Below are 56,816 nucleotides of genomic sequence, written 5' to 3'. Positions count from 1 at the left end.
GAATCGAACAGGGCCGCCATATGGTCGTAATGCTCTATTTGCGTGGTTGGGAACGAATGATGAAGCCCTAATTTTTCCTGGACGAACTGTTGCCCAAATGTCTTCCAATCGATTTTTGGGTACGCGACCTTGTGCGCATTGTAATTTCCGGTAGCACCACCAAATTTAGCGGCACTGGGTATATCGTTCAAGAGGTTGAACTGTTCCTTCAATCGTACGGCAAAGACCTTTATTTCCTTTCCCAATCGGGTAGGGGACGCAGGTTGACCGTGTGTTCTCGCCAACATGGGGACATCTGACCATTCCTGTGATAATTCTTCCAACTTGTTAAGTACATTGAGATATTCCGGTACGTATACATCGTTTATGGCCTCTTTTATTGAAAGAGGAATAGCGGTATTGTTGATATCCTGCGAGGTGAGTCCGAAGTGGATAAACTCCTTGTAGTTTGATAGTCCAAGTTTATCGAAGACGTTCTTTATAAAATATTCAACGGCCTTAACGTCATGATTGGTCGTTTTTTCAATCTCCTTGATTTCCAGCGCATCCTTAGCATCAAAATTTTTATAAATATCCCGTAAGACCGAATACTTTGCGGTGTCAAAATCCGATAACTGGGGCAACGGCAGCTCGCAAAGCGCGATAAAATAATCTATTTCCACCCTCACCCTATATTTAATCAGTGCCTCTTCGGAAAAATAAGGGGCCAGATTTTCAACTTTTTTTCGGTATCGGCCATCAATAGGGGAGATGGCATTCAGCACGTTCAGAGCCATAGTATGTGATTCTTAAATGAAAATTGCAAAGATACCGAATAGTACAGGAGTTTAAAACTGTTCTTTAATCTAAAATTGGGCCTTTTTAGTTCCCTCAAAAGTATGTCTGTCTGGTAATTTATGTAAGTTTCTTTAGTACCATCCGTGCCCTTGCCTGATAGGCGGCGCTTCCATTGGCATAATTTTGCTCTAAAACCGATTTTAATTCGGGATGTATCCACTTGTATTTGGAGCCCAATAAATAAAGGCTAGTCATGGAATAGGCCTTGGCGGCCACTTTATGTTCCCCAATGAGCCAATCAAAACAGGCGGTGCTGATTTTTTCAAGGTGTACTTCTGTTATTTTTTGTAGGATGTAAATATCCTTCCCTGAAAAATAACGCTCCATCAATAACTCACAGACCTTGGCAATAGGACGTACGGTGGAATCCTGTTCCACTGTTCCGATAACTTCCGTAAATGTATCTAGATAAGGAACGATAGCGTTCAGTTTTTTACGCGCTATTACTTCCATGATCCAAGCAGCCTTGGAAGATAAAGGGTCTTTTGTTAGTTTTATGATATCCAATAAGGGCGCTATTAGTGTTGTGTCCGCCAAAACACGTTGTGCCATTTCGGTTCGTTTATCCCTGGAATGGTCCACATAGTTTAGGGACTGGTAAAGCTCCTGTTGGTTCATGGTTTTAAAAACATAAAAAAAGAATACATACAATCATACCCCTCTAATGAAGTTAATGGTGGAAAACTAAATACCTCCCAACAAAACAAAGTTTAAAATTTTCAAACAGATGAATTAAATTTAGACACATGAAATTAATAAGAAAAATATTGATCGGATTATTGGTGGTTTTTATAGCCATTCAATTCTATAGACCGGAAAAGAATATTTCCAGGGAAAACGATACCGCCATGTTCCTACGAGAAACAAACCCTCCCGAAGAAGTAAGGGACATCCTTCAAAATTCCTGTTTTGATTGTCATAGCAACAATACCAGGTATCCTTGGTACAACAATATAGCACCTGTTTCTTTTTGGTTGGCAGATCACATTGAGGAAGGAAAATCCGAATTGAATTTCTCCGAATGGGAAACATATTCGGACAAAAAAAAGGACCACAAACTGGAAGAACTGTATGAGGAAACGGAACGTAGGTCCATGCCCCTAAAAGAGTATACCTGGACGCACCAAGAGGCGAAACTTACCGATGCCCAGATAGAGGCCGTAGTCAAATGGGCAAAGGATACTAGATCGCTTAATCAATTAGGGAATCGACCAAAGTAGGGACGCCTTCCACGGCTGTTTTGGGTATTACCTTAAGATGTTCCTTCCCATTTTCTTGAATGGAAGGCTTTGGGTCTATAAAATAAATAGGCGTATCCTCGCTGATAAAATGTATAAGACTGGCCGCCGGATATACCTGCAAGGAGGTTCCAATAATAATTAAAATATCGGCCTTTTGGGTGATTTCGATAGCGAAATCCAACATAGGAACCGACTCCCCAAACCAAACAATATGGGGTCTTAGTTGATATCCATTTTTACAAAGGTCCCCTACCAATATGTCTTCTTTTCGGGTCACAATATCCAATTCGTTCCTCACACTTCTGGCTTTTAAAAGTTCTCCGTGTAAATGCAGCACCTTGGAACTTCCTGCCCTTTCATGAAGGTCGTCCACATTTTGGGTTACTATGTGGACTTGATAATGTACTTCCAATTTGACCAAGGCTTTATGGGCTTCATTGGGTTCAACGGTCAACAACTGTCTTCTCCGCTGATTATAAAATTCCAAGACCAGTTCAGGGTTACTGTCGAATGCTTGCGGAGTTGCCACTTCCATCACATCATGTCCTTCCCATAATCCGTCCGCATCCCTAAAAGTCTTTAATCCACTTTCGGCACTTATTCCGGCACCCGTTAAGACAACAATGTTCTTCATACCTTCAGTTTAATTCAAAAATATAGATTTTATTATCTTGGTTTTATGGGAGACAAAGAACTTTTACACTATTTAGAGGGTTTTATTTCCGAAGAAAGAAAGCAGCGTTTTTTATCGATTCTTAAAAACCGAACCAGTTTTATTTCGGTGGCCATTGAGGATGTTTATCAGATGCACAATACGAGTGCCGTAATTCGGAGCTGTGAGTCCTTCGGGGTGCAAAAAGCACATTTGATAGAAGGTAGGTTTGGTAAAAGGCTTGACAAGAAAATTGCCATGGGGGCGCAACAATGGGTGGATATCCATCGATATACTTCCGTTACAGAGGCTATTTCCGTTTTAAGGGAACAGGGATATAAAATCGTTGCAACGAGTCCGCATGCGGATAGTTCCTTGTTGACCGACTTCAAACTGGAGGCACCCATCGCATTATTCTTTGGTACTGAAAAGGAAGGACTAAGCCAAGAGGTGATGGAAAAGGCCGATATGTTCTTGAAAGTCCCCATGGTTGGTTTTACCGAAAGCCTCAATATTTCGGTTTCTGCCGCAATTATTTTGCAGGATTTAACCGCAAAACTTAGACAGAGCGATTTGCCTTGGCAATTGACCGATGCCGAAATACTGGAAAAAAGACTGGACTGGACCAAAAAATCCATTAGAAGTATCGAGGACATTCTGAACAGATTTTACCGAACCAAGTAGTTTTTTGTTTAACTTGGAAGGATAACCAACTAATTGATAAACAAATGACTATAGTAGTATATATCCTGGCGGCCATAATCGTTTTAATTATTTTTCTCGCCGCAATTGCACCAAAAACCTATGATGTTTCTAGGAGTGTTGAAATAAATGGCACGAAAGAAAAAATTTGGCCTTATTTAAAATTTTTGGAAAAACAGCGTGAATGGTCCCCTTGGGCACGGAAGGATCCTAATATGGATACCAAACTTATCGGTACTGATGGGGAAGTAGGCGCCATAAGTTATTGGAACGGTAACAAGGATGTTGGGGAAGGGGAACAGGAAATCACCAAAATTGTAGAAGGGGAAAGGGCAGAAGGGGAGCTTCGTTTTCTCAAGCCCATGAAATCACAATCCGACTGTTATCTTATCCTTGAAGAACAATCATCCGGTAAAAGTAAAGTTACCTGGGGGTTTAAGGGAAAAAGTACTTTTCCTTTTAGCATATTAATGCTGTTCATGAGTATGGACAAAATGGTAGGAAAGGACTTTGAAGAGGGACTAAGGACCTTAAAGTCAAAAATGGAACAATAAAATAAAAAGGGGTATATTGTCCTATTTATTGGCACCACCAAAGGCTATAATACCCCGAGGCTTGCCAGCCTGAATGCTTGTCGGGCAGGCCTCAAAATTAAAAGTTCGTTTATATAGAATGCCTAGTGGGCTTGCACCGAGGTAGCTTATTTGACCAATTCAAGTAGTGCTATATCATAGTCGTTATCCAAAACAACTTTGCCATTTTCTACGGTAACCTCGGTTTGGGAATAGGTATCGAACAGTTGAGTACCGTCGCCAAAGAAGCCTTTTACCCAGATCGACTTTTTACCATCCGGTAAATCTAAAGCAATCACTACTTTGTCCTTAATTTCACCGTTCATGTAGGTCCTTCCAAAGGTATAGGGCGATTTGGACAATCTACGGTGTCTCCCGGCACCAATCGCTAAATGGTTTCTTCTGAACGACCCCAATTTTCTCCAATGCTCAAGAATATCCTTTGTATTTGGAAGCGAGTCCAGTTCTTTCCAATTCATAAAAGAGCGTAGGGTGGCATCCCCCTGTGTACTATCGATGACCAAATTCCTGGCGGATTCGTCCCCATAATAAATTTGGGAAGCGCCCGGAGTAAGCAGCAAGACATTGGCCGCTCTTTTTGGCTCTTTTCGTTCTTTGTCGAAGGGACTTCCATCATCGTGCGAGGTCAGATAGTTCATCACACTTTTTCCTTTTAACTTGGTCCGCAATAGTCGGCTATATTTGGAAAATATGGAGTCATACTCCATAGAGGCATCGTTTTTCAGTTCAAAATTGATAAGGCTTGTAAAACCATTATCAAAATAATCCACTTTTTTATCGCCGAAGTCATATTCCCTGCCACCGGAAATACCGTATCCATAGACTTCCCCTACCATATAGAAAGGCGTATCGTCCAAAACGTCTTCCGGGTGTTTTCGCTTCCACGTTTCAAAGGCATAGGATGCCTCTTTATATAACTCTGCCCAAGCATTTTCGTTCACATGTTTGACCGTATCTACCCTAAAACCATCAATACCCAGTTCATGGATATAATCCGTTAACCACTTTATGATATAGAAGCGAGGGGCCCTTGGATATCCCGTTCTCTCAAAAAACAATTGAAGTTCGTCCAGCTCCGTACTTAATCTCCCTTCGTTCTTCCACTTGGCCAAGAGGTGATCCGGCAATTCAACGGAAGCATCGGAAAGGGTTTTTACATCGGGTAAATTTTTCACCAAGGTGCAATTCGTAGTGTTTTCATAATTGGTGAACTCACAGGTAGGTTCAGTGATGACCCACTCCTCTGGCCAAGCCGGATCTTCTTCCGTAATGGGCCCCGTGTGGTTTAGCACAACATCCATCAAAATACGAATTCCGTGGTCGTGTGCCGTTTTTACCAAATGGGCCAATTCCTGTTTCGTTCCAAAATTCGGGTCCAAGGCCGTCCAATCCTTGGCCCAATATCCATGGTATCCATAGGTGTTTCCAGTACCCTCATCCGTATCGCCATGAATCTGCTCAACGACCGGTGTAAACCAAATGGCGTTTACACCTAGTTCATCAAAGTATCCTTCCTCTATTTTTTCAGAAATCCCTTGAATATCACCTCCCATAAAACCTCTTAGCTTTCCGGTGGCATTATCCCGCTCAAAATTCACGTCATTATCCGGATTTGCATTGTTGAATCTATCTGTCAATAGGAAGTAGACGTTTGCTCCCTCCCAGGCAAATGGAATATTTTTTTTGGATATACTATCTTTTGATATAGTTGTTTCTTGGGCAGTTTCTGTTTTTTTAGGCTTACAGGAGAGACTTAATACCAGCGAAAAAAACAGTATAATACTGGAATATTTCATGTGCATTTTGAGTTTGGTTAAAGCTATAAAATGCAGATGGAAGGCTAAAATTTATTTTTTCCTATTTAGGACCTTGTATTCTTCATAGCAGCTACTAATGGCGTCTAGGATTTGAAGATCATTGGCCGTAGTGATAAAGGATTGGGAGTAGTTACAGTTATTAAGGATGTCCTGAATATCCATTTTGTCCAGTTGTAAAAGCTCCGTCAATGTTTCCCGGTCGAACTTAGAGGCCAATAAATCCCGTATTTTGTCATCCTCTTTCATTTGCCTGAGCTTCCGCATCTGGTTGGGTCTTTTACCAAAAAGATTTCGCAATAGATCGGCGGGATTTAAAATGGCCCCCAAAACCTTGGTGACCGCACTCGGGTTTTTGTTTCCACCTTCGTAGCCCACGGAAAGTCCAGATATACTGTACTGATATGCGTTGTTTATCGGCAGGTTCTTTACATCTATTTCCAAATACCCGGTAAGTTGGTACGGCCGTACAATGACCTCTTCCAAGGCATAGGCCAATTCCGTTAGGGCAATTTCCGTATTCCCAAACCTGAACATGTCATTGGTGACCCTAATTTTTTGGGACTTAAATCCCAAATAGGTGAAATACAAGGTATCATTGACGGCTGCGGTAATGGAAAACTCCCCCTGTTCGTTGGTAATGGTACCCACGACTTGGTTCAGGTTGACAACATGCACGCTTTCCATGGGTTCATCGGTCTGGGCATTTTTTACAATGGCCTTTACGGTATTTGTTTCAGCGTCCTCTTGGGCAAGTCCAAATAGGCTAAAAAAACAACATACTCCTAGAAAAAAAATGCGCATAAACCTGTTTCCTCTAAACTTTAAAGGTACAAACAAAATAAAAAAATACGCCTAAGCGTATTTTTTAATATACAATTAACTAAAAGAAATCGCCCTTTTTCTTTCTGGTGCGTCGGTTACCGGAGTTGGGACTTTTACCCTGGCTTCGGTCCCTGCCTTTGGAACGGCCCTTGTCCTCATTTTTGGAGCCTTTTCTATGTTTTTTCTTGTCTTTGCTCCCTTTTCCGCGACGCTTTCCTCCGCCACTGCCACCGGCACCACCGGGGTTGTTGGAGATTTCAACATTCACGAAGCGTCCGTCCACCTTAAATTCATTGAAGGTAGCCAATATTTGTTCGGTGACTTCGGCATCGGTATTAAAAAAGGAGAAACTGTCCTTTACATCGACCTTATAGATATCATCTTTGCCAAGTCCGACGGTATCCCGAAGAAAATCCTTTAACGACATCCAATCGTAACCGTCCCTTTCCCCTACATTGATAAAATATCGGACCGAACCATTACCGCTGAAAGAAGACTGAGCCCTTCCCGATTCTTGGGAACCGGTTTGTGAAGCGTTCAAATCCTTGGTCTTGTTGTAGTAATTATAGAACCTGGTAAACTCTACGGAAACGATTTTTTTGATAAGTTCATCTCGATCTATTCCTTTGAGCACGTCATTGATGGCCGGCAAGAAGGGATCCACTTCATTATTGATCTTTGTTTCCTTGATTTTGTTTGCCAAGTGGTACAATTGGATCTCACAGATTTCCATGCCGGTGGGAATATCCTTCTGGATAAATTCCTGTTTGATGATATTTTCGATGGATTTTATCTTCCTGAGTTCGCTACGGGTAACGATGACCATGGAAATACCCGATTTTCCGGCCCTTCCTGTCCTACCACTTCTATGTGTGTAAGTCTCTATCTCATCGGGTAGTTGGTAGTTTATTACATGGGTGATGTCGTCCACATCGATACCCCTGGCGGCCACATCGGTAGCGACCAACATCTGAATCTGTTTTTTCCGGAAGGCGTTCATCACCAAATCACGTTGGTTTTGGCTCAGGTCGCCGTGCAATGCACCGGCATTATAGCCGTCCTCGATCAATTTTTCCGCCACTTTTTGGGTATCTCTTTTGGTGCGGCAGAAAACTACCGAAAATATATCGGGGTTGGTATCTGCCAATCTTTTCAAGGCCGGATAGCGGTCCCTGCCACTTACCACATAATATTCGTGTTGAACGGTTGCCGCGCCCGAATTTTTGGTACCCACTGTAATCTCCTGGGGCGCGTGCATGAACTTTTTGGCGATAATCGCAACTTCTTTTGGCATGGTGGCAGAAAACAACCAAGTGGATTTGTCATCTGGCGTGTTGGAAAGAATGTCCTGGATATCCTCAAAGAAGCCCATATTGAGCATTTCATCGGCCTCGTCCAAAACACAATAATCGATTTTTGTGATGTCCACCAGACCTCTGCTGATCATATCCTTCATTCGGCCAGGCGTTGCTACCACAATTTGGGCGCCTCTTTTAATCTGTTTCGCTTGTTCCGTAATGCTTGCACCACCATAAATGGCGACTACGCTTATATTCCTTTCATATTTGGAATAGAGTTGTAATTCATTGGTAATCTGTAGGCACAATTCCCGGGTAGGCGATAAGATCAAGCCTTGGGTTGTCCTGCTATTACTGTCTATTTTCTGAATTAGGGGAAACCCGAAAGCGGCCGTTTTGCCGGTACCTGTTTGGGCTAAAGCCACAAGGTCCGTTTCGCTTTCCAATAAAATAGGGATTGCTTTTTCCTGTACTTCGGAAGGGGACTCAAAACCCAAATCCGAGACAGCATCCAATAGGGACTTTTCAAGTCCCAATGCTTCAAACTTTGTCATAAAACGTTATATACTTAATCGCAAATAAGAATGCTGCTAAGAGGGATTATCCTATATAACCTATTTAGACTCGGCGCAACACATGCTATACTAGCGGCGTTATTTAAAGCGGCAAAGGTACTGCGAATTAATGAGATGCAATAATAAATCTTTAGGTACGCTCAGGGGGCCAAAGTATAGCCATAAACAGATAGCAGAATACCAATGATACCGGAAACGACCATGCAGATGATAAAGGTTTTTTGCAGCAATGGATTGTCGTAAATTATAATACAGACCGCTCCAAGTACAATGCTTATTTGGAAAAAAAGCATACCCAAATCGAATTTTTTGGTCGCAAAGTCGTATTCCTCCGCCAGCGCTTCCCATTCGTTGATTCCCACGATTTTGCCCATTTCCCCATCCAGGTCTTGGGCCCATTCTTCTTGTGGAATGTTTGCCGAGCCCACTAAAATTTCCGTTTTTTCTGATGCGTACTTTTTTATTTGCTTTTCTACGTTAGCGATTTTTACCTGTATGCTTCCAATATTTTCCTCATGTACGATGCCGGTTTCCAACAGGGCCTGTAGATTGTCCAGTTCACTTTCCTTTAGGCTTTCCTTGATGCTTTTGGATTGGTACCAGCTGGAGTAGTTCACCACTTTATTGTGGGCGATCATCATTTCCTCTTCCAGTTCCCCGTTGATCATTTGGGATATGGCCATCAAGGCGGCAAAAAAAGCGATCAGCACACCGCCAACCGCTTCCGCTCTTTCTGATGCTACCGAAACCTCAACCGTATCCGTATTTTTTTTAGTCTGTAACATGGTGGTCGTTTAAATAGGTTATGAGTTTTGAAAAGGCCTTTCCCCGGTGGCTTATCTCGTTTTTTATATCCAACGGAAGTTCCGCAAAGGTTTGGTCATATCCATTCGGTCTAAATATGGGGTCGTAGCCAAATCCCTTATCACCTTTTTTGGAAGTGGTGATTTCCCCTTCAACAACACCCTCGAAAAACTGTGTCCTTCCTTCTAGGTTTAAGGATATAACGGTCTTGAAATGTGCGGAACGATTGTCTTTGTCCGCTAGGTTTTTCAATAGTTTGTCCATATTGGCCTGGGCATCGTTCCGTGTTCCTGCATATCTGGCGGAATAGACACCAGGCTCGCCGTTGAGAGCGTCCACTAATAGGCCTGTATCATCCGCGAAACAGGGTAAATTGCAGTTTTGGTAAACGTAATCCGACTTCAGTTTTGCGTTGCCTTCCAAGGTGTTTTCGGTTTCAGGAATATCCTCCGTAATACCCAAATCTTTCAATGAAACCAGGGTTATCCCCTTAGGAAGTAATTGCTGTACTTCCTTTACTTTGTTCTGGTTGTGCGTGGCAAAAACAAGTTTCATTTCTCCGTATTTAATCCCCTGATTTATGGGGCAAAGAGCGTCAAAAATAGTAATTTTATCCAATGGAATTAAAAGTGCCCCCCGTATTGGTTTTTTTAAGTTTCGGATTGATCATGTATTTGGTTGGCCTTTTCTTACCCGTAGGTTATTTCGATTTTTTTGGACGTTTCCTGCTTGCAAAAATCCTTGTTGTTTTGGCCGGATTCATAGGCTTGGTTTCGGTCTACCAATTTTTAAAAAGAAAGACTTCGTTAGACCCGATGCACCCTGAAAAAGTGAACCAATTGGTTACTACCGGTCTGTATAAATATTCCAGAAATCCTATGTATCTAGCGCTGTTATTGTTTCTACTAGGTTTTGGGCTCTACCTGGGAAATGCTTTTAATACCCTGGTCGCTGCCGGTTTTGTGGCGTATATGAATCGGTTTCAGATTGTCCCTGAAGAACGGATTTTACTTGATAGGTTTGGAAAGGAATTCAAATCCTACCAAATCGCTACGCGAAGGTGGTTTTAATATCCCCTTTTGATTATCGTAATAATTAATATGCATAAATATTATCTATTTAGCTTATAATTTAATATATTAGCTTTTTAAATAATATAGTATGATAGCGATTATCACGGGTGATATCATTAACTCCGAAGGGCATCAATCCTCTGAATGGATAGACATTCTCAAAACATATTTTACACGTTTTGGGCCATCGCCCATGAACTGGGAAATTTATAGAGGAGACGAGTTTCAACTAAAGGTCACCAAGGATAATGCCTTGTTGACCGCCATACACATTAAAGCCCTAATAAAATCCGTGAAGTACCTGGATGTCCGAATGGGAATTGGTATCGGGCTGGAAACGTATATCGGTTCCGGGGTAAGCGAATCCAACGGTCCGGCCTATCAACGTTCTGGCCGCAAATTGGAATCCATCAAGGATGGAAAGGTGAATTTAAGTATCGCCACGGGAAACGAATTTTATGACAGGACCCTCAATTTAATGCTGCAATTGGCCCTGGATTTTATGGACAGCTGGAGCGTGGTATCGGCAGAGATAATGGCCTTGGTCTTGGAGGACCCAAAGGCTTCCCAAAAGGAAATCGCCAAAAAATTGGGCATAAAACAATCCGCAGTAAGTCAACGGTTAAAACGTGCGCGACTTGATCTTGTCATGGATTTATTGAACTATTATGAACAGGCAATAAAAGAAGTATGACCATGCAGCTATTCGTAAAATTAGTATTGGCACATCTCATTGGGGATTTTATGCTGCAGCCTACCAAGTGGGTCATCCATAAAGAGGCCAATAAAGCGGCCTCCAAGTTCCTTTATCTGCATGTCCTTGTTCATTTTATACTCTACATGCTATTTCTTTGGGATTTTCAAAAGTGGTGGATTGCCCTTTTTTTATCCATGGGCCATCTTATAATTGATATGGCGAAGTTATACGTAACCCCACTTTTTAAAAATAAAAGCATCCCGTTTTTCCTGGATCAAATTCTCCATATTTTGACCATTTATGTTTTTGTGTATTTTACAAATTTGCACGAACAGACCATGGCACTATTTCAGGGATTGGATTGGCCTTTGGTATTGGCCATTGTGTTCGTTACAACACCTTCGGCCATTATTATGGGCAAGCTGTTGGAGGGTATGTCCAATCAAATAAATACGGACCATAAATCATTGCCGAATGCCGGTACCTATATAGGCATCATCGAAAGATTGTTCGTGCTGACCTTTATCATTATAGGTAGGTGGGAGGCGATAGGACTTTTGATTACGGCAAAATCAGTGTTTAGGTTCAACGATTTAAAGGAAAGCAACAGCAGAAAACTTACGGAATATATTTTGATAGGTACTTTGGTCAGTTTTGGACTGGCGATTTTGACGGGGTTATTATACATAAGTCATATCTAAACTAAATGAATATAAATCGAGTAATTTTTAACAGACTTCTATTCCGTTTTATACCAATTCTTGGGTTATTAATTATGTTTTGTTATTTCAAGGAAATAACGCTAGATAATTTACTTGAAAAATTTGGTCTCTTGGAATGGTTTTTAGTGGCTGGGCTTATTTATTTCAGTTATGATATAACCAAGCATCTAAAAAAAGTTATGGAAAAAAGGAAAAGTCTTCAAAGCCAAAAACTCCAAGAAGTTCCTGCTAGTCTAGATTTTCCTCGAAAATTGAATTTTTTAGATAAACGCTTGAGCATAAATGAACAAAGCATTGATGTTTACTCTAACACTAACCTAATCCTAAATTTAAGTAAGAATAAAAAAGAGATATATTTAAACAGATTATTTGGACATAAAAAACTGAAATTCAATGATATTGAATTTTTATTTCTAGAATACAATCATTATATAAAAGATACATTGAAGGATCAATTTTTTGATTATTCCTATTACGATATGAATTTCTGGAATAATTCAATTATGGCCATGCAAAAGAATGGAAAGCAGGTTAAGCTTTTTGAAGCTAAGTTAGAAGTAACAAATTATGAACAAAATGAAGATTCCCGTATTTCCGGAAAGGATGAAGAAAAAAGCTATTTGGAAAATGGACAATTTATAATTCGTCTTTTTAGTCATTTTATAAATAAAAAATATATGATATTGAATAATCAGGTATAAATGTCTGTATGAATCACAATTGAACACCATTCATTGATATATTCAAATTTAATTTTGAACAAAACATAATTCTTAACGATGCGATTACCTTGAGATAATTTCTGTTGAAAAAGTCTGAAATTCAATCCTATTCTAAGAGTCTTTAATAAAATGAAAAACCTCCTCTTTCTATCTTTTGCTTTTGTCCTTTGTGTTTTTAGAATGTCCGCACAAACAAATTTTTTCCAATCCTTTGATGGAACCCACATTAGTTATATCGATGAAGGATCTGGTGAGACGGTTCTTTTAATACATGGATTTTTGAACTCTGGCAAATCTTGGGAAAACACAAAACTGAAAAAGGATTTATTGGAAAAGGGTTATAGAATCATTATTCCCGATCTAAGAGGTTGCGGGCAATCTGATAAACCCCAGGAGGAACCGTTTTATCAGCACAATGCTGAGGTGCAAGATTTAAAACTCCTAATGGACCATTTAAAAATACGGCACTATGCTGCAATTGGCTATTCTAGGGGCAGTATTGTTCTGGCAGAACTACTAACTGAAGATGCAAGAATCGGTAAGGCCGTATTAGGGGGGATGGGAATCGATTTTACAAACCCCAATTGGGATCGGAGAGTGGCCTTTGCGAACGCCTTTAACGGGGAAGTTTCTGAAATGACCCAAGGAGCGGTAGACTATGCAAAATCCATAAATGCCGATTTTAGGTCGCTCCATTTGCAACAAAAGTACCAACCTTCCACAAGCAAAGATGAACTTGGAAAAATACGGGCTGAAATTTTGGTGATAGCAGGGGGTACCGATTTTGACAATGGAAATCCAGAAGCGCTGAGCAAGGTGTTCAAGAGTTCCAAGTTGGCGATTGTGCCTGGCAATCATAACGGGACCTTGAAAACCCAAAAATTCTCCAATGAAATACTTGGGTTTTTAAAGTAACCCCCCCATTGCCGAAGACGGCTGGAGTTTTACAATTAATTCAATCCACTCCCTTTTTGTTTAATTTTGGATGCCCCTACCAAACAACCAATTTAATTTTTAATTTTGCCACTTCATTCAAAGAACTCCTTTTTAGCTTAGAAAGGGCTTAAAATATGGTTGCAACGGGTAGAAAATATGTTTTTGATTTTGACAGTACCTTGACTCGGGTCGAGGCACTGGACGTGCTGGCGGAAATGACCTTGGAGGGAAAATCCAATCGGGAGGAAATTGTTAGCGAAATTCAACGCATTACCAATTTGGGCATTGACGGCGATATTTCCTTTACGGAATCACTGGAGCGCCGTTTAAAGCTTTTGGACGCAAATAAGGAGGATCTTGAAAAATTGGTGGCAGAGCTACGGCAAAAGATTTCCAAGTCCATAGCGGCCAACAAGGAGTTTTTTGAAAAATATTCAGATGATATCTATGTGATTTCCTGCGGATTCAAGGAATTTATAGATCCCATTGTCAAGGAATACAATATACCATCGAACCGGGTGTATGCCAATACCTTTAAGTTTGATGAGCAGGGAAATATCGTTGGGTTCGATGAGAAAAACGTACTCTCGCAGCACAACGGAAAAATAGAATGCCTAAAACAAATGAATTTGGACGGTGAGGTCCAGGTCATTGGTGATGGCTATAGTGATTACGTAATGAGGGAGGCCGGGATAGCGCATAAATTTTTTGCCTACACAGAAAATGTACATCGGGAGAAAGCCGCTAAAAATGCCGACCATGTTGCACCTAACTTAGATGAATTTTTATTTGTGAACGATTTGCCAAGAAATATCTCTTACCCAAAGAACAGAATTAAGATCCTATTGTTGGAGAATGTCCATTCCGATGCTTTTGAAAGCCTTTCGACCGAAGGCTTTTCCGTGGAGCTATTAAAACACAGCCTGTCTGAAGAGGAACTGGTGGAAAAAATCAAGGACGTCCATGTATTGGGTATCCGTTCAAAGACACAGGTGACGGAAAAGGTATTGGATGCCGCCGAGAAATTATTGGTCGTTGGCGCATTTTGCATCGGGACTACCCAAATAGACTTGGAGTATGCCAAGCGCAAAGGAGTCGTGGTTTTCAATGCCCCTTACAGCAATACACGGTCTGTTGTGGAGTTGGCCATCGGCGAAATTATTATGCTGATGCGTAGCGTCTTTGCAAGAAGTTCTGAAATCCACAACGGGCAATGGCAAAAAACGGCTGCGGGATCCAGGGAGGTGCGCGGCAAAAATTTGGGTATTGTTGGTTACGGAAATATCGGAAAACAGCTTTCCGTTTTGGCCGAAGCGATGGGGATGAAGGTCTATTATTACGATGTAAACGACCAATTGGCCCTTGGAAACGCCATAAAATGTAGCACTTTGGAGGATTTGTTGAATGTCTCCGATGTGGTAACCCTGCATGTAGATGACAACAAGGCAAATAAAAATTTCATTGGGGAACGCGAAATCAACCAAATGAAGCGAGGAGCCATGTTGATAAACCTATCCAGAGGTTTCGTGGTGGATATCGATGCCCTCGCGGATGGATTGGAAAGCGGGAAGATTGGCGGTGCCGCTGTGGATGTATATCCTGAGGAACCCAGTAGTAATGGGGAGTTCAAAACAAGACTTCAAGGTTTTCCAAACGTGATTTTGACTCCGCATGTAGGGGGAAGTACGGAAGAGGCCCAAAGGGATATCGCCGAGTTTGTTCCAAATAAAATTATGGACTATATCAATTCTGGAAACACGGTAGATGCCGTGAATTTCCCCAATATCCGCTTGCCGAAGCAAAATAACGCGCACAGGTTCCTACATATCCATAAGAACGTTCCAGGAATTATGGCGAAAATCAATAAGGTATTGGCCAAGTATGAGCTTAATATTTCCAGCCAATATTTATCGACCGATAGTGAGGTGGGCTATGTAATTACCGATTTGGACAAGGAATACAACAAAGATGTTATCAAGGCCTTGAAAAAGGTCGAAAACACGATAAAGTTCAGGGTGCTTTATTAATTTTTTTTACCATCCTATTCAAAGATTTTTTTTGTCAAAGGCTAAAGGCTAAAGGCTAAAGGCTACTGATGATGATAGGGCTCGTTCCGTAAAATCGTGAAGGCCCTGTATAGTTGCTCCACAAAAAACAGGCGCACCATTTGATGGGAAAAGGTCATTTTGGAAAGACTGATTTTTCCCGATGCTTTTCTATATATTTCCTCGCTGAACCCATAAGGCCCCCCAATCAAAAAGACGAGCTGCTTCAACCCGGAATTCATTTTTTTCTGTAGGTAACTGGAAAATTCCAAGGAGGAGTATTGTTTGCCATTTTCATCCAAAAGCACCAGGATATCGGTATTTGCGAGCGATTTAAAAATGAGCTCGCCCTCCTTGATTTTTTGTTGTTCGGCGGATAGGTTCTTAGTGTTCTTTAAGTCGGGGATGATTTCCAATTCAAACTTGACGTAATGGCCCAACCGTTGCTCATACATTGAGATGAGCTTTTGCAGTTCCTTGCTATCCGTTTTACCAATGGCCAACAGTTTTATCGTCATATTTCAAAAGTAAATCAAATTCCCAAAATGGATTCGTATTTTAGCGGGAAGCAATAATAGTTTATGATTTCACAAGAGCAGTTCGAAAAGGAATTGGAAGGAATAATTGCCAATGCAATCAGGGAAGATGTAGGTGACGGCGACCATAGCTCCTTGGCATGTATCCCGCCGGATGCAAAGGGAAGGGCAAAATTATTGGTAAAGGACGAGGGAATCATCGCTGGGATCGAGTTCGCAAAAATGGTCTTTGAATACGTGGACAAGGACATGGTTTTTGAAACCGTGTTGGAAGATGGTTCCAAGGTGAAATATGGGGATATCGCTTTTTATGTCTCTGGAAGTTCCAGAAGTATTCTATTGGCCGAAAGACTGGTGCTTAACGCCATGCAGCGGATGAGTGCCATCGCAACCAAAACCAAAACTTTCGTGGATTTATTGGATGGGACCGGCACAAAAATCCTGGATACCCGAAAGACAACGCCGGGAATCAGGGCCTTGGAGAAGTGGGCGGTTAAGATAGGCGGGGGAGAAAATCATCGCTTTGCTTTGTATGACATGATCATGCTCAAGGACAACCATATCGATTTTGCGGGCGGAATAACCAAGGCAATCGAAAAGACCAAGTCCTATTTGAAGGAAACGGTCAGGGATCTGAAAATAATCGTCGAAGCAAGGGATTTGGATGAGATAAAGGAAATTTTAAAGTCCGATGGCGTGTACCGCATCCTGATCGACAATTTTAATTACGAGGATACACGTGAAGCCGTTCGGCTTATTGGGGACACCTGTCTTACCGAATCATCGGGAGGTATCACCGAGGAAACCATTCGGCATTATGCGGAATGCGGTGTGGATTACATATCCTCTGGGGCTTTGACGCACTCCGTCCATAACATGGACTTAAGTTTAAAAGCCGTGTAGATGTCCGCAGAGGTCGAAGAAAAACTGGATAAAATTCCCATACTCAATAAGGTAGTACGGTTGCTCAAGACAATCAAATTACCCGGACTTGAGGGTCTATCCCTTTATGATTTAATGGAAATGTATATCAATGGAATCGTGCAGGGGGCCTTGTCCTCACGTGCGAGCGCCATCTCCTTTAGTCTTTTTATGGCATTGTTTCCACTTTTGATTTTTATGGTTACCCTGGTACCTTTCTTTCTGGATTATATCAGCATTCAGAACGAAAATTTTGAATTACAGTTCCAACTTTTTTTGGAATCCTTTTTACCGAATGCCACGGGGGATTACTTTGGGGATATTTTCGGGCAAATAAAAGATCAGAAGCGGGGAGGCTTGCTTTCATCGGCTTTTTTGCTTTCCATTTTCTTGGTTGCGAACGGCGTGAATTCCATCTTTGGAGGGTTTGAAACAAGTTACCATATAGAGCTGAAACGCAACTTTTTCAGGCAGTACCTTTATGCCCTAATGGTAGGACTTATTTTGGCAATACTGATTATAGTCGGTTTTGTGGCCTATATATATTTTGAGTTTTATGTACTGGGCTATTTGACCGAATTCGCCGCTAGGCAGGGAGGATACGTTTTGGACGAAGATGAGATTATTGGTGTCCAGATAGCTAAAATCCTCTTTTTTATAGTACTGTCCTATTTTACTACGGCGATTCTTTATTATTTTGGGACCAAGGAAGGGAAACAGGCCCGTTTTTTTTCAATCGGGGCATTGGTTACCACGATTTTGTTTTTATTGACATCTTATTTGTTCGGTATTTATGTGGAGAAATTTGCCCGATACAACGAACTGTATGGTGCTTTGGGGGGATTATTGATATTGATGGTCTACATTTGGTTGAATTCCAATATATTGCTCCTTGGTTTCGAATTGAACGCTTCCTTAAATTCCTTACGTAAAATCAGTAGACAAGAATGATAAACAATAAAGTAGTCTTTGTATCCTTATTTTTTTTAATCGGAATAAACTGTCTGGCGGCCCAGTCGGTTTTTGGCAGATGGAAGACCATTGACGATAGAACGGGAAAACCCAAAGGTATTATCAATATTGTCCAGAAGGACGGTCAACTATATGGCTACGTTGAAAAAATCCTGGAAGAAGGTAAGGAAGGTGCAGTCTGTATCAAATGTGAAGGGGAATTGAAAGATGAACCCATAGTGGGTATGGAGATTATAAAGGGCGGAGAAAAAACAGACGACGGCGAATGGAAGGGTAAACACCTTTTTGACCCTGAACAGGCCATGACCTTCCGATTTAAGATCTGGTTAAACCCCGATAATAAGGATGAATTGAAAGTCCGTGGTTATTTGGCCTTTCTTTTCAGAACCCAAACATGGATCAGGGTGGGAGCATAGATCTTATGGAGTACTTTGTCAACGTAGTTTTGCCCATACCCCTGAAGCGTCATTTCACGTACAGCATCACTCCGGCGGAAGCGTCATTTTTGCTACCAGGTATGCGCGTATCCGTCCCCTTTGGGAAATCAAAAATATATACGGCCCTGGTTCTTGAGGTACATAATACGCCACCTGTGGTGTATGAGGCCAAGGAAATAGACCAGATTTTGGATGACGTCCCTTTGGTGAACCCCGTTCAGCTAAAGCACTGGGAATGGATAGCCAATTACTATATGTGCACCATGGGGGAGATGATGCGCAGTGCCCTGCCATCGGCTTTTTTATTGGAAAGTGAAACCCTGATTTTACGAAATGATGAAGCCAATGTGGATGAATCCCAATTACAGGACGACGAGTTTTTGGTCTTTGAGGCCCTACAGCATCAATCCAGTTTGAAGGTCCATGAGGTTTCCATAATTGTGGACCGAAAAAATGTACTGCCCGTTTTAAACCGACTCCTTGAAAAGAATATTATTTACCTGAAGGAAGAGGTCTACGAGCAATACAAACCCAAATTGGTAAAGTATGTCAAGTTGGGAAAGGAATATCTTTCAGATGAAGCCTTGGAATCACTGTTGGAAACGCTCTCCCGGGCACCCAAGCAAAGTCAGGTGGTTCTGGCTTTATTTCAATTGCAGAGTGGTAGCAAGAAACCGATATCGGTATCGGATTTGGAAAAATACAGCAAGGCCTCAAAAGCGGTCATAAGTTCGTTGGTCGAGAAAGGAATCTTGGAGGAGTATTTTATTCGGAAAGACCGTGTTACGTATGATGGCGCTGAAAATTCTGAAATTAAAACCTTGAACGAACATCAATTAAATGCCCTAGCCGACATAAAAAAAGCATTCAAGGAAGATAAGGTGACCCTTTTAAAAGGAGTTACATCATCGGGCAAGACAGAGGTGTACGTTCAGTTGATCAGTGATTTTCTGGAAAAGGGAAAGCAGATTCTCTACCTACTTCCTGAAATCGCCTTGACCACTCAATTGATATCCCGGTTGCAGGATTATTTTGGCGAACGCATTTCCGTGTTTCATTCCAAATACAACATCCAGGAACGGGTGGAGGTTTGGAACAATGTTTTGAAAGGTGCTGAAAAGGCCCAGATCGTCATTGGTGCCAGGTCTTCCCTGTTTTTGCCATTCGATAATTTGGGACTGATTATCGTAGACGAGGAACACGAAGGTTCCTTTAAGCAGTTCGACCCAGCACCGCGGTATCATGCCAGGGACGCGGCCATAGTCCTTGCAAACCTCCATGGGGCCAATATTCTTTTGGGTTCCGCCACGCCCAGTATAGAAAGCTATTTCAATGCCAAGCATGGAAAATATGGCTATGCAGAAATAAATAGGCGTTTTGGCAATGTACTCATGCCAGATATGGAATTGGTGGATTATAAGGAAGCCCTACGTAAAAAACGGGTAAAAGGACACTTTTCCGAAAGGTTGTTACAGGAGATCGAGGAAAGTCTGGGCAATGGTGAGCAAATCATACTTTTTCAGAATCGGCGTGGGTTTGCCCCGGTTTTGGAGTGCCTTACCTGTGGTCATACGCCACAATGTTCCAATTGCGACGTTACCTTGACCTATCATCAATATAAAAATCAGTTGCGATGTCACTATTGTGGTTTTCACACTGCATTACCAGAGAGCTGCGCCGCCTGTGGTAGTCCGGAATTGGATACCAAGGGATTCGGTACGGAACAGGTAGAGGAGGAGGTCAAAAAACTATTTCCCGCCGCCAAGGTAGGTCGCATGGATTTGGACACCACCCGAGGCAAACATGCCTATGAAAAGATCATCACGTCCTTTGAACAACAGGAATTGGATATTTTGGTAGGTACGCAGATGCTTACAAAAGGACTGGATTTTAGGAACGTAAGTTTGGTAGGGGTCATGAATGCTGATTCGCTCCTAAATTTTCCGGATTACCGCGCCCATGAGCGTACCTTTCAAATGCTGACCCAGGTTGCAGGTAGGGCAGGGCGTACGCAGAAAAGGGGAAAGGTCATCATCCAGAGCTACAACCCGTACCATCAGATTTTAAAACAGGTAACCACAGGGGACTATGAAACCATGTTTCAAGAACAGATATACGAAAGGGAACAGTATAAATATCCGCCAGTAAACAGAATTATAAAAATTACCTTTAAACATAAGAATTACAATACCCTCAACGAAGCATCTGAATGGTTCAGTGGGGCTTTGCGAACAAATTTTGGAGGTACGGTTTTAGGACCTGAGTTTCCGCCCATTTCTAGAATTCGGAATCAATATTTAAAGCATGTTTTGGTGAAAATAGGGAAAAATGAATCCCTGGGAAGAACCAAGAAGAATATCAAGAGAATTGAAAAGTCCTTTAATTCTGTAAGTAAGTTTAGAAGTGTAAGGGTCATCTATAATGTGGACCACATTTAAAAAATAAAAAACCGCCCAAAAGGCGGTTTTCAGTGTATTCTTTTTTCATAAGCAATTATTATACATTGCTCAGGGCTTCGGCCAATTCCGTTTTCTTGTTCCTACTCAAAGGAATGGAGCGGCCGCTCACCTCTACATTTTTGCTGTTGAACTTCTCAACTTTTTCCAAGTTCACAATATAGGATTTGTGAATTCTAAGGAATTTATCTTCCGGCAATTGCTTTTCGAAAGATTTCATTGTTGATAAAATTACGATGTTGGCTTCATCGGTGACCAATTTGATGTAGTCTCCCAAAGCCTCTATCCATTTGATATCGTTCAGGATAACCTTTCTTTTCTTTAAGTTACTTTTTACGAAAATATGCTCTTCGTCTTCGTTCACCCTGTGCATTTGCTCATATTTGGCTACCGCTCTTTTTACGGAAGCATCAAAACGTGCCATGGTAATGGGTTTGTGAAGGTAGTCTGTTACGTCATAATCGAAAGCCTTTAGGGCATAATCCGGTTTGCCGGTGATCAAGATTACTTGGGGACTATTGTCCAAGGATTCAAGTAGGTCGAATCCTGTAATGATGGGCATTTCAACATCCAAAAAGATTAAATCGATTTCATTGTTCTTGATGCCGTTCTTTGCTTCGATGGCGTTGCTGTACTCTGCCACCATAGCTAGGTTTGGGTGGTTGTTTACCAACTTGGCGACCGCCATACGCTGCATGGACGAATCGTCAACGATAATACTTCTTAACTTCATAAGGGCTGATTTGTGGGGTTAAATCATCGACAAATTACCGAAAAAACACGGTCAACTGCAACAAAAGATGTAAACAATGCTTTTCTTATTGTATAGATGGCAATGATCATAGATTATTAAGATTTGGTTTATACATTTTAAATTTTTCCTCCTAGCTATAACGAAGAATTTCTTCATTTCTTATAATTATTGAAAAAAAGTATCTATTTTTGCACTCCTTTTAAATAAATATAATATGAACCATTACGAAACTGTTTTCATTTTGAATCCCGTTCTATCTGATGTTCAGATAGAGGAAACAGTTAAGAAATTTGAGGATTTCTTAATTAACAATGGCGCCAAAATGGTGGCCAAGGAGAATTGGGGCCTAAAGAAATTGGCGTACCCGATTCAAAACAAAAAAAGTGGTTTTTACCACTTGTTCGAATTTACCAGCACAGGCGAGGTAGTAATGCCTTACGAGCAGGAGTTTAGGAGAGATGAACGCGTTATGCGCTTTTTGACCGTTAAATTGGACAAACATGCCATCGCGTGGGCAGAAAAAAGAAGAGCAAGAAACAAAACCGCTAAAGCGTAAGGACTATGGCAACATTACAACAACAGGCAAAAGGTAAAAAAGATGGGGAAATCAGATACCTTACCCCATTAAATATTGAGACCAATACCAAAAAGAAGTACTGTAGGTTTAAAAAATCAGGCATTAAATATGTGGATTATAAGGATGCGGACTTTTTGATGAAATTGGTAAACGAGCAAGGTAAGTTGTTACCTAGAAGGCTTACAGGTACTTCCTTGAAGTATCAAAGAAAAGTGGCCCAAGCGGTAAAAAGAGCTCGTCATTTGGCGTTAATGCCATATGTTGGTGATTTATTAAAATAAAAGAAAAGAATCATGGAGCTTATATTAAAGGAAGACGTAGAGAATTTAGGTTTTAAAGATGACTTGGTGAGCGTAAAGAATGGATACGGTAGAAACTACCTTATTCCACAAGGCTTGGCGACCATGGCAACACCTTCGGCTAAAAAAGTATTGGCCGAAACTTTAAAACAAAGGGCCCACAAAGAAAAGAAAGTTGTGGATGCCGCTAAAAAGACAGCTGAAGCCCTAAAGGCCTTGGAATTGAAAATTACTGCCAAAGCTGGCGCAGGGGACAAATTGTTCGGTTCCGTTACCAATGGCGATTTGGCCGAGGCAATCGAAAAGGAAGGTCACACTATCGACAAGAAGTTTATTAGTATTCAAGGTGGTTCCGTGAAAAGAACCGGTCCTTACAATGCCCAGATTAGACTTCACAGGGAGGTAGTTGTAGATTTCCCTTTTGAGGTAGTAGCAGAGCAGAATTAATCTGATTGTAAATAATACGATAAGCCTTTCAGGAAACTGGAGGGCTTATTTATTTTATCCATTCAAAGAACCACATGAATTACGCGAGACTTACGAAGGAACAATTGGAAGAACTTCATCCAGAGTTCATCAATTTTTTGGCTACACAGTCCATCGATAAGGCCGAGTGGGATGAAATCAAGAAACACAAGCCACAAGTGGCGGAAGAGGAGTTGGATGTTTTCAGCGATTTGGTTTGGGAAGGGGTTTTGTCCAAAGTAACTTATTTGGAGAATATATCGGCGCGACAAATGCACCTTTTTCACCTGACCGATAAAGAAATGAAACTAATCGCCGTAAAAATCATGAATCCGGAAATCGATTTGACGACCAAGGTAGGTTTTGATTGGTTCCGAAAAAACTGGCAATCGGATTTCGTAGATTATATGACGGCCTCCAAAGCGTATACGGACGACCCAAATCAAGATAAGTTTGAATTGATCAAACAAGGTGCGGTCATCACCAAAGGGGAATTGTACCAGTGGTTCGATAACGTTATAGAAGCCCCATAAGCCCCCTCTAACTCCTCCAATGGGGGAGAATAAGTTTCTCGGTTAGTACTTCCTCTTCTTTGGAAGGGATTATGGGGAGACTTATATTTGCAACTCATAAAATATCCATGGCACAAAAACCTTCCATACCCAAAGGTACCCGCGATTTTACACCCTCCGAAGTTGTAAAGCGAAACTATATTTTTGATGTAGTCAAAAGGCATTTTCAAACCTTTGGTTTTCAGCCTATTGAAACTCCGTCCTTTGAAAATTCCGAAACCTTGATGGGTAAATATGGGGATGAGGGCGATCGACTCATTTTTAAGATTTTGAATTCGGGAGACTTTTTGAACAAGGTCAATGACGAATTATACAGTTTAAAGGATTCTAATAAAATAACTTCAAGTATTTCTGAAAAGGCCTTACGCTATGATTTAACCGTACCTTTTGCCCGATACGTAGTCATGCACCAAAATGAACTGGATTTTCCTTTTAAACGCTATCAGATACAGCCTGTATGGCGTGCGGATAGGCCACAAAAAGGGAGGTTCAGGGAATTCTATCAATGTGATGCGGATGTAGTTGGCTCGGATTCTTTGTTGCAGGAAGTGGAACTTATTCAGTTGTACGATACCGTTTTTACGGAATTGAAGTTGGACGGCGTTACCATTAAATTGAACAATCGTAAAATTCTTGCCGGTATTGCCGAAGTCATAGGTGCCAAGGATTTATTGATAGATTTTACCGTAGCCTTGGATAAATTGGATAAGATAGGGGAGGACGGTGTTAAGAAAGAAATGTTGTCCAAAGGAATTTCGGAATCCGCGATTGAAAAGGCCGCACCCTTGTTCAACTTAAAAGGCAGTAATACCGATCAGTTGGATGCCTTGGATGCCTTATTGGAAAACTCCAAAGAAGGGAAAAAAGGCGTGGATGAACTTCGGTTTATTATGGAAACCATTGTCAGTTTGGGTATGCAGTCAGCCAAATTGGTCATTGACGTTACTTTGGCCCGTGGACTAAATTATTATACGGGCGCCATTTTTGAAGTAGCTGCTCCTAAGGGTGTCTCCATGGGATCCATTGGCGGCGGCGGTCGTTATGATGATTTAACGGGAATCTTTGGATTAAAGGATGTTAGCGGTGTGGGAATTTCTTTTGGTTTAGACCGAATTTACCTTGTTTTGGAGGAATTGAATCTGTTTCCCGAAGCCATAGATCGTTCCTTAGAAGTGCTATGTTTGAATTTTGGGACCAAGGAAGGTTTGGCTGCCTTGAAGCTTACCACGGTCTTACGAAAGCATGGAATTAAGGCCGATATATACCCCTCCGATGCAAAACTGAACAAGCAGTTCAAATATGCCAACAATCGGAATGTACCTTATGTAATTCTTTTGGGTGAGGAGGAATTGAACAATAGTTCTTTCGTGGTGAAGAACATGCAAAACGGAGAGCAAAAAACATATTCTCTTGCGGACACGCAGCAGTTTATCGATTCCCTATAAGTTTGCTTTTCAGTGCCTTTAGAATCGTTTCGTAATATTCTTTTTTGTGTGGAACGTATTTGTCCGACATCGTATCCAGAACCTCCTTTTTGAATTGGGAAATGGGTATACTGTCCAAAGCTTCCACTTCGCTTTCCTGCTTTTTTAGGTTTTCAATCGGTTCCTTCAATTCGCACATAAAGGTATGATGGAATTCACAGTCGATAAGACGTACTGAATGTTTCTGAACCGATTTGAACACTCCAATCTTTTGTAAATCAGAAGGCCTTATTATTAGACCAATTTCCTCGGCTACCTCCCGAACCGCCGATTTCTCCAAATCTTCACCGGCCCCAACGTGTCCGGCTACGGAAACATCCCAAAGTAGGGGGTGGGTATCTTTATCCTTACCTCTTTGTTGAAGTAGTACCTCACCGTCGGAAGTATAAAACCAAATATGAACGGTAGGATGAAAAAGTCCATACCGGTGCGCTTCCGATTTCATGCACGATTGTCCGGTAGGATTTCCGTCCGCATCCAAAATGTCTATTAATTCGTCCATAGTAAGGAAGTCATCGAAAAATGGAAAATAGACCTGTCAGGTTTTTAAAACCTGACAGGTCTTGATTCTTGTGTCCGCCTAGGTGTATTTACTGCTGCACTTTAAGGAGGCTGTCTAAAAAGTCGCAATTTCATTCATATGTCACATCGAGCGCAGTCGAGATGCATTAATAACCAATAAGTTATAATTCTCGACTTCGCTCGAATTGACAGAAGAAATTACTTTTTAGACAGCCTCTTTAGGAGGGGCTTAATCAAAATAGCTAAAGGTTTCCCCTTCCTTAATATTCAATAGTGTTTCGTAAATCAATCGAATGACATTTTCCACGTCATCCTTATGCACCATTTCCACAGTGGTATGCATATAGCGCAAAGGCAATGAAATCAATGCGGAAGCCACACCTCCGTTACTATAGGCGAAGGCATCCGTATCCGTTCCTGTCATCCGGGAAGCAGCCAAGCGTTGGAAAGGTATTTTTTTGGCTTCGGCCGTTTCAATAATACGTTCCCTAAGTTTATTTTGAACCGCAGGAGCGTAGGAAATTACGGGGCCTGCACCAATTTCTGTATGTCCCTGTGTCTTTTTCTCGATCATAGGGGTGGTAGTATCATGGCAAACATCTGTGACGATCGCAACGTTTGGTTTTATGGTCTGTGTTATCATCTCTGCACCACGAAGCCCTATTTCCTCCTGGACGGAATTGGTGATATAGAGTCCGAACGGAAGTTTCTTTTTGTTTTCATGTAAAAGTCTGGCAACCTCGGCAACTATAAATCCACCGGCCCTGTTGTCTATCGCCCTACAGACATATTTATCGCCGTTTAATACCTGGAATGTATCTGGATAGGTGATGACACAACCTACATGGACGCCCATTTTTTCGACTTCGGCCTTGTCCTTGGCACCTATATCGATAAAAATATTGTCCAATTTTGGTGGTTCTTCCTTGTCGTTTTTCCGGGTGTGAATGGCCGGCCATCCAAAAACTCCTTTTACGATACCGTTTTTGGTGTGAATGTTCACCCATTTACTGGGCGCAATTTGATGGTCGCTACCCCCATTTCGAATTACATAGAGAAGGCCATTATCGGTAATATAGTTGACATACCATGAAATTTCATCGGAATGCCCTTCTATAACCACTTTATATTTCGCATCGGGATTAATAACTCCCACAGCGGTTCCGTAGGTATCCGTAATAAAGGTGTCAACACAAGGTTTCAAATAGTCCATCCAAAGCTTTTGTCCTTCCCATTCATAACCGGTAGGGGACGCGTTGTTCAGGTATTTTTCAAAAAAATCAAGGGATTTTTTATTGATGATGTTTTTGTTCGTCATGAATATTTAGTTTAACTGGATAATCGAGATTATTTAAAGTAAGTTCTTGACACGACCAATTGCGGTATCGGTTCAAATTATGGCAAGCCTTACCTTGTTAATGTTGCTTACAAACTTAGCAATATTCACTTGTTTTTAATAATATGCTGTAGCAATTATCGTTAATTTTGGCAGGGCTTTTGCACGCACTATGCTATGTTTAAAAATAGGCTACTATTATTTGTTTTTCTAACTTCCGTACTACATTTGGCGGGTCAGGTTCCTGAACAGGAGCTGGATTCCCTTTCTGAAAAAATGATCATCCTAGCGGGGGACTCCATAGTACAAAGTTCCATTGCCCTGCAGGAGGCCTACGTCTTTGGAAAGCTTCAGTTTTCTTCGTACGATGATAAACTCAGGTATTACATATTACGAAAGAAGACCCATAAAGTGTATCCGTATGCGAAATTGGCAGCGGAACGCCTGGTGGAGTTGAACGACAGCCTTACCAAAATTACAAAGACCAGAAAACGGAAGAAATACACCCGCAAAGTTCAAAAGTATATAGAAGAGGAATTTTCAGAGGAATTGAAAAAACTCACCAGAACGGAGGGGCAAATTTTAGTAAAGCTGATATACAGACAAACGGGAACCACGGCCTTTGATCTAGTCAAAGATCTTAGGAACGGATGGAGGGCCTTTTGGTACAATACGACTGCCAAACTTTTTAAGATCAGTATAAAGGAAGAGTTCCACCCAGATGAAGTGGAGGAGGATTATCTCATAGAGGACATTCTACAAAGGGCTTTTGCCGCTGGGCAATTGGAACGGCAGGAAACGGTTTTGGATTACGATTACAGTTCCCTTTATAATAAGTGGAAAAAGCCCGTCGTGAAGAATAACCCAAGCAATTAGTCTTTCGACCTTCCCTTACCTCCAAAAAGCGCATCAACTATTGTTTGGATACCTTTGAAACCGGAATAAATGGCATACATGGCCAAAATCAGTCCAATGACTAGTACGGGCCAGTATAGAGGGTGACCTTCGTTTTTAAAAGCCTGCCAAATGACTATTGGCGCTAAAAACATAAGCAAAACCGTAAAGGCCAACTTCTTGATACCTTTAAAAAGCATTTCCTTATCGGTTTTCATTCTATTTCAATGGTTCTCTTAAACTCTTGGACCACAGCAAAGTATCCTAAGGGGAAATCGTTGTTCTGCCCGATGGATTCCAATTCCTCGGGATTTGCTATACCCGTCACATTAAAGATATTTCCTCGAACGGTTGCGGCCGGGGTTTGAAATGGACCCTGGTCACCGCCAGCCTGAACAATAATTTGGTTCATATAATTATAGAAGGATTCATCTGCGCCAAGGATGCTGATGGTCATTTCCTGACCGGGTTCAATATCCTCGTAGAAGTACGAAAACTCAAAACGCTGGCCCTGGTAAAATTCATCCTCGGTGACTAAAAATTCGTTGAAGCCGAAATCGAAAATATAAAAATCGTCCCGTGTACCATCATCCGTAAAACTTATTATAATTTCAGTTTCGTCACCGGTAAACAGCGTTTCTTCGCCCTGGACAACCGATTCTATGGGTGATGTAGGGACAAAACTCGTAGTGGCATAATATTGTTCGTTATTAAAATTGATAAATAATGCCAATTGTCCTGAAGTAAAAAAGGTCGTATTTCTTGTTGCTTCATAAGTTCCTGGTGAAACTTCCGCCAAGTTGATTTCGTTACTTTCCAATGAATTATCGGAAACAAAATCCAGGTTGCGTATACGGACCTCCGCATTGGATAGCGGATTGTTCTCCTCAAAAAATGAGCTGGTCAAGTTCAATTTTATTTGAGCTGTAGTAATGGGTTCCGATGTGTCCATTCTAAGAACCGCATCTACCGATAAACGTGACGTTTCTGTTGGCAAATCGACTTCTATAACATCCTCACAGGATTGTAGAAGTATTATGCCCAATAAGCAATAAATAAATCTATACATCACTTATAATTTAAAATTGTAGGTTACCGCCGGAACGATTCCAAAGATAGAAGTCCGTACCGCTTCGTTCGCTCCTGTATCATCGTTCCTTCTAAAATTAATGGCTGCAGCATTTCTCCGATTGTATACATTGTAAATGCTGAATACCCATTCTCCCTTCATTTTTCGGTTTTTGTTTTTTCTGGGGGTAAGACTTGCGGAAACATCCAATCGGTTGTAAGCCGGTAGACGCTCCTCGTTTCTAAGACCGTAGTAAGGCACTGTTAGGCCTTGAAACTCGAACTGACCTACGGGGTAATTTGTAGGTTGTCCCGTTTGGTAGACAAAATTGGTGTTAAAGCTCCATTTTTCATTCAAATCGTAGCTCACAAATAAAGAAACATCGTGGGTCTTATCAAATGGAGTGTTGTACCAATTTCCATTATTTATTCCTGTTTCCAAGGTATTGGTTCCGTTTATGGTCCTTCCCGGTGTCCGCTGTTCTGACTTGGATAAGGTGTAGGCCAACCACCCTTGGAATTTGCCTTCATTTTTGCGGAACAAAAGCTCTAGACCATACGCCCTGGCTTCCCCGTTTAATATTACCTGCTCTATGGAATTATTCGCTATTAGATTCGCCCCATCAATATAATCAATTCTATTTTGTACGTCCTTGTAAAATACTTCGGTCTCCAAACTATAATCGTCATTACTGAAGCTCTTGAAATACCCCAAGGCATATTGGTCCAACAATTGCGGTTTTACAAATGGACCGCTGGGTGTCCAGACATCCAAGGGAGTAGGGGAGGCCGTGTTGGACAATAGGTGCAGGTATTGGGCCAAACGTGTATAGCTCGTTTTTATGGAACTATCCTCGCTTAAAGTATAGGATAAGGATAATCTGGGTTCCCAATTGGTAAATTGGGCCAAACTTTCATTTCTGCCAGGTGTAGCAACGGATATTGGATCCGCTTCCTGATAAATAAATAAGAGGGGGTCAAAATTTACAGGATTGTCATTGGCATAGACATTGATTTCATCCTGCCCAAGCCTATTAAAATAACTGAACCGGAGACCATAGCCCAAACTAAGATTGTCCGTCAACCTATGTTCCACATCCACATAGGCCGCAAGTTCGTTGGCATATTTTTGGATAAGTTGTTCTTCCAAGATCCCGGAATTCTCATTACTGGGTTCTATTTTACCGGGATTGAATTGGTAGTAAATATTATTCAGGCCATAATTGACCTGTAATTTGTCGTTTAAGTAGTGTTTTAGGTCGTATTTCAAATTGAAATTCCGGATGCCAGAGTTCCAATTAAAGCCCACAAAGTCTAATTTTAATCCATAGTAATAGTCCGAATAAATCAAGGAGAGGTTGGAGAAGAGTTTATCCGAAAAAAGATGGTTCCATCTAAAGTTACCAACCGCATTTCCATAGGTATTTACAAAGCTATCGTTTATACCAAATACATCCCTACCAAAATAACCGGATAGAAATATGTTGTTGTTATCATTGATTTTATAATTGATCTTGGTATTCAGATCATAAAAATAAGCGGTATTGTCAATATCGAATAACGGAAGGAACAAATGGGCATAGGAAGCCCTTCCGCCAATTAGAAAAGCAGCCTTGTCCTTGGCAATCGGCCCCTCTAAAAGTAATCTACTCGCAACGGCTCCAATGCCCCCGTTCATTTTAAATTCCTTGCTGTTGCCTTCCTTCTGAAAAATGTCCAAAACAGATGAAACCCTTCCCCCATATCTGGCAGGAATACCGCCTTTATATAGTTTGATATCCTTAATGGCATCTGGATTGAATACCGAAAAGAATCCGAATAAATGGGAGGAATTGAAGATGATGGCCTCGTCCAATAGAATGAGATTTTGGTCTACCGAGCCACCACGCACGTTAAACCCCGATGCCCCCTCACCAGCATTTGTGACCCCAGGAAGTAATAATATTGACTTTATAACATCGGCCTCACCAAGGATTACAGGTATTTTTTTGATAGTTCCCACAGAAAGGGTGTTGACACTCATCTGGGGTTTTCTAATATCCAATTTTTCCACGTTTTCCGTGACGACTACTTCCTGTAGCTGTTCCGCTTCTTCCGCTAGTTGAAAGTCAATTTTCTTATCCCTATCCAAAGAAATAGTTTGGATAATATCCCTAAATCCCAAATAGCTTACTACCGCCTGATAGTCGCCTTTGGGAAGCGTAATGGAATAAAAGCCATATTCGTTTGTTGTAACGCCACTTCCCAAGCTAGGAAAGGCTATTGTAACACCAATTAGGGTCTCGTTGCTTGATTCCTCCGTAATTACACCGCTTAGTGTATATTTTTCCTGGGCAAAAACAGGTGTGTAAAAGCAGGAACAAAGAAATAGAAATAGCCAAAGCGGCTTGGTCATAGTAGTTTTTTTCAAAAATAACTAGAAATACCTAACCAATTAATAGGTTAACGATATTTTAAAATTAAAAACTAAAAAGCCTCTAGTAAAGAGGCTTTTTAGTGGTAAATATTTGAGCAATTTATAGGGTACCCAATATTCTATTTAACGTATCACTGGGTCGCATTGCTATGGATTCCAGATTGGGATTTGGTTTGTAATAACCGCCAACATCCTGTGGACTTCCCTGTGCATTCATCAACTCATTCAAAATCTGTTTTTCACTACCCTTAATTTCCGAATTTATGGTAGAAAAAATAGACTTTAATTCGGTATCCTCATTTTGATTCGCCAAAGCCTCTGCCCAGTACATAGCCAAATAAAAATGACTGCCCCTAGTATCCAATTCCTTTACTTTTCGTGAGGGGGACTTATCGTTCAATAGGAACTTTTCCGTGGCGGCGTCCAAAGCATCGGCTAACACCTTGGCTTTTGGATTGTTATTTTTTTCACCATAAAATTCCAAGGATACACCAAGGGCTAGGAATTCGCCCAAAGAATCCCATCTAAGATGTCCTTCTTCCAAGAACTGCTCCACATGCTTTGGTGCAGATCCCCCGGCTCCGGTCTCAAAAAGTCCACCGCCGTTCATCAAAGGTACTATGGACAACATTTTGGCACTTGTGCCTACTTCCAATATGGGGAACAAGTCCGTTAAATAGTCCCTAAGCACGTTCCCAGAAACAGAAATAGTGTCCTTTCCTTCCTTGATTCTTTTTAGCGTATATTTCGTTGCCTCTTCAGGGGACATGATTTGGATGTCCAGACCATCTGTGTCTTGCTCTGGGAGATATTTTTTTACTTTTTTGATAAGTTCGCTATCATGGGCCCTATTCGCATCCAACCAAAAAATAGCGGGGACATTGGTGGCCCTGGCACGGGAAACCGCCAATTTGATCCAATCTTCGATAGGTGCATCCTTCACTTGGCACATGCGCCATATATCGCCTTTTTCCACGGAATGCTCTAATAAGGCTTCTTCGGTATTTAGGTCGATAACCTGGACCGTTCCTGCTTTTGGAATTTCAAATGTTTTGTCATGAGAACCATATTCTTCGGCCTTTTGCGCCATGAGGCCCACATTAGGAACGGTACCCATAGTGGTAGGATCAAAAGCTCCATGTTCCTTGCAGAAATCTATCGTGGCGGAGTATACTCCTGCATAGCTACTATCAGGTATCACCGCTTTTGTATCTTGGACTTTACCTTGTGCGTTCCACATTTGTCCGGAATTACGGATCATCGCTGGCATAGATGCGTCGATTATAATATCACTGGGAACATGCAAATTGGTAATTCCTTTATCCGAATTTACCATGGCAAGTGACGGTCCTTCCTCTAGGACGTCATTGATTTCACTTTCGATGGCCGATTTTTGATCGGCCGGTAGTTTTTCAAGCTTATTGAAAAGTACTTCTAATCCGTCATTAGGGTTAACCCCTATTTTCTCAAAAGTCGCCGCGTTCTTATCAAAAACCGGTTTAAAGACAGTTTCTACTACATGCCCAAAGATGATCGGGTCCGAAACCTTCATCATAGTGGCCTTTAAGTGAACGGAGAACAAAATTCCCTTATCCTTTGCGTCTTGGACCTGTTCCCTTAAAAATGCCAAAAGTGCATTTTTGCTCATCACCGTAGCATCTATAATTTCGCCGGTTTGAAGCGCTATTTTATCCTTTAGTACAATTTTGTCACCGTCGGTGGTATTCAGAACGATTTGTGCCGAAGTAGCGGCAGGAATGGTCAATGATTTTTCGTTCGATTTAAAATCACCATGGGACATCGTAGCCACGTGCGTCTTGGAATCCGCTGACCATGCACCCATGGAATGCGGGTTTTTCTTGGCGTAGTTCTTTACCGCCCTTGGAGCTCGTCTATCAGAATTTCCTTCCCTTAAAACAGGGTTTACCGCACTTCCTTTTATTTTGTCGTATTTGGCCTTTATTTCCTTTTCTTCGTCCGTCTTTGGTTCGTCAGGGTAATCCGGTAATCTATATCCTTTCGATTGTAGTTCGGCGATGGCCTCCTTTAATTGCGGAATGGAAGCACTAATGTTCGGTAGTTTTATAATATTGGCTTCTGGTTGTTTTGCCAGTTCTCCCAACACGTCCAAATCATTGGGAACTTGCTGCTCTTTGGTCAAATATTCAGGAAAAACGGCGGCAATTCTACCTGCCAAGGAAATATCCTTGGTCTCGATTTCAATTCCCGAAGTCTTTGTAAATGCTTTAACAATAGGTAGGAACGAAGCCGTTGCTAGGGCTGGTGCCTCATCCGTTTTGGTATAGAAAATTTTGGACATTCGTATATTTTTTAATTCAAGCGGTGCAAATATACAATTTTATCCAGCCTAAAGTTGGAGCTAGCGCCTTAATATTTCAGGCTATTGGGAAGTTTTGTTAAATAACAAAAGCCATATCAATGTACTAATACCTTGATATGGCTTTTTAGAAATAGCTTACAGACATGTTGTTCTAAAATTAATTAGAACTGCAACCCTTGGTTGCTTCTGCGTCACTAAATCAACGTTTGAAATGTGTTTCAATCTTAATTCTGTAACCAAGCATTTACTCTACATTTCGTTTTTGTTGCCTTAGCATTAAAATTTAAAACCGTGAGAGTTATAAAATCTTATTGCCCACATGGGTTTAAAAAGCGACAGCCTTTAAAGCCTATGCTCATCTTAATAACTAATTCCCTAGAAAAAAGCTATTCCGATTAAGCCACAATATAAAGAACGTAAACTTTATAGTGATTGGAAGTTACTACTATCTACCTCAGTTTTCTTCCTAAAATCACACCTAAATATAATGAAAAAGTATTTAATAAAGGGTGTTTTTCCAACTAATTAATAATGAACAATTTATGAACTTTAGATGTTAACAATTGTTCATAAAAAAACACCGAAGGATTTTCGGTGTCTTTCTAGTATTATTCGGGTAAAGAAATTAAGAACGAACCTCTTTGATTCTCGCTTTCTTACCGGTCAAACCTCTAAAATAGTAAATACGTGACCTACGTACCTTACCTTTCTTGTTAACCTCGATTTTTTGCAGGGCAGGAAGATTGATCGGGAAGATTCGTTCCACACCAACAGTTCCAGACATTTTACGGATTGTAAAAGTTTCAGTTGCTCCGGTTCCTCTTCTTTGGATTACCACTCCCTTAAAGAACTGGGTACGTGTTTTTTCACCTTCCTTGATTTCGTAGTACACGGTAATCGTATCACCGGCGGAGAAATTTGGAAATTCTTTCTTGGTTACAAATTCGTCCTGAACAAATTTTATTAATGATTCCATTTTATTTTTTATATCGGAATTAAATTAAAACAACGTTCACGATTTTCGTCAGAGGTTGATTTAACAGGGTGCAAAAATACTTCGAAATTTAAAATCCACAAATATTTTATTCTATTTATTTTCCTGGGGCTTTATTCCAACAGATCTGGTCGTAGTCTCTGCGTTCGTTCGTGCGCCATTTCTTCTCGCCATTGCTCTATTTTTCCAAAATTCCCACTCAGTAAAACCTCCGGCACCTTCACTCCTTTGTACTCCGCCGGTCTTGTGTATACTGGAGGTGCCAACAATCCGTCTTGAAAACTATCCGTGAGAGCAGAAGTTTCATCGTTCAGCACGCCCGGCAGTAATCTTATAATAGTATCACAAAGGACGGCAGCGCCCAATTCACCACCGGAAAGTACATAATCCCCAATGGAAAGTTCCCTGGTTATGAACATGTCCCTAACACGTTGGTCAACCCCTTTGTAATGGCCACAAAGAATAATTATGTTTTCCAGTAAGGAAAGACTGTTCGCAATTTTCTGATTTAGCGTCTTTCCATCTGGGGTCATATAGATTATCTCATCATAGCTTCGCTGGGATTTCAGTTGGGATATACATTTATCTATCGGTTCTATCATCATCACCATGCCGGCGCCGCCTCCAAATTGATAGTCGTCCACTTGATTGTAATTGTTGTCCGTATAGTCCCTTAAATTGTGCAGATGGACTTCAACCAAACCTTTGTCAATGGCTCTTTTTAGAATTGAGGCATCGAACGGGCTTTTTAATAATTGCGGTAAAACGGTTATAATATCGATTCGCATGGCAAGAGCTATTTTATTGCGCGGACCAAAAGTAGTGAAAACAGTGCGAATCCTTTTCCCAACCCATTTTCTCGTAAAGTCTTCGGGCAGGGTTGTCAACGGCCGTTTCCAAGGCCAAACCCTTAAATTCGTGTTCGGCACAAAATTGTTGTGCGCTTTTCAATAAAAGTGCACCAAAGCCCTGACCTCTGTAATCCGGATGTACAAAAAGGTCGTTTAGAATCAGGGTGGGTTTTAAGGATACGGAGGAGAATGTAAAATAAAGTTGGGTGAAACCCACAGGAACCCCTTCTGACAATGCAATGAATATAAGGGAGTCCTTATTTTGAAATCGTTCCCTTAAAAAAATCTCGGCACTTTTTAAATCGGACGCTTGCTTGTAGAAAACCCTATATTGGTCAAATAATGGAACTATTTGTTTTAGGTTTTCAAGAGTAGCTTTTATGACAATCATGCTATAAAAAAAGCTCCCTTAAAGGAGCTTTGGAAATTATTTCGTTTTCTTTTGTTTGTTGAGTTCGTCCTGTAGTTTCCGGCTGATTTTCTGTTCACGCTCCAAGGCCCTTCTTCTATGATCTTCATATTCTACTTCCAATTCGGCCAAATTTTGTTTTGCCTCCTGGGTCAGGATATTGCTATTTCTAAACCTGTATACGAAAATACCAAGAAGAATGAAAAGCCCTATAATAATTGTCCATAAAATAATATTATAGGTGGCCTTTGAAACCGAAATCCCCAAGAAGGACATACTATCCTTTTCTTCGGTAACTGCTGCGAGGTTTGAAGTCGTTTCTTCCAGTTTTTTATTCAAGGAGCTAATGGTAGTTTCATGTTCTGAAATGGTCGCATTCAAACCGGCCGCTCTTTGGTTAAAGGCCCTAACCGAGTCCAATACATTTTCACGTAGTTTATAAAGGTTCACTTCCTTTACCACTTCATAGCGCACGCCGTCAGCTCGATAGTTTCCGGATTTTTTTGAAATATAGTCGAACTGACTACTTATAGGGCCGCTGTCCAAAGAAAGAGACTCATCTTCTTCAGATTCCTGCGCAAAACTTAAACTGGTGGTTATTAGGACTGCAAATAATATTAGTATCCTTGAAATTTTCATTCGTATTTAAATTTCCGTTTAACACTGATTTAGAGAAGACTAAAGTAAATTTTTAAAATTAAATGGTGAAAAACCTCAGCCTTTAATTAATAGGTACGTAAAAACTTTCAAAAAGGATGTTCTGTACCAAGTCTAATAATAGGTATAACGTCTTACTTTGGTAATATATTTTGCAAGTCTAATTACCTGTTGCGAATATCCAAATTCATTATCGTACCAAATGTAAAGAACCAAATTTTTACCGTTGTCCGAAACAATTGTCGCTTCGCTATCGTATACTGCCGGTGCCACCGATCCAACAATATCCGTTGAAACCAATTCTTTGCTCAAACTATATTTTATTTGCTCCACCAAATCACCTTCCAAGGCGTACTTTTTAACAATTGTATTGATACCTTCCAAGGAAGTTTTGTTTTTGATATCCAAGTTGAGAATCGCCAATGATCCATTGGGTACCGGAACCCTTATGGCATTGGAGGTCAATTTACCTTTAAGATTGGGGAGTGCCTTGGCCACGGCCTCTCCGGCACCTGTTTCCGTAATCACCATATTGAGGCCTGCGGCCCTTCCACGACGATACTTAGAATGCATATTGTCCACAAGGTTCTGGTCATTGGTATATGCGTGTATGGTTTCCAAATGTCCCTTTTTTATACCTACCGAATCGTCTATGACTTTTAATATAGGCGTAATGGCGTTGGTGGTGCAGGATGCGGCCGAGAATATGTGCGTAGTCTCCGGATCGTACTCCAAATGGTTTACTCCATGGACGATATTGGGAACTCCTTTGCCTGGTGCGGTCAATAGTACTTTGGATACCCCTTTGGCATTTAAATGCCTCGATAGTTGGGCCTGATCCCTAAAGGCCCCGGTATTATCGATTAAGAGGGCATCGGATATTTCATATTGGGTGTAATCTACTTCCTCCGGTTTATTGGCACTGATGATTTGAACCGTAGTGCCATTTATCAATAAGGTGTTGGCCTTGGCATTTACCGTTACGGTACCCGTAAAATTGCCATGGACGGAATCGGTACGCAATAGACTGGCCCTCTTTTCCAATAGTTCCTCATTTAGTTCCCCACGCACCACTATGGCCCTCAGCCGCATTTGATTGCCTTTCCCGGTTTTTGACATGAGCTCCCTGGCCAATAATCGACCAATTCTACCAAAACCGTACAAAATGACATCCTTGGGTTTGATGCTTTTGTATTCCGTGGCCGACTTAAGTTTGTCAATAACAAATGCCTTTACGTTGTTGAAGTTATTTTCATCAGAATGATACTCATAGGTCAATTTGCCAATATCCAATTTTGCAGGCGGGAGTTTTAGATCATTGATAGCCCTAAGGATTTCAACGGAATCAAAGATGGAAATGGGTTTTTGCACGAACTCCCCGGCATACTCGTGTAACCGGATGATGTCGCTTACATTGTGATCTATCAAAGGATTTTTAAAAAGTACGATTTCTATGGACCTGTCGTACCACAGGTCACTGATGATCTTTATGAATTCCGTGGTAGCTTTTCTTCTATCTGCCTGGAAGGCCAGCTCTTTTTCGAAGGATATTTTACGAGACATATGGTTTTGTTGTTATAAATGATGTTAAAATTAAACCTTTTGTAAAGTTTTGTAACAACTAAATACAAAAAAAGCATCCGTTTAGGGCGGATGCTTTTCAAACTTAAAATTTGAATTATTGAAAAATTAAGCGTTCTCGTTCGCCCTTCTCGTTGACCATGGTAATTATCGTTTTACCGTACCTGGAAATGGCCCCAAAAGCGGTATCCGCATCTGAAATGTTCTTTATTTCCTTGTCATCCACTTGTACAATGACCTTACCTTCCAGGCCATAACCTCGGTAACGCTCCGGTACCCCGGTTATTTTAACCCCAGATTTTGTCCTAAATCTTTTTTGGTCGTCTTTGGTCAAATTTTTCACTTCCATGCCCATTGCCGGCACTACCAGTAATTGTCGTTCCTTCAACACCACTGGCAAAGTGAGCAGTTCCTGATTCCTTTCAACGGTAACATTGATGGTGTCGTTCGGTCTTTTGGTGCCCAAATATCCCGTAAGGTCCGGATATTTGTGGATATCTATTTGGTCGACTTTCTTGATAATATCGCCCAATTCCAAACCTGCCTCATCGGCTCCGGATTCTTCCTCGATTCTTTCTATATATACTCCGTCGATGTTGTTTATGCCCCTTTCTATGGCATCCCTTGTATTAACGGGAGCGGGACTTATGCCCATAAACGCCTTTTGAACGTTCCCATATTCCATAATATCGTTCACTACTTTTTTGGCGATATTGCTGGGTACGGCAAAGGAATATCCCACATAGGATCCAGTTTGGGAGGAAATGGCCGTATTGATGCCGATAAGGTCACCATTGGTATTTACCAAGGCCCCGCCGGAATTTCCTGGATTTACCGCCGCATCCGTCTGGATGAAGGATTGATTGGAACGGGTATCGAGGCTTCTAGCCTTGGCGCTCACGATTCCCGCAGTAACGGTAGATGTCAAATTAAATGGGTTTCCAACAGCCAATACCCATTCCCCGATTTTTGTATTGTCAGAATCCCCAAATGCCAAATAGGGCAACTTGTCATCGGTCTCTATTTTAATCAGGGCAATGTCTGAATTTGGGTCCGTACCCACCAATTCAGCTTCATAGGTCTGATTATTGTTCAAGGTTACCTGCAATTGGGTTGCGTTGGCTATTACGTGATTGTTGGTAACGATGTAACCATCTTGGGAAATGATGACCCCGGATCCAGTTCCTACTTGAGGTGTTACGGTACCTCCAGAACCATAAAAGAAGTCAAAAACACTGCTTCTACGGGTACTAAGGGTCAGGTTCTTGACATGCACCACGGAGTTGACGGTACGTTCCGCAGCGTTTGTAAAGTCCACCTCATTGATGCCCGAACCTAAAGCGGAAGTTGGCGTATAACTTGTACTGAAAACAGGCTGTGCCTCATCCGAGGTTACAATGGCATAATTGGGTCGTTCAAAGAATAACTTATAGGCACCCAAGGTAACGGCACCTGCAAAGATGGAAACAAGTAAAAGTCCTCCAATTCTCTTCATAATCTATACTTTTTTAACCTTTTAACAGTAAAATTACATCATTTCCATTTTTGTGGTAGTGGTTTAACGACTTTTTAACTGCAAGGAAGCCTCAATTAAATCATATCTTTGTGCTTTAATATGACCTATGACCGCTACTTTTTTTAAATATCAGGGAACAGGGAACGATTTTGTACTTTTCGATAATCGGACCTTATTTTTTCCGAAAGAGAACCATGAACTCGTAGCTTTTTTGTGCAACAGGGGGTTTGGCATTGGGGCCGACGGACTCATTCTTCTTGAAAATGATGACTCCTACGACTTTAGGATGGTGTATTACAATGCTGATGGCAAGGAAGGGAGTATGTGTGGAAACGGGGGAAGATGTGTTGTGGCCTTTGCCCAATTTTTGGGTATCATCGATGAAAAAACCGATTTCATTGCCGTGGATGGACCACATAGCGCAACGGTCAAGGGGACTACGGTAAGCCTTAAAATGCAGGATGTAGAGGAACTGAAGACCAAACCCAATGCCTTGTATTTAAATACGGGTTCGCCCCACCATGTGCAAATGGTCACGAATCTGGAGAAGTTCAACGTTGCCAAGGAGGGTTCCAAAATACGATACGGGATCTATGGGGCAACCGGTAGCAACATCAATTTTGTGGAACAGGAGTCTAAGGACACTTTCAAGGTAAGGACGTACGAAAGGGGCGTGGAGGATGAGACACTTTCCTGCGGAACAGGTGTTACCGCCGTAACCTTGGCAATGCACCATTTAGGTAAGATTAACGATAACTATGCGAATATCAAGGCAATGGGCGGTAATTTGAAGGTTGAATTTGATTACAGCGATAATACCTATAACAACGTGCATTTGATAGGGGAGGCCAAGCAAGTGTTTAAAGGGGAGATTTCGTGGTAAGTCTACAGGGAAATATCATAAAGCTAAGGGCCCTGGAAACGGCGGACTTGGATTTGCTTTTTGAATTGGAGAACAATCCGTCGGTTTGGGAAATCAGTGGTACCATGGCACCCTACTCGAGGGATGTCCTAAAATTATATCTTGAAAATGCCCACAGGGATATTTATGATGTCAAACAATTGCGTTTGGTTATTTGTACCCAGGACAATGAGGCCATTGGCCTGATAGATCTATTTGATTTCGACCCTAAAAATAGAAGGGCGGGAGTGGGTATTGTTATATCGGATGAAGGGAACAGAAACAGGGGTGTTGGTACAGAAGCAATGGAAATACTGTGTAAGTATGCATCCAAGACCTTAAATCTACGTCAGTTGTACGCCAATATTTTGGAAGGAAACGATCGAAGCCTGTACCTATTTAAAAAACTGGGTTTTGAATTGGTGGGAACCAAACGGGATTGGATTTTCAACGAAGGTATTTTTAAAAACGAATTGTTGTTTCAAAAGATTTTTAAATAATGTACATCAAAAAAATTGTGGTCGCCATTTTGCTACTCGGATTGATAGGAGCCAGCATATTTGCGTATGTAGTCTATAGTACTTTTTTTACGCCCAATACCAGTTTTAATAATGAGGAGGCCTTTGTTTACATTGGCTCAAATGATTCCTTTGCCGATATAAAGGAACAAATGCAACCACTGCTGAACGATGTTTCTTCCTTTCAAAAGGCCGCGGAAAGAAAGGGATATGCCTCCAACATTAGGGGTGGTAAATACCGAATTACTAAGGGGATGACCAACAATGATATCATAAACAACCTAAGGGTAAACAATATTCCCGTTCGCGTTTCCTTCAACAATCAGGAGAATACTGCCTCTTTGGCTGGTAGGATCTCCGAACAAATTGAAGCCGATAGTCTCAGTCTTTTGAAAGCCTTTGACGATACGGACTTTTTGGAGGGTAACGGCTTTGACCAGGAAACCAAATTGGCCCTCTACATTCCCAATAGCTATGAATTTTTTTGGAACACTTCCGCGGAGGAATTCCGGGACCGTATGCTAAAGGAATATAAACGATTTTGGAACGAGGATAGGCTTTCAAAGGCAAAGGCCCAAAATATGACTCCCAATGAAGTAGTTGCATTGGCATCCATTGTCCACAAGGAAACCGCCAAGGTAGACGAGAGGCCGCGGGTGGCCGGTGTTTATGCAAACCGATTAAGGGCCGGGATGCTCTTACAGGCAGACCCTACCGTAATCTTTGCTATAAAAAAGGAAACAGGAAATTATGACACTATAATTAAAAGGGTGTTGTACAGGGATTTGGAAATGGACTCTCCTTATAATACGTATAAATATGCCGGTGTTCCCCCAGGCCCCATTACCATGCCCGATATCAGCGCCGTAGACGCTGTTTTAAGTCCTGAAAAACACAACTACTACTATTTTGTGGCCAATGTTGAGGACTTTGGATACCACATGTTCGCGGAGAACATTGCGCAACATAACCGAAATAAGGAGCAGTATATCCGCTGGCTTAACGCTCAGAAAATCAACAGATAGGCCCTAATCGGAATTTTAAGACATGTTAACTAAAAGTGTATATTTTTAACAAATTCTTGCCATTTTACCTTTTTAACATGTCTAACTTTGCCTCCAGAAATTTAAGCAAGCACTTTTTTCGCTGTAAGTCTTAAGAAAAACACTTTATGAAAAGATGGATATTGTTTACTTGTCCTCTTATCGTGATTTTTATTTTTTCGAGCTTCAGTTTCAGTCTGTACAACGTTGAAGTTCCAGAAGCTCTAAAAGTAAAAGAACCCCCTCCGTTTTTGTTCCCCCAGGACAAAGCTTATTTTGAGAAAATGAACGTACGGCCGCCCTTTATTGGTAGCAGGTACATCGGTTTTAAGGAGGCCTTGGCCTTTAAGGAATCGCAAGGAAGCTATTCAGCTGTAAATTCCTTTGGTTATTTGGGTAAATACCAATTTGGTGTGAATACACTGGCATTGGTAGGTGTACATGATTCCATACACTTTTTGGAAAATCCTTCTTTACAGGAAGAGGTATTCGAAAAGAACATTGCCCGAAACAAATGGATCTTACGGAAGGATATCAAAAGATTTGTGGGCAAACGGATCAATGGAATTGAGATTACAGAATCTGGAATCGTGGCCGCAGCGCATTTGGCAGGGCCGGGAAACGTAAAAAGGTATTTACGTTCCTATGGTAGGACCGATGTTATCGATGGATATGGTACGACCATCGCCAATTATCTTAAGATGTTTTCGGGCTATGACATTACCATGATCAAACCGGTAAAAAATCCTAGGATTTAAAGTAATAAGTAGATATGAAAATGGGAAAGCCTTGGCAGCGATGTCAAGGTTTTTTTATGCTTGGATGATAAAGATCGCGGGTCGTTTGTGAAGGTCCACCTGTTCAACTTTCCAATCGGAAGCGGTTTTGGTTCGGATATATTCGGTATTCAGCGTAATATCGCAGGCAACACAGATTCTCGTAGTTCCTGAAACCGTTCTAACAAGTTCCTCCAATAATTTATTGTTCCTATAAGGGGTCTCGATAAAGATTTGGGATTGATTTTCTTCCTTGGATTTTCTTTCCAGCTTCTTTATTTGTTTTTTTCTTTCCGCACCGTCAATGGCCAAATACCCATTGAAAGCAAAATTCTGTCCGTTCATGCCACTGGCCATAAGGGCAAGTATAATGGAGGAAGGGCCTACCAAAGGTACTACTTGGATTTGTCTTTCATGGGCGATGCGAACTACGGCGGCACCTGGGTCTGCGATACCGGGACAACCTGCTTCGGATAGGATACCCACGTCGTTTCCTTCCAAACAAGGATTCAGGAAACTTGGTATTTCCGATGCTTCCGTAAATTTGTTCAGTGCAAAAAGTGTTAATGAGGGTTGCGATTTTCTAGGTGAAAGTTTCTTGATAAAATGACGGGCCGTCTTTTCGTTTTCTACAATATAGATGTTTATTTCCTCGATGGCCCGTTTTATGGAAATGGGCAACACTTCCAAAGGCGGGATTTCCCCAAGTGTGGATGGTATCAGATAGAGTTTGCCCTTTTTGGATGTAGCGTCTGCCATGTTATTCTGAAAGCTTTTTGGCAATTTCCTCACAGGCCGCATCTATCATCTGAAAGACCTTTTCAAATCCATCGACCGAATCGTAATATGGGTCGGGTATCTCTACATCGCCTGTTTTGACTTCACTTAATAATAGTTTAACCTTACGTGCCTGTTCCTTGTTCTTGCTCAACCCGATGATGTTTCCGTAATTGCTTTTGTCCATGGCATAGAGGACATCAAATTCTTCCAAATCGGCAGCGGTTAGTTTTCGGCATATTTGATTGCTGATATCGATACCATATTTTCTGGCGACCGCAATGGATCGGGAATCCGGCGGATTTCCAATATGATAGCCTCCCGTTCCGGCAGAATCCACAAAAACCATGCTTGTATCTACCTTGTTTTTTAGAATGCCCTCGGCCAATGGCGACCTACAGATATTTCCAAGGCAAACCATTAAGACTTTGGTTTTCATACCTTTTTAGGAGAATTTTTTTGTCAGGTCGTCTATGTATTTTCGGAACTGTTTGTCCGTTTCAGCAAGGTTATCGACCGTTTTGCATGCGTGCAGCACCGTGGCATGGTCCCTTTTGCCTATTTGCGAGCCAATGCTCGCCAAAGAGGCCTTGGTGAATTTTTTGGCAAAGAACATGGCCAATTGCCTGGCCTGTACTATATGACGTTTCCTGGTTTTGGATTGAAGGGTGGCCACATCCATTTCAAAGTAATCAGATACCACTTTTTGAATGTAATCGATGGAGACTTCCCTTTTGGTATTTTTTACGAATTTCTCAACGACCTGCTGTGCCAGGTCTATGGTAACCTCCCTTTTATTCAAGGTGGACTGTGCGATCAATGAAATAATGGCACCTTCCAATTCCCTAATATTGGTCTTGATGTGTTTGGCCACATATTCGATGATATCATCCGGCATTTCCACACCATCACGATATAACTTGTTCTTTAAAATGGAAATTCGGGTTTCATAATCCGGACTCTGCAACTCCGCTGATAATCCCCATTTAAAGCGGGACAACAGACGCTGCTCAAAATCTTGCATGTCCACAGGAGCCTTATCCGAAGTTAGGACTACCTGTTTTCCGTTTTGGTGGAGGTGGTTGAAAATATGGAAGAACACATCCTGGGTCCCGGATTTACCGGAAAGGAATTGCACATCGTCAATAATCAGCACGTCTATCAGTTGATAGAAATGAATGAAATCGTTTCGGGTATTCTTCTTAACGGACTCGATATACTGTTGCGTAAATTTTTCCGCCGATATATACAATACGGTACGCTCTGGATACTTGTCCTTTATTTCTACACCAATGGCATGTGCCAAATGCGTTTTTCCCAATCCAACGCCGCCAAAAATCAATAAGGGATTAAAGGAGGTGCCCCCGGGTTTATTTGCCACGGCCATCCCTGCGGAACGGGCCAAGCGATTGGAATCGCCTTCCAGAAAATTATCGAAATTATAATTGGGGTTTAATTGCGATTCAATTTTGATATTCCGGATACCAGGAATCACAAAAGGATTGCGAAGTTCCGGGTTTTTAGATTTAATGGGAACGTCCATTTCCTGGGGAGTCATATTACCGCGGTTGGAACTAGGAATTTTTTCCGTGAACGGTTCTTTATTTCCATAGGTGTTCTCCATTCTAATAATGTACACCAATTTGGCAGTCTCACCCAATTGTTTTGTCAATGCGACCTTGAGCAATTTCACATAATGCTCTTCCAGCCATTCATAGAAAAATTTACTGGGGACTTGAATGCTCAAAGCATTGTTTGAGAGCTTTATAGGTTTAATGGGTTCAAACCAAGTTTTGAATGCCTGCGGTTGGATATTATCCTTGATAAATACCAAACAATTTTTCCATACGGAATCGGCAGTAACATTCATAATAATTAAAGCTCTTGTTATTGGTTAGTTAAAAGCGAACAAATTCTAAAAATAGAGACCATTATTTTGGCTCTGTAAGGTGGACAAATATGTGAACAAAAATTCTAAAAAAAAAATCAACGCCTATTGAATTTGACCTTTTTTTTTCTCATGTTCGTTGCCTACAAACGGGGGCTTTAAATATATAGTTTTTAATTAGAAATCAATGGGATTTAATGAAATTTCTTTTCGGGTCAGATATGGAGAAACGGACCAAATGGGCGTGGTGTATTACGGTAACTACGCGCAGTACTTGGAGATGGGAAGAGTTGAGTGGCTAAGGTCCCTTGGGTTATCCTATAAATGGATGGAGGAACATGGGGTAATGTTGCCGGTAATTTCCCTCAAGATCGATTACAAGATTCCGGCACTTTATGACGATCTTATTACGGTACGTACACAGCTTAAAAAAATACCCTCCGTACGTATCGAATTTGACTATGTTATCACGAACGAAAAGGGTGAGGTTTTAATCGAGGCAAATACTGTTTTGGTATTTATGGATTCCAATAAAAGAAAACCAATAAAATGTCCAGAATATATTTTGAAAAAGTTATCGTAAATCCTACAAAACTATTCGGGTATTTTGATTGAAATTTTGTGAAACGCTTCCAATTGTTTCAAAATATCCGGTACCATGTCTTTTTGAACCTTAAGCACTATCTCGCAATACAAATGCAGCTTTTGGTCCACAATATCCAACTGGTGCTTTTTAATAAATCGCATGACGGTATCCATTTCAGAATATTCGAAGACAAGGATTATGTGCTGGGTTAGCACTTTTTCCATGATGATGGAATTATCCAAGGCCATTTTGGCCGTTTCCTTATAAGCACTGATCAAACCGCCAACCCCTAGTTTGGTGCCTCCAAAAATTCGTACTACGGCGACCAGAATATTGGTCACCCCAAAGGATTGTATTTGTCCGTAAATGGGCATTCCTGCGGAATTGTTGGGCTCTCCATCGTCGTTGGCCCTGTACCGGATGTCCTTTACCCCCAATTGCCACGCATAGCAAATATGGTTCACCATTGAGTGCCGCTTACGGAGTTCCTCTAGAATCGGTTTTACGGCTTCTTCGGACTCTATGGGAAAAGTATAGCCATAGAATTTACTTTTTCGCTCCTTAAAAAGTACCTCTTCGCCAGGTGTGTCGACCGACTTGTATTTGGTTGCTTCCTGTTCCATCTATGGAGTTTGACCTAATAGCATACTCTCGATTCTGGTTCCCAAAGCCACAAGTATAATGCTTAGAATGGCCAGGCCTATACCAAACCAATTTTTACTACTTATCCGTTCCTTGAACAATAGAATTCCCAAAAAGGTAGAACACATAACAATGGCTACGTTGTTTATCGTAAATATTGAAGCGCTATTTAAAGTATCACTATCCAATGCCTTCATTAAAAAATAGATAGAAAAATAATTGGGAACACCCAAACATATACCGCCTAGCACATTCTTTAGATTTACAAGGATACCGTTCTTAACGGCCTTTACTAAAACAAAGAGGGTACCACAGGTGGCGGCAGAGCCAAATACCATGGCAGAAAACAGCGGAAATTCTTCTTCTGGGACGGATATTTGTTGGGCATATTTAATGCTCGTATCGATTATCCCGGATCCTATAAAGACGGCTATCGGCAATAACAGCAAATACGTATGGTCTACTACGGTTTTTTTACGCATGGTGGCGAGATACACCGCCACCAAGGCCAAAAGGATGCCTAGGATTTCAAAAAGGCCAAGCCTTTCCCCGTACATCCAGACGCCAAATACGACAGGGATGGCCAAGGACATTTTTGTCGCTACCGATGCTGCGGAAACACCTATTTTTTGTGATGTTGCCGCCATTAGGTTGAAAACGATGATGAATAAAATTCCCAAAGCCAACGTTCCCATAAACCATGGCCTTTGCGTGGTTGTTGAAAACGTAACCTTTCCTTGGTAGAAATAGAGGCCTACGGAACATGCGATAAAGTAATTGACGATTATGGCATAGAGAGTCTGGATTCCGTATCTGGCATATAATTTAAAAATTACGAAGATTAAGCTGGATGCAAGAATGCTTAACGCCAAGTACTCCATTACAGCTCTTTGTTTAACTCCGTAATATCTTCCTTGCCAACTTGGAGGTTCCAGCAACGTATCCCCAATTTTACCGCACTATCCGTATTTGCCTTGGTGTCGTCAATAAACAGTGTTTCTTCGGGAATCAAGGAGTTTTCGTTTAATACATGCTCGTAAATGTCGTTGTTCGGTTTTCGCATCTTGATTTGTTGTGACAGATAGAAGCCTTCAAAACAATTCTTGAACCGGTCAAAACGATCTTGGCCCATCGTCTTTTTTACATATTCAATGTGTAGGTCATTGGTGTTGCTCAATAAAAACAAACGGTGAGATTCTTGTGCTTTCAAATTCTCAATGAATGCCAATCGGTGTTCCGGGAAATCAAGTAAAATGGAATTCCAGGCATCCACTAAATCCGTTTCCGTTGCTTCTGGATACATTTCCTTTAAACCTGCCAAAAAATCCTCGGAGGACATAAGGCCCATTTCATATTCCTTGCAGAGCAAATCCAAAGCATCGGTATATTCCGTGTATCCAAAAGCGGCCATTTTTTTGAACACCGCCGGTTTGTCCAAATTGATGAAGATGTCCCCAAAATCAAATATGATGTTTTTTATCATTCCTTATTATTTTTAATTGGTCGTTTACTATTGATTTTTCTGCTGTGAGTTGCCCCTGCAATATTGGGGCTTTAATTCCTTTTTCAAACGTGTTTTTGCCGATAAATATTCGGGCTTCGTCCCAAAGATTTGCATCGATAAAAGCTTGCAGGGTTTTGGCTCCACCTTCCACAAAAACACTCAGTATATTCCTTTTAAACAGATTTTTAGACAGCTCTAAAATAAATTCATCATTAAATTCAATAAACTGTAAATCATAATTTTGTGTATTATTATATGAATTATTAATAGAACTAATCACGATGGTGGACTGTTTTCCGTCCAAAACATGAAAACCTTTTGGTATTTTGCGATTTTTATCGATGATGAGTCGGATTGGTGCCTTTCCTTTCCATAGTCTTGTATCCAATTTTGGATTGTCGTCCAAGACGGTATTGGTGCCCACCAAAATGGCCTGTTCCTCGCCCCGCCATTTATGGACCAATTGCCTTGAATAGGTGTTGGTAATCCAATAAGGTTCGACTTTGGAATTTCTATGTTCCTTGATAGGCGCTATAAAACCATCGGCCGTTTCCGCCCATTTTAGTATTATGTACGGGCGTTTTTGTTCATGAAAAGTCAGAAATCGCCTGTGGTGTTCCCTGCATTCTTTTTCCAAAACCCCTAAGGTGACTGAGCATCCAGCCTTTTCCAGAATTTCCATGCCTTTTCCGGCTACTTTATCATGTGGGTCTTTTAGTCCTATGACGACCTTGGGTATCTTGTTTTCAACAATTAAATTGGCACAGGGCGGGGTTTTTCCATAATGGGAGCACGGCTCCAGGGTTACGTATAGCGTTGACTTTTTAAGTAGGGTTTTATCCTTTACGGAACGAATGGCGCTTACCTCGGCATGGGGCCCACCAAAGGAGCTGGTATAGCCTTCCCCAATAATACGGTCGTTATGGACGATAACGGCACCAACGGAAGGATTGGGAGCCGTAGAGCCTATGCCATTTTTGGCGATTTCAAGGCAACGTCGCATGTATTTTTCATTTACGGACATAGGGTGGTTCGGGTTGATGGAGTCCATACCCAAAAGGTACGGCTTGTTGAAAACTGTTTTTTAGCTTTTTGCCCAATTCGTGTATCTTCACCAATCAAAAATAGTACTTTAAGGCCTATTATTTAAAAGCAATGCAAGAGGTTGTAATACGGGAGATAAGACCCGCCGATAATGAGGAGGTGGCACGCGTAGTGCGCGAGGTTTTGGTAGAAATGGGCGTTCCCAAAGTAGGTACCGCCTACGCGGATGCCGCCTTGGACCGCATGTATGAGACTTATGATGTGCCCAGGGCCACCTATTTCGTTATCGATGACGGTGGCAAAATCATTGGTTGTGCCGGTGTAGCCCAGTTGGAAAACTATGATGGCAACGTTTGTGAGCTTCAAAAAATGTACTTTTTAAAGGCTGCCCGTGGGCGTGGTTTGGGTGCAAAAATGATGGATACCTGTTTGGAACGCGCACGGGAATTCGGTTTTGAGAAATGTTATTTGGAAACCATGCCTTACATGGAAGACGCCCAAAAACTGTATAAAAGGTCTGGTTTCGAATATATCGATGCGCCCATGGGAAATACGGGGCACTATTCTTGTCCCGTTTGGATGCTGAAGACCCTGTAATATGTTGCTCAGTGAACTAAAAAGGATTTTTCATAAAGAATTGGATGCTCTGTACGGCAAAGAGGAGGTTTCCAGTTTTTTTTATTTGCTGACCGAGGAATATTTGGGTCTGGAGCGATTTGTACTTGCCATTCAGCCCGACTTGAGAATTCAAAAGAATGAGGAACCCAAGATGTTCGCGGCATTGTCAGCATTGAAGGAGCATCGGCCCATACAACATATAATCGGGTCAGCGCAATTTATGGATATGGAATTCAAGGTGGGGCCGAAAGTATTGATACCAAGACCTGAAACAGAGGAATTGGTGCGATGGGTGTTGGCCGATGTGGATAAACAGGCCAATCTGGATATTTTGGACATGGGAACGGGGAGTGGTTGTATCGCCATCGGCCTTGCCAAATCCTTGAAAAATGCAAATGTTCAGGGTTTGGATATTTCGGAAGAGGCGCTTGAAGTCGCCCGTGAAAATGCCCTTAAAAACGAGGTCGACGTTCATTTTTTTAAGGCCGATATGTTGGATTTTTATAGTGAACTGTCATTTGATATAATTATATCCAATCCTCCTTATGTCAGGGAGTTGGAAAAAAATAAAATGAATAAAAATGTACTATTTTTCGAACCTGAGTCCGCACTCTTTGTCTCCAATGAGGACCCATTGATTTTTTATAGGGGAGTGGCCCGTTTTGCATCCAAACATCTAAAACCAAACGGTATGTTGTTCCTAGAAATCAATCAATACCTGGGCCCTGAAACATGCGCCTTATTGGATACTTTCGATTTCAATGCCATTGAATTGCGCAAGGATATGTATGGGAACGACCGAATGATAAAAACCATTAAGAATAGCCAACTATGAACATTGAAGAAACCATCAAGGCCTTACGGGAGGAGCTTAGGGACCATAATTACAATTATTACGTGTTGGACAAGCCAACGATTTCCGATTATGAGTTTGACATGAAACTCAAGGAACTTCAGGCCTTGGAAGCACAGCATCCCCAGTTTTATGATGAAAGTTCGCCTTCCATCCGCGTGGGTGGTATGGTTACGAAGCATTTTGAGACCGTTGTGCATGAGCATCGCATGTATTCCTTGGACAATTCCTATTCCAAGGAGGATCTGGAAGATTGGGAAAAGCGAATTCAACGGAACTTGGGCGACGCCCCTGTCTCCTACACGTGTGAGCTTAAATATGACGGTGCATCTATCAGCATCACCTATGAACACGGAAAATTAGTGCGCGCGGTGACCCGTGGCGACGGTTTTCAGGGCGATGATGTCACCACAAATATCAAAACGATCAAGTCGGTTCCCTTGCAATTAAAAGGGGATTATCCGGACAAGTTCGATATACGGGGGGAAATCATACTGCCATTTGATGGTTTTGCTAAGATGAACGAGGAGCGTATCGCCAACGGGGAGGAACCCTATATGAATCCCAGAAACACGGCTTCGGGAAGTTTGAAATTACAGGATAGTTCTTTAGTGGCGCAACGGCCTTTGGAGTGTCTTTTATATAGTATCGTTGGTAGGAACACGGGGATAAGCACCCAGTTTGAAATGTTGGAAAAGGCGAGGGAATGGGGTTTTAAGGTGCCCACCGTGGCGAAATTGTGCCATAGTACCCAAGAGGTGATGGATTTTGTGGAATATTGGGACGTAAACCGACACAGTTTGCCGTACGAAACGGACGGCGTAGTGGTGAAGGTGAATAGTATCCAGCACCAGGAGGAACTTGGGTATACCGCCAAGTCCCCAAGATGGGCCATGGCCTATAAATTCAAGGCGGAGCAGGTATACACCGTATTGAACGAAATTACCTATCAGGTGGGCCGTACTGGGGCCATAACGCCCGTGGCCAACCTACAGCCTGTTTTATTGGCGGGAACGACCGTCAAACGGGCCTCTTTGCACAATGCCGATCAGATCGAAAAACTGGATATCCGCGAAGGGGATACCGTTTTTGTGGAAAAAGGCGGGGAAATCATTCCCAAGATCATTGGGGTGGATGTATCCAAACGGCCAGCAGATTCCAAACCTACGCAGTATATTTCTAAGTGCCCAGAATGCCACACTGAATTGATTCGCACTCCGGGCGACGCCAAGCACTATTGCCCAAACGAGTACGGTTGTCCGCCACAAATTACGGGTAGGATCCAGCATTATATTTCCAGAAAGGCCATGGATATTGAGGGCTTGGGCGGTGAAACGGTAGAGTTGCTCTTTAAGGAAGGCCTGATCAATGATTATGCGGATTTGTACGATCTTACCAAAAAACAATTGTTGCCCTTGGAGCGGATGGCGGAGAAGTCGGCAGAAAATTTGGTCCAGGGGGTTGCGGATTCCGTTAAGGTGCCTTTTGAGCGGGTTTTGTTCGCCTTGGGCATTCGCTATGTGGGCGAGACCGTTGCCAAGAAATTGGCGAAAGCCTATAAATCCATCGATGCGCTGATGGTGGCTACCAAGGAGGAGCTGGTTTCGGTGGATGAAATTGGCGACCGGATTGCAGAAAGCGTGGTGAATTTTTTTCAAAACCCAAAGAACTTAGAGGCTATAGGTCGATTGCGACAGAAGGGGGTGCAGTTGGAACTATCGGCAGAAAAACTGGAAAACCAAACCGATGTTTTGCAAGGTGCTACCTTTGTAGTATCGGGCGTATTTGAAACGGTGAGTAGGGACGAACTTAAAAAACTAATTGAGGACAACGGCGGCAAGGTGGGGTCCTCCATTTCTTCCAAAACAGGATATTTGGTCGCCGGGGACAAAATGGGACCTAGCAAAAGGACCAAGGCGGAGTCTTTAGGTATCCCGATTATCACGGAACAGGAATTTTTAGCAATGATTTAAATAAAAGGTATGGATTATTTCATTATCAGTGCAATACTGGTTTTTATTTCTGCAATTTTTGGGTACATCAATGTCCGATTTTTAAAGTTGCCCAATACTATTGGCCTGATGCTGATCACCATTGTTTTTACCCTGGTCGTTTTTGTTATAGGTTATGTGGATGACACCCTTTTGAATGGCGAAAGGTATATTATTTCCAAGATCGACTTTAAGACCGTACTCTTGGATATCATGCTGAGTTTCCTGCTTTTTGCCGGGGCCCTGCATACGAACTTTGAGCAATTGAAGGTGCAGCGATGGCCCATTTTGGTCTTCTCCACCTTAGGCGTTTTGGTCTCTACCTTTTTGGTAGGTACCATCATGTTTTATCTATTGAAAATGACGCCCATGGACGTAAACTATATCCATTGTTTGCTTTTCGGGGCGCTTATTTCCCCAACGGATCCCATCGCCGTTTTGGGAATCTTGAAACAAGCGGGAGCTCCCAAAAAGCTGGAAACCAAAATTGTGGGCGAATCCCTGTTCAACGATGGGGTAGGCGTAGTTGTGTTTTTGACGATTTTTAAAATGGCCTCCTCTGGTGGGACCCCAGTGGATCCCATTGAAATCTTGGAGCTTTTTGGTGTAGAGGTCATTGGTGGTATTCTTTGGGGATTATTGATTGGTTGGATTACGTACCGAATGATGCGCAGTATAGATGATTACGATATCGAGGTCATTATTACGCTTGCCGCGGTAATGATGGGAACGGTGGTGGCCCAAAAGTTGCATCTTTCCGCACCATTGGCCATGGTAACGGCGGGTCTGGTCGTAGGGAACGATACGGTGCGGAATTCGGCCATGTCCGAAACCACGGAAACTTATGTGGACAAGTTTTGGGAATTGTTGGATATTCTCCTGAACACCTTGTTGTTCGTACTCATAGGTATGGAGATGTTGGTCATCAGTTTTGAAACCAGTTATATCGTAGCAGGATTGATTGCCATTCCCATCGTGTTGGGATGTCGTTTTTTAAGTTTGCTGATGCCCATAAAGTTTTTTGAGAAACGGTTGGATTTTGTACCCGGAACCAATTTGGTCATGACCTGGGGCGGACTGCGGGGCGGGATATCCATCGCCTTGGCTTTGGGTCTGACGCAGGATATGAATCGGGATTTGTTTTTGGTTATAACCTATGTAGTGGTGGTCTTTTCCATTATTGCCCAAGGTCTCACTGTTGGTAAATTAGTAGAACGCGTTACAAAATGAAACCAAAGGATTATACCGAATTTGAAGCGACACTTTTAGCATCCCATCCACCATCCGATTGGCCAGAGGGACTGAAAGCCCTTTGGTTCGATGCCAAAGGCGACTGGGAAGCATCCCACGACATTGCCCAGGAAATGCATAATTCATTAGGGAGTTGGATCCATGCCTACCTCCACCGAAAGGAGGGCGACCGATTCAATGCCGGCTATTGGTACCGACAGGCAAATAGGCCTTTTTCAAAATTGTCCTTGGAAGAGGAGCTTCGTGAACTTGTGGAATTTGTAATAGGGTAACTGGGATTTCTTTGGATGAAAATCTATGATTACAACGTATTGTGTTTGGAATACCCCGGAGGTTGAATCCCCTTCATCCGCAAATAGCTAACTGCCTGTGCCCTGTGATGTACCGTATGGTTTTCGGCTCGGAGTATGAGGTCAAGATGGGTATGGCCCTCCAAATACCAAGGTTTTACCTTTTCTCGTCCCTCTTTTAAGAATTCATCTTTTAATCCCTTCAAATTTGCCAATACATAATCGTGGGTTTCATTGAGATACGCTACAATCAAGGCCTTGTTAACTTCCGGACTGCGTTTTTGGAGACTATCTGCATTAAAGACACTTACGGGGTCTGGAAGGTCAAAAAAGAAAGGTGCATCCTTTAAAGCGTTAAAATCGGCATAGGTCTTTTCATCCTTCAACACCCCAAGGAACATGTTATTAGTATACCCGATATGCAAAAAGTGCTGGGCAAAGCTCATTTGCTCCGGACTGGGCCTGAATTCGAAGTCCTCTACGGGCATGGCGTCCAAAACGGCCATGGTATAGCTCCTTGATTTTTCCCATCGGTTTATCAAAATATCCGCAATACTGGAATCCTCTTTTTCCAATTTTGGCATTTTGCTGGCAAGGAGTGTCAGCGGACTTAATCCGAGCCATCCCATCAAAAGTCTTCTTTTTAAATTAGGTTTTAAATTCATACCAGTGCTGAAAAATTTATAGTTTCATAATTTATAAATCTTCAATATACCCATTTTAAATTAGTGGGTGAAGCATTGGCCCTCTATCAATTGGAGGGCACGGTGGACTTTTCGGTATCAAAATAGTTGGAAAGAATGGAGGTGAGTGCTTCCTCACCGTTTAGGATTCGTTCTATTTTGTCCCAAGTATTTGGGTTGAGGACGGACACCAAGGGTTGGTCCACTTTTTTTATTTTATGAAATACTTTTTTGATCTTATTGTCCCATACCTTGTGGTATTTTAAAAGATCGTCCGGGTAGACTGTTTTTCGTTTGGTGCCTTCGTTGATACCTCGGAAAGGGCTGGAAATATTCAGGTACCCATAATCATCTGTCAATTGTTCCCCGGGCTGGATATCGCGAATGGCAATTTCAAAATCGTAGGCAGTGGTAAGACAATTGGAATTGAAACTATGGTTTACATAACGCCCATGGTCCCAGCAAAGCACCAAGTTTCCGTTGTTGTTTCTATAGGTGTAGGTGTCCAATATTTCCTGATACAGAGGTTCCATATTCTGAAAATCCAAGGGAGTGAACTCCCGGTCCAATTTGTCCAAAACCCAGGTGATGGTCCCTGCGGGAATAAATTTGGTGGCCACAACGCCGTAGCCTACTTCGTTGCTTATAAATCGTAATTCGGTATGCGGGTGAATCATTTTTTTTAATGGTTTTAAGTGTCTCTTTATGAGTTGGTTATAAGAAACATTCTACTCCCAAACCCCATTCTGATTAAAAACTAAAATTAGATTATTTCTCAATACAAATGCGGGGATCAACGCTATTTCGATACGGAATTTTTCGACTTTTTTGTAACGTCTTTCGTTGTATTTTTTGCAGTCCGACAGCGCTTCGATACCTATGGAAGCGACGAGGAAGCTAATTTTAATGTAGATTTCTCACACTTCATTCAGTCGACTTCGACTCCGCTCAGTCTGACAGGTTCGAAATGACACTTGATAAAAGCGATTCGACCTGAAAACTCCTTATTTAAAACTGTTATCTGGCATAACGCTCAAAGAATTCTTCGGTATCCTTGATATCCTCCAATCTTAACATCCAGCATACTTCTGAGAGGTCCGAAAAATCGACCCCGTTTTGCTGCACGGCCTCGTTCAAATACCGACCTTCCTTACCATTGTACTTGTTGGAGAGGTCCACCGCCAATTCCCAAATCGATTTCAATTGAGGATCCATTACTTGCTCCTTCCATTGCGTATGGCCCGGTGTGCGGAAACCTGGGGTACCATTGCCCACGGCATTGCCATCGGGGATTTTGTGATAATCGGTGTTCTTTTTTGCAAAATCCAATAATTCCGGAGTCGTGACTTCTTCGTTCCAATCGCTGTGCTGCACAATGTGGATTCGTTTGGTGGTTTCCAAATCCGGCAGTTTTGATTGAAGGGCCTTCACCAGTTTGGCGGAGAAGTCGGACTGACCCGCTTCCGCAATCCAGATATCGCCCTGTGCCTGCAAGGTCGTCATCGCCTTTTGAGCCACTTCTTCCGCAGCGGCTTCCATGCGATTGTGGGCATCGGTCCAGTTTTTACCAAAGGCTTTTTGAAACAACGCATTGGGCGGTACGTAGAGGCCCTCCTGAATACCGTAGGTTCCAGCAACAGCGTGGTAGTTCACGTGCATAAAGTTGGGGTGGGACATGAGCGTTAAAAGTCCGGCTGCTGCTTGAAGATCGTCCACATCAGTCTTACAATCAAAATGCATCAGCAATAAATCCTTCCCTAAATCGAATCGGGGTTGGTTTTTGTAAAGTTCCAGCACTTGTAGATACTTTTGGGCACCGGCTTCGGTCTGGTCGGTCAGGAAGCCATTGAGTTCCGG

General features: G+C 41.8%; 61 protein-coding genes (2 of these 61 cut by a window edge). 29 read left to right on the top strand and 32 right to left on the bottom strand.

Features of this window, described 5'->3' with window-relative positions:
- Window positions 1-776, bottom strand: partial view of an adenylosuccinate lyase gene (gene purB / locus FEK29_RS13360; RefSeq protein WP_138258943.1) — the 5' portion only. Its footprint begins 568 nt before the window's first position; 776 of the gene's 1,344 nt are visible here — the first part of the coding sequence; the start codon lies at window positions 774-776; its stop codon lies off the left edge, out of view.
- A gap of 118 nt (window positions 777-894) precedes the next feature.
- The gene (locus tag FEK29_RS13355; protein WP_138258942.1) at window positions 895-1,455 is read right to left on the bottom strand and encodes an adenylosuccinate lyase; all 561 of its coding nucleotides are present in this window, start codon (window positions 1,453-1,455) and stop codon (window positions 895-897) included.
- Window positions 1,456-1,583: 128 nt separating this feature from the next.
- Between FEK29_RS13355 and FEK29_RS13350 the strand changes: the two genes are divergently transcribed.
- On the top strand, window positions 1,584-2,057 hold the full coding sequence (locus tag FEK29_RS13350) for a heme-binding domain-containing protein (RefSeq protein ID WP_138258941.1): 474 nt from the start codon (window positions 1,584-1,586) through the stop codon (window positions 2,055-2,057).
- On the opposite strand, the gene FEK29_RS13345 is transcribed toward FEK29_RS13350, so the two are convergent.
- Window positions 2,029-2,712: an SIR2 family NAD-dependent protein deacylase gene (locus tag FEK29_RS13345; RefSeq protein ID WP_138258940.1), complete on the bottom strand. Its 684-nt coding sequence runs from the start codon at window positions 2,710-2,712 to the stop codon at window positions 2,029-2,031. The genes FEK29_RS13350 and FEK29_RS13345 overlap by 29 nt on opposite strands.
- A gap of 45 nt (window positions 2,713-2,757) precedes the next feature.
- Here FEK29_RS13345 and FEK29_RS13340 point away from each other — a divergent pair, with 45 nt between their 5' ends.
- Both FEK29_RS13340 and FEK29_RS13335 read left to right on the top strand, forming a co-directional pair.
- Entirely contained in the window at window positions 2,758-3,414 is a 657-nt protein-coding gene (locus tag FEK29_RS13340; protein ID WP_138258939.1) for a TrmH family RNA methyltransferase, read from the top strand.
- Between the two features lie 44 nt (window positions 3,415-3,458).
- Window positions 3,459-3,986 (top strand): SRPBCC family protein, encoded by a 528-nt coding sequence (locus tag FEK29_RS13335; protein ID WP_138258938.1) that lies wholly within the window; start codon window positions 3,459-3,461, stop codon window positions 3,984-3,986.
- Between the two features lie 146 nt (window positions 3,987-4,132).
- Here the strand turns inward: FEK29_RS13335 and FEK29_RS13330 are convergent, their stop codons facing one another.
- The 5 genes from FEK29_RS13330 to FEK29_RS13310 all read right to left on the bottom strand — a co-directional run bounded on the left by FEK29_RS13330 (window position 4,133) and on the right by FEK29_RS13310 (window position 9,896).
- Window positions 4,133-5,821, bottom strand: coding sequence for an alpha-amylase family glycosyl hydrolase (locus FEK29_RS13330; protein ID WP_138258937.1), 1,689 nt, complete (start codon window positions 5,819-5,821; stop codon window positions 4,133-4,135).
- Window positions 5,822-5,872: 51 nt separating this feature from the next.
- On the bottom strand, window positions 5,873-6,643 hold the full coding sequence (locus FEK29_RS13325; RefSeq protein WP_138258936.1) for a carboxypeptidase-like regulatory domain-containing protein: 771 nt from the start codon (window positions 6,641-6,643) through the stop codon (window positions 5,873-5,875).
- Between the two features lie 79 nt (window positions 6,644-6,722).
- A complete protein-coding gene (locus tag FEK29_RS13320; RefSeq protein WP_138258935.1) occupies window positions 6,723-8,516 on the bottom strand; it encodes a DEAD/DEAH box helicase in 1,794 nt (597 codons plus the stop codon).
- 161 nt (window positions 8,517-8,677) lie between these two features.
- Window positions 8,678-9,322: a DUF4337 domain-containing protein gene (locus FEK29_RS13315; RefSeq protein ID WP_138258934.1), complete on the bottom strand. Its 645-nt coding sequence runs from the start codon at window positions 9,320-9,322 to the stop codon at window positions 8,678-8,680.
- A complete protein-coding gene (locus tag FEK29_RS13310) occupies window positions 9,309-9,896 on the bottom strand; it encodes a non-canonical purine NTP diphosphatase (RefSeq protein ID WP_138258933.1) in 588 nt (195 codons plus the stop codon). The genes FEK29_RS13315 and FEK29_RS13310 overlap by 14 nt, the downstream gene beginning before the upstream one ends.
- Window positions 9,897-9,958: 62 nt before the next feature.
- Here FEK29_RS13310 and FEK29_RS13305 point away from each other — a divergent pair, with 62 nt between their 5' ends.
- From FEK29_RS13305 to serA, 6 genes are all read left to right on the top strand, one after another.
- Entirely contained in the window at window positions 9,959-10,411 is a 453-nt protein-coding gene (locus FEK29_RS13305) for a methyltransferase family protein (protein ID WP_138258932.1), read from the top strand.
- Between the two features lie 91 nt (window positions 10,412-10,502).
- Entirely contained in the window at window positions 10,503-11,108 is a 606-nt protein-coding gene (locus FEK29_RS13300) for a SatD family protein (protein ID WP_138258931.1), read from the top strand.
- 2 nt (window positions 11,109-11,110) lie between these two features.
- On the top strand, window positions 11,111-11,812 hold the full coding sequence (locus tag FEK29_RS13295; RefSeq protein WP_138258930.1) for a DUF3307 domain-containing protein: 702 nt from the start codon (window positions 11,111-11,113) through the stop codon (window positions 11,810-11,812).
- A 5-nt stretch (window positions 11,813-11,817) separates the two neighbouring features.
- On the top strand, window positions 11,818-12,534 hold the full coding sequence (locus tag FEK29_RS13290) for a hypothetical protein (protein WP_138258929.1): 717 nt from the start codon (window positions 11,818-11,820) through the stop codon (window positions 12,532-12,534).
- 150 nt (window positions 12,535-12,684) lie between these two features.
- Window positions 12,685-13,470: an alpha/beta fold hydrolase gene (locus FEK29_RS13285; RefSeq protein WP_240042752.1), complete on the top strand. Its 786-nt coding sequence runs from the start codon at window positions 12,685-12,687 to the stop codon at window positions 13,468-13,470.
- Between the two features lie 155 nt (window positions 13,471-13,625).
- Complete coding sequence (serA, locus tag FEK29_RS13280) at window positions 13,626-15,518, top strand: phosphoglycerate dehydrogenase (RefSeq protein ID WP_138258928.1); 1,893 nt, start codon at window positions 13,626-13,628, stop codon at window positions 15,516-15,518.
- Window positions 15,519-15,580: 62 nt separating this feature from the next.
- On the opposite strand, the gene rlmH is transcribed toward serA, so the two are convergent.
- Entirely contained in the window at window positions 15,581-16,054 is a 474-nt protein-coding gene (gene rlmH, locus FEK29_RS13275) for a 23S rRNA (pseudouridine(1915)-N(3))-methyltransferase RlmH (protein WP_138258927.1), read from the bottom strand.
- Window positions 16,055-16,117: 63 nt separating this feature from the next.
- On the opposite strand from rlmH, the gene nadC reads away from it, so the two are divergent.
- Genes nadC through priA form a run of 4 tightly spaced genes read left to right on the top strand, consistent with a single transcriptional unit; the run spans window position 16,118 to window position 20,840 of the window.
- Entirely contained in the window at window positions 16,118-16,975 is an 858-nt protein-coding gene (gene nadC, locus FEK29_RS13270) for a carboxylating nicotinate-nucleotide diphosphorylase (RefSeq protein ID WP_138258926.1), read from the top strand.
- Window positions 16,976-17,944, top strand: a complete 969-nt coding sequence (locus FEK29_RS13265) for a YihY/virulence factor BrkB family protein (RefSeq protein ID WP_138258925.1) — start codon at window positions 16,976-16,978, stop codon at window positions 17,942-17,944.
- On the top strand, window positions 17,941-18,381 hold the full coding sequence (locus FEK29_RS13260) for a DUF2147 domain-containing protein (protein ID WP_138258924.1): 441 nt from the start codon (window positions 17,941-17,943) through the stop codon (window positions 18,379-18,381). Before FEK29_RS13265 ends, FEK29_RS13260 begins: the two co-directional genes overlap by 4 nt.
- A gap of 5 nt (window positions 18,382-18,386) precedes the next feature.
- Window positions 18,387-20,840 (top strand): replication restart helicase PriA, encoded by a 2,454-nt coding sequence (gene priA / locus FEK29_RS13255; protein WP_138259006.1) that lies wholly within the window; start codon window positions 18,387-18,389, stop codon window positions 20,838-20,840.
- Window positions 20,841-20,898: 58 nt separating this feature from the next.
- Here the strand turns inward: priA and FEK29_RS13250 are convergent, their stop codons facing one another.
- Window positions 20,899-21,591: a LytR/AlgR family response regulator transcription factor gene (locus tag FEK29_RS13250; protein ID WP_099546514.1), complete on the bottom strand. Its 693-nt coding sequence runs from the start codon at window positions 21,589-21,591 to the stop codon at window positions 20,899-20,901.
- A gap of 235 nt (window positions 21,592-21,826) precedes the next feature.
- Here FEK29_RS13250 and rpsF point away from each other — a divergent pair, with 235 nt between their 5' ends.
- The 5 genes from rpsF (at window position 21,827) to hisS (ending at window position 24,970) form a co-directional block, all read left to right on the top strand.
- On the top strand, window positions 21,827-22,168 hold the full coding sequence (rpsF, locus tag FEK29_RS13245; protein WP_094999303.1) for a 30S ribosomal protein S6: 342 nt from the start codon (window positions 21,827-21,829) through the stop codon (window positions 22,166-22,168).
- Window positions 22,169-22,173: 5 nt separating this feature from the next.
- On the top strand, window positions 22,174-22,470 hold the full coding sequence (gene rpsR / locus FEK29_RS13240) for a 30S ribosomal protein S18 (protein ID WP_138258923.1): 297 nt from the start codon (window positions 22,174-22,176) through the stop codon (window positions 22,468-22,470).
- Between the two features lie 12 nt (window positions 22,471-22,482).
- Entirely contained in the window at window positions 22,483-22,935 is a 453-nt protein-coding gene (gene rplI / locus FEK29_RS13235) for a 50S ribosomal protein L9 (protein WP_138258922.1), read from the top strand.
- Between the two features lie 74 nt (window positions 22,936-23,009).
- Window positions 23,010-23,486 (top strand): DUF6495 family protein, encoded by a 477-nt coding sequence (locus FEK29_RS13230; RefSeq protein ID WP_138258921.1) that lies wholly within the window; start codon window positions 23,010-23,012, stop codon window positions 23,484-23,486.
- A gap of 107 nt (window positions 23,487-23,593) precedes the next feature.
- Window positions 23,594-24,970, top strand: a complete 1,377-nt coding sequence (gene hisS, locus FEK29_RS13225) for a histidine--tRNA ligase (RefSeq protein WP_138258920.1) — start codon at window positions 23,594-23,596, stop codon at window positions 24,968-24,970.
- Here hisS and FEK29_RS13220 read toward each other — a convergent pair.
- Both FEK29_RS13220 and FEK29_RS13215 read right to left on the bottom strand, forming a co-directional pair.
- Window positions 24,954-25,511, bottom strand: coding sequence for an NUDIX hydrolase (locus FEK29_RS13220; protein WP_138258919.1), 558 nt, complete (start codon window positions 25,509-25,511; stop codon window positions 24,954-24,956). The genes hisS and FEK29_RS13220 overlap by 17 nt on opposite strands.
- 249 nt (window positions 25,512-25,760) lie before the next feature.
- A complete protein-coding gene (locus FEK29_RS13215) occupies window positions 25,761-26,849 on the bottom strand; it encodes a M42 family metallopeptidase (protein WP_138258918.1) in 1,089 nt (362 codons plus the stop codon).
- 195 nt (window positions 26,850-27,044) lie between these two features.
- Here FEK29_RS13215 and FEK29_RS13210 point away from each other — a divergent pair, with 195 nt between their 5' ends.
- Window positions 27,045-27,743 (top strand): DUF4294 domain-containing protein, encoded by a 699-nt coding sequence (locus tag FEK29_RS13210; RefSeq protein WP_138258917.1) that lies wholly within the window; start codon window positions 27,045-27,047, stop codon window positions 27,741-27,743.
- Here the strand turns inward: FEK29_RS13210 and FEK29_RS13205 are convergent.
- The 10 genes from FEK29_RS13205 to FEK29_RS13160 all read right to left on the bottom strand — a co-directional run bounded on the left by FEK29_RS13205 (window position 27,740) and on the right by FEK29_RS13160 (window position 39,573).
- Window positions 27,740-27,979: a DUF6095 family protein gene (locus tag FEK29_RS13205; protein WP_138258916.1), complete on the bottom strand. Its 240-nt coding sequence runs from the start codon at window positions 27,977-27,979 to the stop codon at window positions 27,740-27,742. The two genes, FEK29_RS13210 and FEK29_RS13205, sit on opposite strands and share 4 nt — an antisense overlap.
- On the bottom strand, window positions 27,976-28,830 hold the full coding sequence (locus tag FEK29_RS13200; RefSeq protein WP_138258915.1) for a DUF4249 domain-containing protein: 855 nt from the start codon (window positions 28,828-28,830) through the stop codon (window positions 27,976-27,978). The genes FEK29_RS13205 and FEK29_RS13200 overlap by 4 nt, the downstream gene beginning before the upstream one ends.
- Window positions 28,831-28,833: 3 nt before the next feature.
- Window positions 28,834-31,224: a TonB-dependent receptor gene (locus FEK29_RS13195; RefSeq protein WP_138258914.1), complete on the bottom strand. Its 2,391-nt coding sequence runs from the start codon at window positions 31,222-31,224 to the stop codon at window positions 28,834-28,836.
- A gap of 121 nt (window positions 31,225-31,345) precedes the next feature.
- Window positions 31,346-33,565 (bottom strand): NADP-dependent isocitrate dehydrogenase, encoded by a 2,220-nt coding sequence (locus tag FEK29_RS13190; protein ID WP_138258913.1) that lies wholly within the window; start codon window positions 33,563-33,565, stop codon window positions 31,346-31,348.
- A gap of 646 nt (window positions 33,566-34,211) precedes the next feature.
- The gene (gene rplS / locus FEK29_RS13185; RefSeq protein WP_138258912.1) at window positions 34,212-34,562 is read right to left on the bottom strand and encodes a 50S ribosomal protein L19; all 351 of its coding nucleotides are present in this window, start codon (window positions 34,560-34,562) and stop codon (window positions 34,212-34,214) included.
- A 131-nt stretch (window positions 34,563-34,693) separates the two neighbouring features.
- Window positions 34,694-35,368, bottom strand: a complete 675-nt coding sequence (trmD, locus tag FEK29_RS13180; RefSeq protein WP_138258911.1) for a tRNA (guanosine(37)-N1)-methyltransferase TrmD — start codon at window positions 35,366-35,368, stop codon at window positions 34,694-34,696.
- Between the two features lie 13 nt (window positions 35,369-35,381).
- Complete coding sequence (locus FEK29_RS13175; protein WP_138258910.1) at window positions 35,382-35,822, bottom strand: GNAT family N-acetyltransferase; 441 nt, start codon at window positions 35,820-35,822, stop codon at window positions 35,382-35,384.
- A 36-nt stretch (window positions 35,823-35,858) separates the two neighbouring features.
- The gene (locus FEK29_RS13170) at window positions 35,859-36,479 is read right to left on the bottom strand and encodes a tRNA (guanine-N1)-methyltransferase (protein WP_138258909.1); all 621 of its coding nucleotides are present in this window, start codon (window positions 36,477-36,479) and stop codon (window positions 35,859-35,861) included.
- Between the two features lie 132 nt (window positions 36,480-36,611).
- The gene (locus FEK29_RS13165) at window positions 36,612-38,060 is read right to left on the bottom strand and encodes a glyceraldehyde-3-phosphate dehydrogenase (protein ID WP_138258908.1); all 1,449 of its coding nucleotides are present in this window, start codon (window positions 38,058-38,060) and stop codon (window positions 36,612-36,614) included.
- Between the two features lie 115 nt (window positions 38,061-38,175).
- Window positions 38,176-39,573 (bottom strand): S1C family serine protease, encoded by a 1,398-nt coding sequence (locus FEK29_RS13160; RefSeq protein ID WP_138258907.1) that lies wholly within the window; start codon window positions 39,571-39,573, stop codon window positions 38,176-38,178.
- A 127-nt stretch (window positions 39,574-39,700) separates the two neighbouring features.
- Between FEK29_RS13160 and dapF the strand changes: the two genes are divergently transcribed.
- The 4 genes from dapF (at window position 39,701) to FEK29_RS13140 (ending at window position 42,814) form a co-directional block, all read left to right on the top strand.
- A complete protein-coding gene (gene dapF / locus FEK29_RS13155) occupies window positions 39,701-40,477 on the top strand; it encodes a diaminopimelate epimerase (protein WP_138258906.1) in 777 nt (258 codons plus the stop codon).
- On the top strand, window positions 40,471-40,995 hold the full coding sequence (locus FEK29_RS13150; RefSeq protein ID WP_138258905.1) for a GNAT family N-acetyltransferase: 525 nt from the start codon (window positions 40,471-40,473) through the stop codon (window positions 40,993-40,995). Before dapF ends, FEK29_RS13150 begins: the two co-directional genes overlap by 7 nt.
- A complete protein-coding gene (mltG, locus tag FEK29_RS13145) occupies window positions 40,995-42,038 on the top strand; it encodes an endolytic transglycosylase MltG (RefSeq protein WP_138258904.1) in 1,044 nt (347 codons plus the stop codon). Before FEK29_RS13150 ends, mltG begins: the two co-directional genes overlap by 1 nt.
- A 146-nt stretch (window positions 42,039-42,184) precedes the next feature.
- Window positions 42,185-42,814 (top strand): hypothetical protein, encoded by a 630-nt coding sequence (locus tag FEK29_RS13140; RefSeq protein WP_138258903.1) that lies wholly within the window; start codon window positions 42,185-42,187, stop codon window positions 42,812-42,814.
- Window positions 42,815-42,868: 54 nt separating this feature from the next.
- Here FEK29_RS13140 and FEK29_RS13135 read toward each other — a convergent pair whose 3' ends face one another.
- From FEK29_RS13135 to dnaA, 3 genes are read right to left on the bottom strand one after another with little or no spacing between them, the layout of a single operon-like run.
- The gene (locus tag FEK29_RS13135; protein ID WP_138258902.1) at window positions 42,869-43,591 is read right to left on the bottom strand and encodes an SAM-dependent methyltransferase; all 723 of its coding nucleotides are present in this window, start codon (window positions 43,589-43,591) and stop codon (window positions 42,869-42,871) included.
- 1 nt (window position 43,592) lies between these two features.
- On the bottom strand, window positions 43,593-44,048 hold the full coding sequence (locus FEK29_RS13130) for a low molecular weight protein-tyrosine-phosphatase (protein WP_138258901.1): 456 nt from the start codon (window positions 44,046-44,048) through the stop codon (window positions 43,593-43,595).
- Between the two features lie 6 nt (window positions 44,049-44,054).
- On the bottom strand, window positions 44,055-45,479 hold the full coding sequence (dnaA, locus tag FEK29_RS13125) for a chromosomal replication initiator protein DnaA (RefSeq protein WP_138258900.1): 1,425 nt from the start codon (window positions 45,477-45,479) through the stop codon (window positions 44,055-44,057).
- Between the two features lie 205 nt (window positions 45,480-45,684).
- On the opposite strand from dnaA, the gene FEK29_RS13120 reads away from it, so the two are divergent.
- Window positions 45,685-46,080 (top strand): acyl-CoA thioesterase, encoded by a 396-nt coding sequence (locus FEK29_RS13120; RefSeq protein ID WP_138258899.1) that lies wholly within the window; start codon window positions 45,685-45,687, stop codon window positions 46,078-46,080.
- 11 nt (window positions 46,081-46,091) lie between these two features.
- Here FEK29_RS13120 and FEK29_RS13115 read toward each other — a convergent pair whose 3' ends face one another.
- Genes FEK29_RS13115 through ribD form a run of 4 tightly spaced genes read right to left on the bottom strand, consistent with a single transcriptional unit; the run spans window position 46,092 to window position 49,280 of the window.
- The gene (locus FEK29_RS13115) at window positions 46,092-46,706 is read right to left on the bottom strand and encodes an IMPACT family protein (RefSeq protein WP_138258898.1); all 615 of its coding nucleotides are present in this window, start codon (window positions 46,704-46,706) and stop codon (window positions 46,092-46,094) included.
- Window positions 46,707-47,606 (bottom strand): DMT family transporter, encoded by a 900-nt coding sequence (locus FEK29_RS13110; protein ID WP_138258897.1) that lies wholly within the window; start codon window positions 47,604-47,606, stop codon window positions 46,707-46,709. It lies immediately after the preceding gene.
- On the bottom strand, window positions 47,606-48,208 hold the full coding sequence (locus FEK29_RS13105) for an HAD family hydrolase (protein WP_138258896.1): 603 nt from the start codon (window positions 48,206-48,208) through the stop codon (window positions 47,606-47,608). Before FEK29_RS13105 ends, FEK29_RS13110 begins: the two co-directional genes overlap by 1 nt.
- On the bottom strand, window positions 48,186-49,280 hold the full coding sequence (ribD, locus tag FEK29_RS13100) for a bifunctional diaminohydroxyphosphoribosylaminopyrimidine deaminase/5-amino-6-(5-phosphoribosylamino)uracil reductase RibD (protein WP_317129182.1): 1,095 nt from the start codon (window positions 49,278-49,280) through the stop codon (window positions 48,186-48,188). The genes FEK29_RS13105 and ribD overlap by 23 nt, the downstream gene beginning before the upstream one ends.
- 104 nt (window positions 49,281-49,384) lie before the next feature.
- Between ribD and FEK29_RS13095 the strand changes: the two genes are divergently transcribed.
- The 5 genes from FEK29_RS13095 to FEK29_RS13075 are packed head-to-tail and all read left to right on the top strand — an operon-like array spanning window position 49,385 to window position 54,258.
- Entirely contained in the window at window positions 49,385-49,870 is a 486-nt protein-coding gene (locus tag FEK29_RS13095; protein WP_138258895.1) for a GNAT family N-acetyltransferase, read from the top strand.
- Window position 49,871: 1 nt separating this feature from the next.
- Window positions 49,872-50,726, top strand: a complete 855-nt coding sequence (gene prmC / locus FEK29_RS13090) for a peptide chain release factor N(5)-glutamine methyltransferase (RefSeq protein ID WP_138258894.1) — start codon at window positions 49,872-49,874, stop codon at window positions 50,724-50,726.
- Window positions 50,723-52,717, top strand: a complete 1,995-nt coding sequence (gene ligA, locus FEK29_RS13085; protein WP_138258893.1) for an NAD-dependent DNA ligase LigA — start codon at window positions 50,723-50,725, stop codon at window positions 52,715-52,717. Before prmC ends, ligA begins: the two co-directional genes overlap by 4 nt.
- 9 nt (window positions 52,718-52,726) lie before the next feature.
- Window positions 52,727-53,965 carry a cation:proton antiporter gene (locus tag FEK29_RS13080; RefSeq protein WP_138258892.1) on the top strand — a complete coding sequence of 413 codons (1,239 nt, stop codon included), beginning with the start codon at window positions 52,727-52,729 and terminating at the stop codon, window positions 53,963-53,965.
- A complete protein-coding gene (locus FEK29_RS13075; RefSeq protein WP_138258891.1) occupies window positions 53,962-54,258 on the top strand; it encodes a hypothetical protein in 297 nt (98 codons plus the stop codon). Before FEK29_RS13080 ends, FEK29_RS13075 begins: the two co-directional genes overlap by 4 nt.
- Window positions 54,259-54,287: 29 nt before the next feature.
- Here FEK29_RS13075 and FEK29_RS13070 read toward each other — a convergent pair whose 3' ends face one another.
- The 3 genes from FEK29_RS13070 to FEK29_RS13060 form a co-directional block, all read right to left on the bottom strand.
- Complete coding sequence (locus FEK29_RS13070; RefSeq protein ID WP_138258890.1) at window positions 54,288-54,941, bottom strand: DinB family protein; 654 nt, start codon at window positions 54,939-54,941, stop codon at window positions 54,288-54,290.
- Window positions 54,942-55,027: 86 nt separating this feature from the next.
- On the bottom strand, window positions 55,028-55,636 hold the full coding sequence (locus FEK29_RS13065; RefSeq protein WP_138258889.1) for an SET domain-containing protein: 609 nt from the start codon (window positions 55,634-55,636) through the stop codon (window positions 55,028-55,030).
- A 340-nt stretch (window positions 55,637-55,976) separates the two neighbouring features.
- Window positions 55,977-56,816: the 3' portion of a hypothetical protein gene (locus FEK29_RS13060; protein ID WP_138258888.1), read on the bottom strand. Its footprint extends 474 nt past the window's final position; the window shows 840 of its 1,314 coding nt (coding positions 475-1,314); its start codon lies off the right edge, out of view; the stop codon is at window positions 55,977-55,979.

This window comes from Maribacter aurantiacus (assembly GCF_005780245.1).
GTDB lineage: Bacteria > Bacteroidota > Bacteroidia > Flavobacteriales > Flavobacteriaceae > Maribacter > Maribacter flavus.
This window is presented reverse-complemented; position numbering and strand designations above follow the sequence as displayed.

Coding starts and splice junctions, on each gene's coding strand:
- FEK29_RS13355 (WP_138258942.1), bottom strand. CDS start 1,455: ATGAACCAACAGGAGCTTTACCAGTCCCTAAACTATGTGGACCATTCC.
- FEK29_RS13350 (WP_138258941.1), top strand. CDS start 1,584: ATGAAATTAATAAGAAAAATATTGATCGGATTATTGGTGGTTTTTATA.
- FEK29_RS13345 (WP_138258940.1), bottom strand. CDS start 2,712: ATGAAGAACATTGTTGTCTTAACGGGTGCCGGAATAAGTGCCGAAAGT.
- FEK29_RS13340 (WP_138258939.1), top strand. CDS start 2,758: ATGGGAGACAAAGAACTTTTACACTATTTAGAGGGTTTTATTTCCGAA.
- FEK29_RS13335 (WP_138258938.1), top strand. CDS start 3,459: ATGACTATAGTAGTATATATCCTGGCGGCCATAATCGTTTTAATTATT.
- FEK29_RS13330 (WP_138258937.1), bottom strand. CDS start 5,821: ATGAAATATTCCAGTATTATACTGTTTTTTTCGCTGGTATTAAGTCTC.
- FEK29_RS13325 (WP_138258936.1), bottom strand. CDS start 6,643: ATGCGCATTTTTTTTCTAGGAGTATGTTGTTTTTTTAGCCTATTTGGA.
- FEK29_RS13320 (WP_138258935.1), bottom strand. CDS start 8,516: ATGACAAAGTTTGAAGCATTGGGACTTGAAAAGTCCCTATTGGATGCT.
- FEK29_RS13315 (WP_138258934.1), bottom strand. CDS start 9,322: ATGTTACAGACTAAAAAAAATACGGATACGGTTGAGGTTTCGGTAGCA.
- FEK29_RS13310 (WP_138258933.1), bottom strand. CDS start 9,896: ATGAAACTTGTTTTTGCCACGCACAACCAGAACAAAGTAAAGGAAGTA.
- FEK29_RS13305 (WP_138258932.1), top strand. CDS start 9,959: ATGGAATTAAAAGTGCCCCCCGTATTGGTTTTTTTAAGTTTCGGATTG.
- FEK29_RS13300 (WP_138258931.1), top strand. CDS start 10,503: ATGATAGCGATTATCACGGGTGATATCATTAACTCCGAAGGGCATCAA.
- FEK29_RS13295 (WP_138258930.1), top strand. CDS start 11,111: ATGCAGCTATTCGTAAAATTAGTATTGGCACATCTCATTGGGGATTTT.
- FEK29_RS13290 (WP_138258929.1), top strand. CDS start 11,818: ATGAATATAAATCGAGTAATTTTTAACAGACTTCTATTCCGTTTTATA.
- FEK29_RS13285 (WP_240042752.1), top strand. CDS start 12,685: ATGAAAAACCTCCTCTTTCTATCTTTTGCTTTTGTCCTTTGTGTTTTT.
- serA (WP_138258928.1), top strand. CDS start 13,626: ATGGTTGCAACGGGTAGAAAATATGTTTTTGATTTTGACAGTACCTTG.
- rlmH (WP_138258927.1), bottom strand. CDS start 16,054: ATGACGATAAAACTGTTGGCCATTGGTAAAACGGATAGCAAGGAACTG.
- nadC (WP_138258926.1), top strand. CDS start 16,118: ATGATTTCACAAGAGCAGTTCGAAAAGGAATTGGAAGGAATAATTGCC.
- FEK29_RS13265 (WP_138258925.1), top strand. CDS start 16,976: ATGTCCGCAGAGGTCGAAGAAAAACTGGATAAAATTCCCATACTCAAT.
- FEK29_RS13260 (WP_138258924.1), top strand. CDS start 17,941: ATGATAAACAATAAAGTAGTCTTTGTATCCTTATTTTTTTTAATCGGA.
- priA (WP_138259006.1), top strand. CDS start 18,387: ATGGAGTACTTTGTCAACGTAGTTTTGCCCATACCCCTGAAGCGTCAT.
- FEK29_RS13250 (WP_099546514.1), bottom strand. CDS start 21,591: ATGAAGTTAAGAAGTATTATCGTTGACGATTCGTCCATGCAGCGTATG.
- rpsF (WP_094999303.1), top strand. CDS start 21,827: ATGAACCATTACGAAACTGTTTTCATTTTGAATCCCGTTCTATCTGAT.
- rpsR (WP_138258923.1), top strand. CDS start 22,174: ATGGCAACATTACAACAACAGGCAAAAGGTAAAAAAGATGGGGAAATC.
- rplI (WP_138258922.1), top strand. CDS start 22,483: ATGGAGCTTATATTAAAGGAAGACGTAGAGAATTTAGGTTTTAAAGAT.
- FEK29_RS13230 (WP_138258921.1), top strand. CDS start 23,010: ATGAATTACGCGAGACTTACGAAGGAACAATTGGAAGAACTTCATCCA.
- hisS (WP_138258920.1), top strand. CDS start 23,594: ATGGCACAAAAACCTTCCATACCCAAAGGTACCCGCGATTTTACACCC.
- FEK29_RS13220 (WP_138258919.1), bottom strand. CDS start 25,511: ATGGACGAATTAATAGACATTTTGGATGCGGACGGAAATCCTACCGGA.
- FEK29_RS13215 (WP_138258918.1), bottom strand. CDS start 26,849: ATGACGAACAAAAACATCATCAATAAAAAATCCCTTGATTTTTTTGAA.
- FEK29_RS13210 (WP_138258917.1), top strand. CDS start 27,045: ATGTTTAAAAATAGGCTACTATTATTTGTTTTTCTAACTTCCGTACTA.
- FEK29_RS13205 (WP_138258916.1), bottom strand. CDS start 27,979: ATGAAAACCGATAAGGAAATGCTTTTTAAAGGTATCAAGAAGTTGGCC.
- FEK29_RS13200 (WP_138258915.1), bottom strand. CDS start 28,830: ATGTATAGATTTATTTATTGCTTATTGGGCATAATACTTCTACAATCC.
- FEK29_RS13195 (WP_138258914.1), bottom strand. CDS start 31,224: ATGACCAAGCCGCTTTGGCTATTTCTATTTCTTTGTTCCTGCTTTTAC.
- FEK29_RS13190 (WP_138258913.1), bottom strand. CDS start 33,565: ATGTCCAAAATTTTCTATACCAAAACGGATGAGGCACCAGCCCTAGCA.
- rplS (WP_138258912.1), bottom strand. CDS start 34,562: ATGGAATCATTAATAAAATTTGTTCAGGACGAATTTGTAACCAAGAAA.
- trmD (WP_138258911.1), bottom strand. CDS start 35,368: ATGCGAATCGATATTATAACCGTTTTACCGCAATTATTAAAAAGCCCG.
- FEK29_RS13175 (WP_138258910.1), bottom strand. CDS start 35,822: ATGATTGTCATAAAAGCTACTCTTGAAAACCTAAAACAAATAGTTCCA.
- FEK29_RS13170 (WP_138258909.1), bottom strand. CDS start 36,479: ATGAAAATTTCAAGGATACTAATATTATTTGCAGTCCTAATAACCACC.
- FEK29_RS13165 (WP_138258908.1), bottom strand. CDS start 38,060: ATGTCTCGTAAAATATCCTTCGAAAAAGAGCTGGCCTTCCAGGCAGAT.
- FEK29_RS13160 (WP_138258907.1), bottom strand. CDS start 39,573: ATGAAGAGAATTGGAGGACTTTTACTTGTTTCCATCTTTGCAGGTGCC.
- dapF (WP_138258906.1), top strand. CDS start 39,701: ATGACCGCTACTTTTTTTAAATATCAGGGAACAGGGAACGATTTTGTA.
- mltG (WP_138258904.1), top strand. CDS start 40,995: ATGTACATCAAAAAAATTGTGGTCGCCATTTTGCTACTCGGATTGATA.
- FEK29_RS13140 (WP_138258903.1), top strand. CDS start 42,185: ATGAAAAGATGGATATTGTTTACTTGTCCTCTTATCGTGATTTTTATT.
- FEK29_RS13135 (WP_138258902.1), bottom strand. CDS start 43,591: ATGGCAGACGCTACATCCAAAAAGGGCAAACTCTATCTGATACCATCC.
- FEK29_RS13130 (WP_138258901.1), bottom strand. CDS start 44,048: ATGAAAACCAAAGTCTTAATGGTTTGCCTTGGAAATATCTGTAGGTCG.
- dnaA (WP_138258900.1), bottom strand. CDS start 45,479: ATGAATGTTACTGCCGATTCCGTATGGAAAAATTGTTTGGTATTTATC.
- FEK29_RS13120 (WP_138258899.1), top strand. CDS start 45,685: ATGGGATTTAATGAAATTTCTTTTCGGGTCAGATATGGAGAAACGGAC.
- FEK29_RS13115 (WP_138258898.1), bottom strand. CDS start 46,706: ATGGAACAGGAAGCAACCAAATACAAGTCGGTCGACACACCTGGCGAA.
- FEK29_RS13110 (WP_138258897.1), bottom strand. CDS start 47,606: ATGGAGTACTTGGCGTTAAGCATTCTTGCATCCAGCTTAATCTTCGTA.
- FEK29_RS13105 (WP_138258896.1), bottom strand. CDS start 48,208: ATGATAAAAAACATCATATTTGATTTTGGGGACATCTTCATCAATTTG.
- ribD (WP_317129182.1), bottom strand. CDS start 49,280: ATGGACTCCATCAACCCGAACCACCCTATGTCCGTAAATGAAAAATAC.
- FEK29_RS13095 (WP_138258895.1), top strand. CDS start 49,385: ATGCAAGAGGTTGTAATACGGGAGATAAGACCCGCCGATAATGAGGAG.
- prmC (WP_138258894.1), top strand. CDS start 49,872: ATGTTGCTCAGTGAACTAAAAAGGATTTTTCATAAAGAATTGGATGCT.
- ligA (WP_138258893.1), top strand. CDS start 50,723: ATGAACATTGAAGAAACCATCAAGGCCTTACGGGAGGAGCTTAGGGAC.
- FEK29_RS13080 (WP_138258892.1), top strand. CDS start 52,727: ATGGATTATTTCATTATCAGTGCAATACTGGTTTTTATTTCTGCAATT.
- FEK29_RS13075 (WP_138258891.1), top strand. CDS start 53,962: ATGAAACCAAAGGATTATACCGAATTTGAAGCGACACTTTTAGCATCC.
- FEK29_RS13070 (WP_138258890.1), bottom strand. CDS start 54,941: ATGAATTTAAAACCTAATTTAAAAAGAAGACTTTTGATGGGATGGCTC.
- FEK29_RS13065 (WP_138258889.1), bottom strand. CDS start 55,636: ATGATTCACCCGCATACCGAATTACGATTTATAAGCAACGAAGTAGGC.